General features: G+C 72.8%; 50 protein-coding genes and 1 pseudogene (1 of these 51 only partly in view). 23 read left to right on the top strand and 28 right to left on the bottom strand.

The window, feature by feature from the left end; all coding sequences use genetic code 11:
• The 3 genes from IF20_RS08625 to IF20_RS08635 all read right to left on the bottom strand — a co-directional run.
• Positions 1 to 26, bottom strand: the beginning of a protein-coding gene (locus IF20_RS08625) for a hypothetical protein (RefSeq protein WP_052864389.1). The gene continues 493 nt to the left of window position 1, outside the view; the window shows 26 of its 519 coding nt (coding positions 1–26); its start codon is at positions 24 to 26; its stop codon lies off the left edge, out of view.
• Positions 26 to 469: a phage tail protein gene (locus tag IF20_RS08630; RefSeq protein WP_052864390.1), complete on the bottom strand. Its 444-nt coding sequence runs from the start codon at positions 467 to 469 to the stop codon at positions 26 to 28. Before IF20_RS08630 ends, IF20_RS08625 begins: the two co-directional genes overlap by 1 nt.
• A gap of 104 nt (positions 470 to 573) precedes the next feature.
• Positions 574 to 2160 carry a phage tail sheath family protein gene (locus IF20_RS08635; protein WP_052864391.1) on the bottom strand — a complete coding sequence of 529 codons (1587 nt, stop codon included), beginning with the start codon at positions 2158 to 2160 and terminating at the stop codon, positions 574 to 576.
• A 275-nt stretch (positions 2161 to 2435) separates the two neighbouring features.
• Between IF20_RS08635 and IF20_RS08640 the strand changes: the two genes are divergently transcribed.
• Together IF20_RS08640 and IF20_RS08645 are read left to right on the top strand one after the other, a co-directional pair.
• Positions 2436 to 3851 carry an RICIN domain-containing protein gene (locus IF20_RS08640; RefSeq protein ID WP_052864392.1) on the top strand — a complete coding sequence of 472 codons (1416 nt, stop codon included), beginning with the start codon at positions 2436 to 2438 and terminating at the stop codon, positions 3849 to 3851.
• A 119-nt stretch (positions 3852 to 3970) separates the two neighbouring features.
• A pseudogene (locus IF20_RS08645) lies at positions 3971 to 4213 on the top strand (MerR family transcriptional regulator); the annotation flags it as partial.
• A gap of 59 nt (positions 4214 to 4272) precedes the next feature.
• Here IF20_RS08645 and IF20_RS08650 read toward each other — a convergent pair.
• From IF20_RS08650 to IF20_RS08670, 5 genes are all read right to left on the bottom strand, one after another.
• Positions 4273 to 6633 carry a glycoside hydrolase family 3 N-terminal domain-containing protein gene (locus tag IF20_RS08650; protein WP_110943969.1) on the bottom strand — a complete coding sequence of 787 codons (2361 nt, stop codon included), beginning with the start codon at positions 6631 to 6633 and terminating at the stop codon, positions 4273 to 4275.
• 118 nt (positions 6634 to 6751) lie between these two features.
• A complete protein-coding gene (locus tag IF20_RS08655) occupies positions 6752 to 7174 on the bottom strand; it encodes an acyl-CoA thioesterase (RefSeq protein WP_052864393.1) in 423 nt (140 codons plus the stop codon).
• Between the two features lie 65 nt (positions 7175 to 7239).
• A complete protein-coding gene (locus tag IF20_RS08660; RefSeq protein WP_234426576.1) occupies positions 7240 to 8886 on the bottom strand; it encodes an MDR family MFS transporter in 1647 nt (548 codons plus the stop codon).
• Entirely contained in the window at positions 8883 to 10130 is a 1248-nt protein-coding gene (locus tag IF20_RS08665; RefSeq protein WP_052864394.1) for a glycosyltransferase, read from the bottom strand. Before IF20_RS08665 ends, IF20_RS08660 begins: the two co-directional genes overlap by 4 nt.
• A gap of 57 nt (positions 10131 to 10187) precedes the next feature.
• Positions 10188 to 11501 carry a UDP-glucose dehydrogenase family protein gene (locus IF20_RS08670; protein WP_052864395.1) on the bottom strand — a complete coding sequence of 438 codons (1314 nt, stop codon included), beginning with the start codon at positions 11499 to 11501 and terminating at the stop codon, positions 10188 to 10190.
• A 156-nt stretch (positions 11502 to 11657) separates the two neighbouring features.
• On the opposite strand from IF20_RS08670, the gene IF20_RS08675 reads away from it, so the two are divergent.
• The 3 genes from IF20_RS08675 to IF20_RS08685 all read left to right on the top strand — a co-directional run bounded on the left by IF20_RS08675 (position 11658) and on the right by IF20_RS08685 (position 14371).
• Positions 11658 to 12308 carry a TetR/AcrR family transcriptional regulator gene (locus IF20_RS08675; protein WP_052864396.1) on the top strand — a complete coding sequence of 217 codons (651 nt, stop codon included), beginning with the start codon at positions 11658 to 11660 and terminating at the stop codon, positions 12306 to 12308.
• A 183-nt stretch (positions 12309 to 12491) separates the two neighbouring features.
• Positions 12492 to 13625 carry an LLM class flavin-dependent oxidoreductase gene (locus IF20_RS08680; RefSeq protein ID WP_052864397.1) on the top strand — a complete coding sequence of 378 codons (1134 nt, stop codon included), beginning with the start codon at positions 12492 to 12494 and terminating at the stop codon, positions 13623 to 13625.
• Positions 13625 to 14371 carry a glucose 1-dehydrogenase gene (locus IF20_RS08685; protein WP_052864398.1) on the top strand — a complete coding sequence of 249 codons (747 nt, stop codon included), beginning with the start codon at positions 13625 to 13627 and terminating at the stop codon, positions 14369 to 14371. The genes IF20_RS08680 and IF20_RS08685 overlap by 1 nt, the downstream gene beginning before the upstream one ends.
• 61 nt (positions 14372 to 14432) lie before the next feature.
• On the opposite strand, the gene IF20_RS08690 is transcribed toward IF20_RS08685, so the two are convergent.
• From IF20_RS08690 to IF20_RS08705, 4 genes are all read right to left on the bottom strand, one after another.
• The gene (locus IF20_RS08690) at positions 14433 to 14771 is read right to left on the bottom strand and encodes an FAD-binding protein (protein ID WP_052864399.1); all 339 of its coding nucleotides are present in this window, start codon (positions 14769 to 14771) and stop codon (positions 14433 to 14435) included.
• A gap of 1 nt (position 14772) precedes the next feature.
• Positions 14773 to 15939: a Rieske 2Fe-2S domain-containing protein gene (locus IF20_RS08695; protein ID WP_052864400.1), complete on the bottom strand. Its 1167-nt coding sequence runs from the start codon at positions 15937 to 15939 to the stop codon at positions 14773 to 14775.
• A 130-nt stretch (positions 15940 to 16069) separates the two neighbouring features.
• Complete coding sequence (locus IF20_RS08700) at positions 16070 to 16984, bottom strand: SDR family oxidoreductase (RefSeq protein ID WP_052864532.1); 915 nt, start codon at positions 16982 to 16984, stop codon at positions 16070 to 16072.
• Positions 16985 to 16998: 14 nt separating this feature from the next.
• Positions 16999 to 17808 (bottom strand): SDR family oxidoreductase, encoded by an 810-nt coding sequence (locus IF20_RS08705; protein ID WP_052864401.1) that lies wholly within the window; start codon positions 17806 to 17808, stop codon positions 16999 to 17001.
• Positions 17809 to 17895: 87 nt separating this feature from the next.
• Here IF20_RS08705 and IF20_RS08710 point away from each other — a divergent pair, with 87 nt between their 5' ends.
• The 5 genes from IF20_RS08710 (at position 17896) to IF20_RS08730 (ending at position 22488) form a co-directional block, all read left to right on the top strand.
• Positions 17896 to 18711 carry an enoyl-CoA hydratase family protein gene (locus tag IF20_RS08710; RefSeq protein ID WP_052864402.1) on the top strand — a complete coding sequence of 272 codons (816 nt, stop codon included), beginning with the start codon at positions 17896 to 17898 and terminating at the stop codon, positions 18709 to 18711.
• Positions 18708 to 19577, top strand: coding sequence for a CoA transferase subunit A (locus tag IF20_RS08715; protein WP_052864403.1), 870 nt, complete (start codon positions 18708 to 18710; stop codon positions 19575 to 19577). Before IF20_RS08710 ends, IF20_RS08715 begins: the two co-directional genes overlap by 4 nt.
• On the top strand, positions 19574 to 20335 hold the full coding sequence (locus IF20_RS08720) for a CoA-transferase subunit beta (RefSeq protein ID WP_052864404.1): 762 nt from the start codon (positions 19574 to 19576) through the stop codon (positions 20333 to 20335). The genes IF20_RS08715 and IF20_RS08720 overlap by 4 nt, the downstream gene beginning before the upstream one ends.
• Positions 20332 to 21408 carry an NAD(P)H-dependent flavin oxidoreductase gene (locus IF20_RS08725; protein ID WP_110943970.1) on the top strand — a complete coding sequence of 359 codons (1077 nt, stop codon included), beginning with the start codon at positions 20332 to 20334 and terminating at the stop codon, positions 21406 to 21408. Before IF20_RS08720 ends, IF20_RS08725 begins: the two co-directional genes overlap by 4 nt.
• A 150-nt stretch (positions 21409 to 21558) precedes the next feature.
• Positions 21559 to 22488, top strand: a complete 930-nt coding sequence (locus IF20_RS08730; RefSeq protein WP_052864405.1) for a tyrosine-protein phosphatase — start codon at positions 21559 to 21561, stop codon at positions 22486 to 22488.
• A 194-nt stretch (positions 22489 to 22682) separates the two neighbouring features.
• On the opposite strand, the gene IF20_RS08735 is transcribed toward IF20_RS08730, so the two are convergent.
• The 4 genes from IF20_RS08735 to IF20_RS08750 are packed head-to-tail and all read right to left on the bottom strand — an operon-like array spanning position 22683 to position 26467.
• The gene (locus IF20_RS08735; protein WP_052864406.1) at positions 22683 to 23840 is read right to left on the bottom strand and encodes an acetyl-CoA C-acetyltransferase; all 1158 of its coding nucleotides are present in this window, start codon (positions 23838 to 23840) and stop codon (positions 22683 to 22685) included.
• 39 nt (positions 23841 to 23879) lie between these two features.
• Positions 23880 to 24494 carry a TetR/AcrR family transcriptional regulator gene (locus IF20_RS08740; protein ID WP_052864407.1) on the bottom strand — a complete coding sequence of 205 codons (615 nt, stop codon included), beginning with the start codon at positions 24492 to 24494 and terminating at the stop codon, positions 23880 to 23882.
• Positions 24495 to 24515: 21 nt separating this feature from the next.
• Positions 24516 to 25301, bottom strand: coding sequence for an SDR family oxidoreductase (locus tag IF20_RS08745; RefSeq protein WP_052864408.1), 786 nt, complete (start codon positions 25299 to 25301; stop codon positions 24516 to 24518).
• The gene (locus tag IF20_RS08750; RefSeq protein ID WP_052864409.1) at positions 25298 to 26467 is read right to left on the bottom strand and encodes an acyl-CoA dehydrogenase family protein; all 1170 of its coding nucleotides are present in this window, start codon (positions 26465 to 26467) and stop codon (positions 25298 to 25300) included. The genes IF20_RS08745 and IF20_RS08750 overlap by 4 nt, the downstream gene beginning before the upstream one ends.
• Before the next feature lie 46 nt (positions 26468 to 26513).
• On the opposite strand from IF20_RS08750, the gene IF20_RS08755 reads away from it, so the two are divergent.
• The 7 genes from IF20_RS08755 (at position 26514) to IF20_RS08785 (ending at position 34190) form a co-directional block, all read left to right on the top strand.
• A complete protein-coding gene (locus IF20_RS08755) occupies positions 26514 to 27365 on the top strand; it encodes an enoyl-CoA hydratase (RefSeq protein WP_052864410.1) in 852 nt (283 codons plus the stop codon).
• A complete protein-coding gene (locus IF20_RS08760; protein ID WP_052864411.1) occupies positions 27365 to 28543 on the top strand; it encodes an acyl-CoA dehydrogenase family protein in 1179 nt (392 codons plus the stop codon). Before IF20_RS08755 ends, IF20_RS08760 begins: the two co-directional genes overlap by 1 nt.
• On the top strand, positions 28543 to 29547 hold the full coding sequence (locus tag IF20_RS08765; protein WP_052864412.1) for an acyl-CoA dehydrogenase family protein: 1005 nt from the start codon (positions 28543 to 28545) through the stop codon (positions 29545 to 29547). The genes IF20_RS08760 and IF20_RS08765 overlap by 1 nt, the downstream gene beginning before the upstream one ends.
• Positions 29544 to 30707, top strand: coding sequence for an acyl-CoA dehydrogenase family protein (locus IF20_RS08770; RefSeq protein WP_324605560.1), 1164 nt, complete (start codon positions 29544 to 29546; stop codon positions 30705 to 30707). Before IF20_RS08765 ends, IF20_RS08770 begins: the two co-directional genes overlap by 4 nt.
• Before the next feature lie 60 nt (positions 30708 to 30767).
• A complete protein-coding gene (locus IF20_RS08775; RefSeq protein WP_052864536.1) occupies positions 30768 to 32429 on the top strand; it encodes a FadD3 family acyl-CoA ligase in 1662 nt (553 codons plus the stop codon).
• A 43-nt stretch (positions 32430 to 32472) separates the two neighbouring features.
• Positions 32473 to 33117 carry a PadR family transcriptional regulator gene (locus IF20_RS08780; protein ID WP_052864413.1) on the top strand — a complete coding sequence of 215 codons (645 nt, stop codon included), beginning with the start codon at positions 32473 to 32475 and terminating at the stop codon, positions 33115 to 33117.
• Positions 33118 to 33245: 128 nt separating this feature from the next.
• Positions 33246 to 34190: an alpha/beta hydrolase gene (locus IF20_RS08785; RefSeq protein ID WP_052864414.1), complete on the top strand. Its 945-nt coding sequence runs from the start codon at positions 33246 to 33248 to the stop codon at positions 34188 to 34190.
• A gap of 70 nt (positions 34191 to 34260) precedes the next feature.
• Here the strand turns inward: IF20_RS08785 and IF20_RS08790 are convergent, their stop codons facing one another.
• Complete coding sequence (locus IF20_RS08790; RefSeq protein WP_234426577.1) at positions 34261 to 35013, bottom strand: TetR/AcrR family transcriptional regulator; 753 nt, start codon at positions 35011 to 35013, stop codon at positions 34261 to 34263.
• A gap of 216 nt (positions 35014 to 35229) precedes the next feature.
• Here IF20_RS08790 and IF20_RS08795 point away from each other — a divergent pair, with 216 nt between their 5' ends.
• Positions 35230 to 36723, top strand: a complete 1494-nt coding sequence (locus tag IF20_RS08795) for an APC family permease (protein WP_052864539.1) — start codon at positions 35230 to 35232, stop codon at positions 36721 to 36723.
• Between the two features lie 68 nt (positions 36724 to 36791).
• Positions 36792 to 38444: an amidohydrolase gene (locus tag IF20_RS08800; RefSeq protein ID WP_052864415.1), complete on the top strand. Its 1653-nt coding sequence runs from the start codon at positions 36792 to 36794 to the stop codon at positions 38442 to 38444.
• A 26-nt stretch (positions 38445 to 38470) separates the two neighbouring features.
• On the opposite strand, the gene IF20_RS08805 is transcribed toward IF20_RS08800, so the two are convergent.
• Positions 38471 to 39541: a glutathione S-transferase family protein gene (locus IF20_RS08805; RefSeq protein WP_052864416.1), complete on the bottom strand. Its 1071-nt coding sequence runs from the start codon at positions 39539 to 39541 to the stop codon at positions 38471 to 38473.
• A 125-nt stretch (positions 39542 to 39666) separates the two neighbouring features.
• Positions 39667 to 40464: a putative protein N(5)-glutamine methyltransferase gene (locus IF20_RS08810; protein ID WP_052864417.1), complete on the bottom strand. Its 798-nt coding sequence runs from the start codon at positions 40462 to 40464 to the stop codon at positions 39667 to 39669.
• A gap of 570 nt (positions 40465 to 41034) precedes the next feature.
• Between IF20_RS08810 and IF20_RS08815 the strand changes: the two genes are divergently transcribed.
• The 3 genes from IF20_RS08815 to IF20_RS08825 all read left to right on the top strand — a co-directional run bounded on the left by IF20_RS08815 (position 41035) and on the right by IF20_RS08825 (position 42186).
• Complete coding sequence (locus IF20_RS08815; protein WP_052864418.1) at positions 41035 to 41454, top strand: CBS domain-containing protein; 420 nt, start codon at positions 41035 to 41037, stop codon at positions 41452 to 41454.
• Positions 41455 to 41668: 214 nt separating this feature from the next.
• Positions 41669 to 41944: a hypothetical protein gene (locus IF20_RS08820; RefSeq protein ID WP_052864419.1), complete on the top strand. Its 276-nt coding sequence runs from the start codon at positions 41669 to 41671 to the stop codon at positions 41942 to 41944.
• 50 nt (positions 41945 to 41994) lie between these two features.
• The gene (locus tag IF20_RS08825; protein WP_052864541.1) at positions 41995 to 42186 is read left to right on the top strand and encodes a hypothetical protein; all 192 of its coding nucleotides are present in this window, start codon (positions 41995 to 41997) and stop codon (positions 42184 to 42186) included.
• Here IF20_RS08825 and IF20_RS08830 read toward each other — a convergent pair.
• Together IF20_RS08830 and IF20_RS08835 are read right to left on the bottom strand one after the other, a co-directional pair.
• Positions 42177 to 42923 carry a FadR/GntR family transcriptional regulator gene (locus IF20_RS08830; RefSeq protein WP_234426578.1) on the bottom strand — a complete coding sequence of 249 codons (747 nt, stop codon included), beginning with the start codon at positions 42921 to 42923 and terminating at the stop codon, positions 42177 to 42179. The genes IF20_RS08825 and IF20_RS08830 overlap by 10 nt on opposite strands.
• A gap of 115 nt (positions 42924 to 43038) precedes the next feature.
• Positions 43039 to 44787 (bottom strand): IlvD/Edd family dehydratase, encoded by a 1749-nt coding sequence (locus IF20_RS08835; RefSeq protein WP_052864420.1) that lies wholly within the window; start codon positions 44785 to 44787, stop codon positions 43039 to 43041.
• A gap of 297 nt (positions 44788 to 45084) precedes the next feature.
• Between IF20_RS08835 and IF20_RS08840 the strand changes: the two genes are divergently transcribed.
• The gene (locus IF20_RS08840; protein ID WP_234426579.1) at positions 45085 to 47460 is read left to right on the top strand and encodes a glycosyltransferase family 4 protein; all 2376 of its coding nucleotides are present in this window, start codon (positions 45085 to 45087) and stop codon (positions 47458 to 47460) included.
• Positions 47461 to 47578: 118 nt separating this feature from the next.
• Here the strand turns inward: IF20_RS08840 and IF20_RS08845 are convergent, their stop codons facing one another.
• From IF20_RS08845 to IF20_RS08875, 7 genes are all read right to left on the bottom strand, one after another.
• On the bottom strand, positions 47579 to 48613 hold the full coding sequence (locus IF20_RS08845) for an SMODS domain-containing nucleotidyltransferase (protein WP_052864422.1): 1035 nt from the start codon (positions 48611 to 48613) through the stop codon (positions 47579 to 47581).
• Between the two features lie 515 nt (positions 48614 to 49128).
• On the bottom strand, positions 49129 to 49644 hold the full coding sequence (locus IF20_RS08850; RefSeq protein WP_052864423.1) for a GNAT family N-acetyltransferase: 516 nt from the start codon (positions 49642 to 49644) through the stop codon (positions 49129 to 49131).
• A gap of 75 nt (positions 49645 to 49719) precedes the next feature.
• Positions 49720 to 50673, bottom strand: a complete 954-nt coding sequence (locus IF20_RS08855) for a class I adenylate-forming enzyme family protein (protein WP_052864424.1) — start codon at positions 50671 to 50673, stop codon at positions 49720 to 49722.
• 34 nt (positions 50674 to 50707) lie between these two features.
• The gene (locus IF20_RS08860) at positions 50708 to 51865 is read right to left on the bottom strand and encodes an acyl-CoA dehydrogenase family protein (RefSeq protein ID WP_052864425.1); all 1158 of its coding nucleotides are present in this window, start codon (positions 51863 to 51865) and stop codon (positions 50708 to 50710) included.
• 439 nt (positions 51866 to 52304) lie between these two features.
• The gene (locus IF20_RS37525) at positions 52305 to 52847 is read right to left on the bottom strand and encodes an SUKH-4 family immunity protein (RefSeq protein WP_110943973.1); all 543 of its coding nucleotides are present in this window, start codon (positions 52845 to 52847) and stop codon (positions 52305 to 52307) included.
• Between the two features lie 156 nt (positions 52848 to 53003).
• Entirely contained in the window at positions 53004 to 53609 is a 606-nt protein-coding gene (locus IF20_RS08870) for a TetR/AcrR family transcriptional regulator (protein ID WP_052864426.1), read from the bottom strand.
• Between the two features lie 132 nt (positions 53610 to 53741).
• Positions 53742 to 53934: NAD-binding protein (locus IF20_RS08875; RefSeq protein ID WP_199896532.1), on the bottom strand; the 193-nt coding region annotated here is incomplete at its 5' end.

Genomic DNA, 53934 nt, shown 5'->3' on the forward strand with positions numbered 1-53934 from the left:
GGCGGCCTGGGAGCGGTACGGCGCATTACTCGATGACCAGTTCTTCGAACGTGATGGTCACGGTCTCGGTGAGGGCCGACGCCTCACCGGCCTTCACCGTGCTGGTGTCGACCTTGCTGCACCAGGCCTGGCGCATGTTGTACCGCTTGACCGGGTTGTTCTGGTAGTCCATCACCATGATGGTGGCGTTCTTGCGGGCCGTGGCCATCTGGCCCGCCACCGACTCGGTGATCCACTGGTTGAACGCCGCGGACTGGGTCATACCGCGCACGACGGTGCAGGTACCGGCCTTCTTGACGCCGGGCAGCTTCTTCGTGACCGGCTTGCCCTGCGCGGAGACCTGCTGGTACTCGATGACGTCCTGCTCGATGGTCAGGCCGCTGACCTCCTGGAGGTACTCGACCATCACACCGTCGATCTGCAGGCCGAAATTGTGTGAAGTGAGCGCGTCACCTGGCTGGAGACTCATGAACTGTCGGGTGTCCTTTGCTGATTACTGACCGACGGGAGGGGCCGCGCGGTGCGCGGCGAGGGGAGGAGGGTGGGGCGGTGCGCGCACCGCCCCACCGCTGACTACTCCTCCAGTTCGCCGCTGCCGCTGGAGAACTGGGCCAGGCGGAAGATCACGAATTCCGCCGGCTTGACGGGCGCGATGCCGATCTCGCAGATGACCCGGCCGAGGTCGACCGACTCCTGCGGGTTGGTCTCGGCGTCACACTTGACGTAGAAGGCCTCCTCCGGCCGGGAGCCGAAGAGGGCACCCTCGCGCCACTCGGTGACGAGGAAGGCGGAGACGTTGCGCCGGATCCGCGCCCACAGCTGCTGGTCGTTCGGCTCGAACACCACCCACTGGGTGCCGATCAGGATCGACTCCTCCAGGTAGTTGAAGTACCGGCGGATGTTCAGGTAGCGCCAGGCCGGGTCGGAGGCGAGGGTGCGGGCGCCCCAGACGCGGATGCCGCGGCCCGGGAAGGCGCGGATGCAGTTGACGCCGATCGGGTTGAGCAGGTCCTGCTCACCGCGGGTGATCTGCATCTCCAGGTCGACGGCGCCGCGGACGATCTCGTTGGCGGGCGCCTTGTGCACGCCGCGCTCGGAGTCGTTGCGGGCCCAGATGCCGGCGATGTGGCCGCTCGGCGGGACGGTCTTCGACTCACCGGTGGCCGGGTCGAAGACCTTGATCCAGGGGTAGTACAGCGCGGCGTACTTGGAGTCGTAGCCGGCGGTCTCCTGGCGCCAGACGCGGATGCCGCGGGCGTTCAGACCGGGCGGCGGGTCGATGACGGCGACGCGGTCGCCCATCAGCTCGCAGTGCGCGATCAGGCCGAGCTGGACGGCCTTGACGGCCTCCAGGTCGATCGCCCCGCGCTGGTAGGCGGCCATCAGGTCGGGCACGGCCACCATGGAGATCTCGTCGACCGCCTCCAGGCCACCGAAGCCGGTGCGGTCGGCGGAGTCGCCGAGGTACTGGGCCGGGCCCGGGTGACCGGTCGGCGCGGCGGCGGAAGCCGGGGCCGCGGCGGGCGCGGGGGCCGGCGCGGGCAGGGCCAAGGTCTGGTTCTCGGGCCGGGCCAGCTGCGCGGCCGGCGCCGCCTCCTGGACGGAGATCAGCTTGGAGCGGTCCTTGACCTGCGTGACGACGTAGTTGCGGCCGCCCTTCTTGGCGGTGACGTCGAAGGTCTCGGCGGCCTTGCCGCCGTCCTTGACGATCAGCCGGAAGCGTTCGGCCGGGCCCTCGCCCTCGGCGTCGGTGACCTCGACGGAGAGGCCTTCGCCGCTGCCGGGCGTGAGCGCGGCGACCTTGAAGGTGCCGAGCTGCTGCGGCTCGCCGGGCGGCAGCGCCGCCGGGGCCGCGGCCTGCTCGACGGCGGGCGCCTGGCCGTTCTCGCCGCCCGGGGTGCCGCCGACGCGCACGACGTAGGCGGCGGAGCCACCGTTGTTGAAGAAGCCGTAGACGGAGTGCGCCAGGTAGTACCCGTCGGTGAACTCACCGAACTCCGCGACGTACTGGGTCCAGTTCGTGACCAGTGTCGGCTTGTTCAGTGGTCCGCTCGGCGCGAGTCCGACGAAGGCGGCGACGGAGGTGCCCACCCCCTCGATCGGGCGCGAGCCGCCGGCCACCTCCTCGACATAGACGCCCGGCGACAGGTACGACGACATGCTCTGCTCTCCTCGGGGTACTGGACACAGGATCCGGAATTCACCCTCCGGGTCGACAGCCGGAGAAGAAACGTCCTCCGGTACCTACTTGAGGGCATCGCGCCTGCCCGAGCGGGCAGCCGCACACATCCCCGCGGTGTGCCGCCGGCCACTTCCGGGCGCCCCGGGGCACCCGGCCGCCGGGCCGACAGGGCAGCCGGTCGCGCGCGAAGGGGCAGCACCCCTGCCCTGTGGCCTCGTGACCTGCGGTCGGGCCCTGCCGTAGCGTCGCGTGCGTGAGCATCTGGACCTCCCTCGAACCCTCGTCCGCCACCGTGGATCCCGGCAGTACCGCGTCCGTACGGCTGAGACTCCGCAACACCGGAGACGTCGTCGACGAGTACCGCTTCGTCCCGGTCGGCGACATCGCGCCGTACACGACGGTGGAGCCCGCATCGGTACGGCTGTACCCGGGGACGACGGGGACGGTGGAGCTGACCTTCGCGCCGCCGCGCACCCCTGACGCCGCGGCCGGCCCGCACCCCTTCGGTGTCCAGGTCGTCCCTACCGAACACCCGGAAGCCACCACCGTCATCGAAGGCAACGTCACCGTCACGCCCTTCACGGAGATACGGGCGGAGCTGGTCCCGCACACCGTCAAGGGCCGGTTCCGCGGCCGCCCGAAGCTGGCCGTGGACAATCTCGGCAACACCAAGCTCACCGCGTCGATCGCCGGCGGTGACCGCAGCGACGAGCTCTCGTACGACCTCCGGCCGGCGAACGTGCAGATCGAGCCCGGTCGCGCCGCCTTCGTGGACGCCGTGCTCAAGCCGCGGCAGATCACCTGGGCGGGAACGAAGCAGCAGCGGCCGTACAGCCTGGCGATCCGGCGCTCGGGCAGCGAGCCGACGGCGGTGGACGGCACGTACGTGCAGCGCAGTGTCTTCCCGTACTGGCTGATGACGCTGCTGGGCCTGCTGCTCGCGCTCACCATCACCGGGCTCATCCTGTGGTTCACCTATCAGGCGCCCGTCAACAGCCTCGCCCAGGAGAAGCCGTCGGACGACGCGGGCGTGGCGCTCCCGAAGGAGCCCCCGGCCCAGCCGACGCAGCAGGCGCCCACGCCGGAGAAGACGCAGGAGCAGCAGACCCAGGCGCCGCAGCAGCCCGCCGACGACAAGCCGGCCGGCGGCGGGGGCGGGGGCGGGGGCGGGGGCGGCGCGCCCGACGACGGCATGCCGGCGAACCGCACGAAGATCCTCATCAAGAACTTCACGAACGGGACCTGCGCCGACCTCCCCACGTTCGAGGCCAAGGACGGGGGCCCGGTCCACCAGTCGAACTGCAACAACAGCCCGGACGACAACCAGCTGTGGACCCTGGACAAGAAGTTCGACCACGGCGGCCCGAACGGCGCGGCGCTCTTCACCATCCGCAACGTCAAGGACAACCTCTGCATGGACCTGCCCGGCAAGGGCGGGGCCCCGGCTGCGACACGCGTGGACGAGTGGCGGTGCGACGGCTCGAAGGACGACAACCAGCTGTGGTGGGTCGAGAAGCGGACGGAGAACCGCTGGTGGATCCACAACTTCGCCAGCGGCAACATGTGCCTGGACTCGCAGGACAGGGACAACGACGACCGCAACCTGAGCGTCTGGCACTGCCAGGCGGAGGACCAGAACAACCACCAGTGGCTCTTCACGCCCCACTAGTCCGCACCGCCCCGGCGCGCGGCTACGCGTGGTGCCGGGTGTAGTGCTCCGCGATCTCATCGCTCGTCGTCAGCCACACTCCGGGGTGGCTGACGACGTGTTCGAGGGCCCGGTCCAGGTTGCAGGTACGGGGGCTGCTGGACGCCGGGCTGCCCACACGGATCATCAAGCAGGTCCTTCCGTGCCTGGACAAGCCGCGGGACATCCACTTCTCCGATGCCACGCCGGAGATGCTCGCCACGCTGGAGCGGGAGAAGGGCCGCATGACCGACCGCATCGGGTGCCTGACCCGCAACCGGGACGCGCTGGCCGAGTACCTCGACGCGGTGCGGAACGGCGCGGGGGCCACCGCACCGCGATGAGGACGTGGAATATGGACGTGGGATGAGGCCGTGGTCCGTGCCGCACGGCCGGACGGTGGTCAGGTGACCGTCAGGGTGACCTTTTCCTTGGCGGCGGAGCTGGTGCCCACGTAGAGGTCGAAGGCGCCCGGCTCCAGGAGGAAGCGGCCTCGGGTGTCGTTGGTCCAGAAGCCCAGGTCCTCGGCGCCGAGGCGGAAGCGCACCGTGGTCTGCTCGCCCGGTTCGAGGGTCACCCGGCGGAAGCCGCGGAGCCGGCGGACCGGCTGGGTGATCGAGGCGGCCTTGTCGTGCACGTAGAGCTGCACGACCTCGTCGCCGGCCCGCTTCCCAATGTTCCGTACGGAGACGGAGACCTCCAGCGTGTCACCCTTGCGCAGCGCTTGCGCGGCGACGCGGGGGCGGCTGAGCCGGGGCGCGCCGAGAGTGAACTCGGTGTAGCTGAGTCCGTGGCCGAAGCCGAACTGCGGTCCTTCGGGCAGGTCCAGGTACTTGGACGTGTACTTGTTGTCCGGGTCGTACGGCCGCCCGGTGGACTCGTGGTTGTAGTGGATCGGGATCTGGCCGACCGTGCGGGGGAAGGAGACCGGGAGCTTCCCGCCGGGGTTCACGGTGCCGAAGAGGACGTCCGCGATGGCGTGCCCGGCCTCGGTACCCGGGTGCCAGGCTTCCAGTACAGCGGGAGCCTTCGCCAGCCAGCCGCCCAGGGTCAGCGGGCGGCCGTTGACGAGGACCACCACGAACGGCTTGCCCGTGGCCGCGACCGCCTCGACCAGCTTCTCCTGCGCGCCCGGCAGCGAGATGTCGCTGCGCGCCGCGGCCTCGCCGCTGATCGACGGGGGCTCGCCGACGACCACCACGGTCACGTCGGCGGCCTTGGCGGCGGCCACCGCAGCGGGGATGCCGGCGGTGTCCTCGCCCGCGGCGTCCACCCCCTTGGCGTACGTGACCTTCGCCTTCGGCGCGGCCTTCTTGACCGCGTCCACCACCTTCACCGCGGGGAACTTCTCCTGAGACGCCGGGATCACCCAGGTACCGAGGAGATCGTCGGAGTCGCCGAACGGGCCGACCACCGCGATGGAGGAGGCCCCTGCGGACAGCGGCAGCACCGACTTCTCGTTCTTGAGCAGCACCATGGAGCGGGCGGCTGCCGCGCGGGCCGCCTTGCGGGCGGCGGCCGACGGCTCGGTGATCTCGTCCTTCTCCTCGACGTAGGGGTGATCGAAGAGACCCAGCTGGAACTTCAGCTGGAGCACCCGGTACACCGCGTCGTCCAGCCGGCTCTGCTCGATCTTCCCGGCGCGCAGCAGCTTCCTGCCGTTCTCGACGAAGTGCGTGCTGGTCATCTCCATGTCGACGCCGGCGTTCAGGGAGAGCCGCGCCGCGTCCGCGCCGTCCTCGGCGAAGCCGTGCGCGATGAGTTCCTGGACGCCGGTGAAGTCGCTGACCACCAGGCCGTCGAAGCCCCACTCGTCCTTGAGGATCTCGGTGAGGGTGTGGGGGTTGCCGTGCGCGGGGACGCCGCTGATCGTGTTGAACGAGGCCATCACGGTCGCCGCGCCGGCGTCCAGCGCGGCCTTGAACGGCGGCAGGTAGAGGTTGCGCAGCCGTGACTCGGAGACGTCCACCGTGTTGTAGTCGCGGCCGCCCTCCGCGCCGCCGTACGCGACGAAGTGCTTGGCGCAGGCGGCCAGCCGGTCCTTGTCCTTGAGGCCCTTGGCGTCCTTGGCGTCCTTGGCACCCTTGGCGTCCTTACCCTGGTAGCCGCGTACCTTGGCGGCGGCGAACGCGGAGGTGAGGTACGGGTCCTCGCCGTTGCCCTCCGCGATGCGGCCCCAGCGCGGCTCGTGGGTGACGTCCATCATGGGCGCGAAGGTCCAGTGCACGCCGCTGGAGCGGGCCTCCTTCGCGGACACCTCGGCGTCGACGGCGGTGACCTCGGGGTCGAAGCTCGCCGCCTGGGCGAGCGGGATCGGGAAGTTGGTCCACATGCCGTGGATCACGTCCAGGCCGAAGACCAGCGGGATGCCGAGCCGGGACTCCTCGACGGCGATCTTCTGCAGGGCGTTGGTGGTCTTCGCGCCGAAGATGCTGAAGACGGAGCCGAGCCTGCCCTTGCGGGCCGCGTCCTCGACCGCCTTGGTCTCCCCGCCGCCGGGGCCGGTGTCCCAGGTCCACGGCAGCTGCTGGAGCTGGCCGAACTTCTCGTCGACCGTCATCCGGCCCAGCAGCTCCCGGATCTTCCGGTCGTACGGCCCGGACGCCCGGGGGCCGTCGGCCGCGGCTCCCTGCGCCGCGTCCGCCGCGGCCGTGCCTCCTGCGGCCGGGGCGGCGGCCTGCGCGCTCCCCGCTCCGAGGAGCCCGCCGGCGACGGCCGTACCACCGGCCGCACTCAGAAGCGTGCGTCGTCGCATCCCCTGCATGAGTTCACCTCTTCGGCAATGGGCAGGCCTCATCGCCGCCCCGAATTCAGAAGGTGAATGGACGTTAAAATCTGGTGACGGGCGGGTCAAGAGGTGTGACGCATGCGGTCGTGGCGTGTCAGAGGTTGAACAGACCCGGTTCCTTGGCCGTCACGCGGAAGAACCGCGCCGGATCGCTCACCAGCCGCCGCTCCGCGAGGTCCAGCAGCCCGCACACGCTGCCCACCTCGGCCGCGACCTCGCCGTCGGCGCGCACCATGCGCTGCTCGATCCGGTAGGTCTTCCCCTCGCCCCACTCGAAGAGGCAGTCCACCGAGATCCGGTCGCCGGCGCGCAACTCGCGCCGGAACCGGACGGTGGTCTCCAGGGTCACCGGGCCGACACCCTGGTCCAGCAGGTCGGACTGGCGGATGCCGGCCGCCTGGAGCAGGGACCAGCGGACGTGGTCGGCGTACTGCACGTACACGCTGGAGTTGAGGTGTCCCTGCGCGTCGGTCTCGTAGCCGCGAACGGTGATCTCCACGGCGAACGGCACTGCCATCGTCTCCCCCTCGACTGTCCCCGACCGGTCCGGCCGGGCCGACAGGCGAGCGTACAGCCCTTTCCCTACTCGTCCGACAACTTCAGGTTCGGTACCCGGAAAGCCGCGATCACGAAGGCCAGCAGGGTCACTGCCGCGCCGGTCAGGAAGACGACGCGCATGGCGGCGACGTAGCCCTCCAGGAAGGGCTGCGCCAGGCGCGGGTCCAGGGTGTGCAGGAAGGCGGAGTCCTCCAGGTTCAGGCCGCCGTGCGGGCGCACCACACCGCTCAGCGCGTGTGCGTTGTCGGGCTCCGCCGCGAGCCGACGCAGCGACGGCCGCTGCAACGCCTCGTCGAGCCGTTCGCCGATGCGCGAGCCCGCCAGGGAGAAGAGGATCGAGAGGAAGGCCGCGGCGCCGACCGTGCCGCCGTTGGAGCGGAAGAAGTTCACCGAGGCGGTGGCCGCGCCCATGTCCGTGCGCTCCACCTCGGACTGGGCCAGCGTCGTCATGGTCTGCATGGCGGCGCCCAGCCCCGCGCCCATGAAGAGCATGCCGATCGCGACGTACCAGAGCGGGCTGTCGGCCCGCAGCGTGGCGTAGACGAGCATGGCGACGGTGAAGCAGCCGACGCCCGTCACCAGGTGCACCTTCAGGCGTCCGGTGCGGGACATCAGCCGGCCGACGGTGAGGGTGACCGCGACGTTGGCGACCGTCGTGGGCAGCATCGCGAGGCCGGCCGCCATCGGGCTCATGCCCTGAGCGAGCTGGAGGTAGAGCGGCAGCGTCGTCATCGCCCCGAACATGCCGATGCCGACGATGAAGTGCAGGAGTGTGCCGAGGCGGAAGCTGCGGACGCGGAAGAGGCGAAGCGGCAGCAGTGCCGCCTCGCCCATGCGCCGTTCGATCAGCACGAAGGCGATGAGGCCTGCCACGCCCGTCGCGTACAGCACGAGCGCGGGCGGCGAGGCCCAGCCCCAGCCGCGGCCCTGTTCGGCGACGACGAGCAGCGGTACGACGCCGAGGGCGAGGGTCAGCGCGCCCCCGTAGTCCAGGCGGTGCCGTACGGGCCGGTGCGGCACCCGGCGCAGTACGCGCATGATGACGGTCAGGGCGACCGCCGCCAGCGGCACGTTGACCAGGAAGATCCAGCGCCAGCCGGTGACGCCGAGCACGCTGCCGGCGCCGGCGAAGACACCGCCGATGACGGGTCCGACGATGCTGGCGCCGGCGAAGACGGCCATGAACCAGCCCTGGTAGCGGCCCCGTTCGCGCGGCGAGGTGATGTCGGCGATCACCGTCATGGCCAGCGACATCAGCCCGCCGCCACCCAGCCCCTGGACCGCGCGGAACGCCGCCAGTTGGTGGATGGACGCCGCGCAGCCGCACAGCAGCGACCCGGCGGCGAAGAGCACGATCGCGACGAGGTAGACCGGCCGGCGGCCGTGGATGTCGGACAGCTTGCCGTACAGCGGGGTCGCGATGGTGCCGGTGACGAGGTACGCGGTGGTCACCCAGGCCTGGGCGGTCAGCCCGTGCAGGTCGTCGGCGATGGTGCGCAGGGCGGAGGAGACCACGGTCTGGTCCAGCGCACCGAGGAACATCCCGAGCATCAGGCCGGACAGGACGGTGACGATCTCGCGGTGCGACAGCCGCGCGGGCGGGCCGGCCTGTTCGGCCGGCCCGTCCGCGGGCCGCGGCTCCTGCTTGCGGAGCGCGTCGGAAGAGGTCACGCGTGGTCTCCGACGAGCCTCTCCAGGTCGGCCACCGCGTGCTCGACCGCCGGCAGGGTCAGCATCCGCAGCCGCGCGCGGCGGGCGGTGGCCGCGGCACCGGCGTCGGCCAGCACCTCCCGGCAGACCGCGGCGATGCCGTCCGGGGTGCGGTCGGTGATCTCCCGGCCGAGCCCCAGCTCCTCGACGCGCCGTGCGTTGGGCTGCTGGTCGCCGAACTGCGGCAGCACCGCCAGCGGCGTGGCGGTACGCATCGCCTCACGGACGCTGTTGAAGCCGCCGTGGGTGAGGAACAGGTCGACGGACTCCAGCAGCAGCGGCTGCGGCAGCCGCTCGGTGAGGTGCACGTGCGGGGGCAGATCGGTGGTGTCCACCGGTACGCCGGCGGTGGCCACGACGACGGTGCACTCGGTCAGCTTCGCCGCCGCCTCGATGATGCTCTGCAGCGTCTTGACCGGGTCCGGGAACTCGAACGGCAGCTCCGGGGGCTGCGCCTCGCCCTGTTCCTTGCGCTGCTGGATCATGGGCAGCGCGGTACCGATGGCGGCCCACACCAGCGGCCGGTCGGTGGGCAGGTCCGCGACCCACTCCGGGAGTACGGAGTCGCGCTCCACCTGCACCGTCTGCCGGTAGGAGTACGAGCCGGGCAAGTGGCGGGCGAAGGAGAAGTCCGCCGGCACGTAGTCGACGCGCCCGTGCGGGACGACCGAGAGCGGGTCCTCCTGCGCGGGCAGACCGAACTCCTCGCGCAGGGCGTTCAGGCCGTCGTGGACCTGCGTCGGGTCCAGAATGTTGCTGGAGCCGGAGGGGGTGGGCAGCTGCGGGATGCCCAGTTCCTCGGCGATGAGGACGGAGCCGAGGTCCATGCCGTCGCGCAGGACGAGGTGGGGGCGGAAGTCGCGCGCCAGGGGAAGGACGATCTCCCGCAGCTTCCTGGCCATCGGGCCCGAGAGGAGCCGGGTCATGAAGCGCATCATGGCGAGCTGCTGCTGCTCGGGGCCGGCGTCCGCGGCCTCGGCTCCGGGCGCGTCCCCGCCCGGGTCGAGCTCCTCGTCCAGGAACATCTGCGGCGTGAAGGACGGCATGCAGGTGACGACGGTGAGGTCGTCATGGGCGAAGAGCGGCGCGACCTCCTCGGTGGTGGCCACCCGTATCTCGTGTCCGGCGGCCGCGAGGGCCCGCAGCAGCGGGAGCTGGGCGCGCCCGTGCGAGGGGCTGCCGATGGTGGTGCACAGGACTCGCATGAAGAGACCTTTCGGGTCGGTCTGTCGTGGGGTGGGGCCGGGTGCGCGGCGGAGGAGTCAGCCCGCCATCGTGTACGGGCTGCCGATGCTCTGCCGGACGAGCCCGGCGCGGTCCAGCCGGTCGTGGTCGAGGAAGTTGCGGAAGTCGTGGACGATCCGGCCGTCCAGGCGGGCGGCCACCGCGTCCCAGTCCAGTTCGAGGAAGTCCGGCCATTCGGTGAGCACGAGGCAGGCGGCGGCGCCGTCGGCCGCGGCCAGCGGGTCGTCGGTGAGGGTGAGCAGGTCGCTGAGGTCGGGCCGGGTCTCGCACAGCGCCGGGTCGTAGGCGTACAGCTCGGCGCCGCGCTCGCGCAGCTGCCGCGCGATGGCCAGCGCCGGCGAGTCGCGCAGGTCGGAGGTGCCGGCCTTGAAGGCCAGGCCGTACAGCGCCAGTCGTACGCCGGCGAGCGAGCCGTCGCCGCCTGCGCTCTGGGCCGCGACGCGCTCCACCAGTCGGCGCTGGTGCTCGACGTTGGTCTCGATGGTGGCGCGCAGCAGCGGGAAGTCGATGCCGGCGGCCTCGCAGACGGAGAGCAGGGCGTGGGTGTCCTTGGGCAGGCAGGAGCCGCCCCAGCCGGGGCCCGGCTGGAGGAAGGCCGCGCCGATCCGCGGGTCGTGGCCGATGCCGGCCGTCACGTCGCCGATGTCGGCGCCGAAGCGCTCGCAGAGCGTCGCCAGGTTGTTGGCGAAGGACAGCTTCATGGCGAGAAAGAAGTTGGCCGCGTACTTGGTGAGTTCGGCGCTGGCGGCGTCGGTGACCACCAGCGGGGCCGCGAGGTCGGCGTACAGCTCCGCCACCCGCCGGGCGGCCTCGGCGTCCACGCTGCCCACCACGATGCGGTCGGGGTGCAGGAAGTCGTGCACGGCGCGGCCCTCGCGGAGGAACTCCGGGTTGCTGACCACGGCCACGTCCGGCCGGGCGAGCAGCGCGGCGACCCGCTCGGAGGTGCCGACCGGCACCGTCGACTTGTTGACGACGACCGCGCCGGGCGGCAGCTCGGTACGGATCTCGCCCGCGACGGCCTCGACGGCGGCCAGGTCGGCGGCGCCGCCCGCGCCCATCGGCGTCGGCAGGCACAGGAACACCACATCGGCGTCGCGCACCGCGGCCGGGGAGTCCCCGACGAACGCGAGACGGTCCGATTTCAGCCCGTCCTGGACGAGTTCCGGCAGACCCGGCTCCAGGATGTCGACCTCCGCCCGCCGGAGCCGTTCGACCTTGCCCGGGTCCGCATCGGCGCACACCACACGGTGCCCGAGCGAGGCCAGACAGGCCCCGGTGGTCAGCCCCACATAGCCCGTCCCGATGACGGCAACACGCCTCTCACTCACTGATAATCACCTTTTCGAATGATCGTCGGCGGCTCGACCCTACGAACGGAGGCCCGCAGCGGTCAACGATTGATGACAACGACCGATGACTTCCGGACACGCGCCGGAACCTGGACCATGTGCTCCTGAACGACGAGCCGAAGAAGGTACGAACACGTGGACGGATCGACAGCGAAGGTGACGGACGAGACCGGCGGGCGGCCCGCGCGGACGCGCAAGCACTGCGCCACCGCCACCCGCGGCGCCCTGATGGAGGCGGCGGCGCTGCGCTTCGGGAGGTACGGCTACGACGGCGCCAGCATCCGGGACATCGCCAAGGACGCCGGGGTGGACGCGGCCCTGGTGTACCGCTATTTCGGCTCCAAGGAAGCCCTGTTCGCCGCGGTGTCCATCGACACCGCGATATTCGACCCGCTGCTGCAGGTGCCGCTCGACGAGGTCGCGGCCTGGGTGAGCGACTTCGTCGCCAACGGGCCGACGGACGAGGAGGTGCCGCACCCGGTGCTGTCCGTGCTGCGTTCCTCCAGCCGCGAGGAGGCGGTGGAGCAGTTCCGCGAGGGCGTGACAGAGGTGTTCTCCCGCAACTTCGCCGAGCGCCTGGAGGGCCCGGACGCCGCGCTCCGCGCCGAACTGCTCGCCGCCTGGCTGCTGGGGACGAGCCTGCTGCGCAAGGCCTTCCGCACCCCGGCGCTGGAGTCCGCATCGGAAGCCGCGCTGCACGGCCACCTCCAGGCCGGCCTCGCCCGGTTGCTCCAACCCGACCAGCGCTCATGCGGGTGCGGACGCGCCTGCCCCTGCGGGCTCTGAGCCCGCCGCTCCTCCCCCACCGCACGGGTCACGGCCGAACCAACGGCCGTGGCCCTTCTGTGTTTTCCGCACCTGTGCGGCGCCCCTCCGCCGCCTTGGGACGCCTTCCCCCACCTCAATAGTTCTGATAGGAGTATTTCTAATCGAAACAGTGCGGAGACACTCGATGAGGAGGAGCCCGTCGTGAAGTTCTCGATGATCTTCGAGGCCCAGATGGCCGACCCGTCCCCCGAGCACGAGCGCCAGGTGATCCAGGACTGCGTCGAACAGGCCGTGTACGCCGAGGAGATGGGCTTTGACCGGATCTGGGCGGTCGAGCACCACTCGCTGACGCAGTACGCCCACATGAGCGCGTCCGAAGTCTTCCTGTCCTGGGTGGCGGCGAAGACCTCCCGCATCCGCATCGGCCACGGCGTGGTCACCATGCCGTTCGGCTACCAGCACCCGATACGGGTGGCCGAACGCGCCGCCATGCTCGACATCCTCTCCGGCGGCCGCGTCGACATCGGCTCCGGGCGCGGCGCCACCAAGCAGGAGATGTCCATGTACGGCGTGCGGCCGGAGGACACCTATCCGCAGATGGAGGAGGCGCTGCGGATCGTGAGCAACGCCTGGCGCGAGGAGACCTTCGAGTGGCACGGGTCGATCGACATCGGCCCCGGCGCCGTGCTGCCCCGCCCCGTACAGGCCCCGCACCCACCGCTGTTCATGGCCTGCAGCAAGCACGACACGCTCAAGCTCGCCGCCGAACTGGGCATCGGCGCGCTCGTGCTGGGCTTCGCCGGTGCCGACGACATCCGGGAGATGCGCAAGGTCTACGACGAGGCCATCGCCGTACGGGGCACCGAGCGCTTCGTCTCCACCGAGGTCAACAACCATTTCTCGGCGCTCTGCCCGACGATCGTCCTGGACGACGCCGAGGCGGCCTACCGCATCGGCACCCGCGGACAGCGGTTCTTCGCCGAATCCATCGCCCACTGGTACGGCAACGGCCCCGAGCCCACCGTGGTGTACGAGGAGGACGAGGACCACGCCGCGGCGATGGCGCGCCGCCGGGACGAGCTGGTCGCCAAGCTGCACGAGGCCGATATCCCGGCCCGCCCCGCCGACACCGGCACCTACAACGCCGAGCACGCCTACGGCACCGCCGGGACGGCGATCGATTACGTGGACCAGCTGCGCAGGATCGGCGTCGACGAGGTGATGTGCCTGATCCAGATGGGTACCGTGCCGCAGGACGTGTGCATGGAGACCATCCGGCAGTGGGGCGAGACGGTCATCCCGCACTTCCGCGCCCTCGAAGCGGCGGCGGGCTGATGACCGCACGGCTGGCGGGCCGGACCGTCGTCGTCACGGGGGCGGGCCGCGGGCAGGGCGCGGCCGAGGCCCGGCTGTTCGCGGAGCACGGTGCGCGCGTCGTTCTGACGGACGTACGGCAGGAGGCGGGCCGGGAGACCGCCGCGCACCTCGGGGACCAGGGGCTGTTCGTCCCGCACGACGTGACCGAGGCGGCCGGCTGGCAGCGGGTCGTCAGCGCGGCGCTGGACGCCTTCGGACGGATCGACGCGCTGGTGAACAACGCGGCGCTGTGGCGCACCGCGACCGTCGAGGAGGAGACCGAGGCGAACCTCCAACGGCTCCTCCAGGTCAACCTGGTCGGCCCGTTCCTCGGCATCCAGGCGGTGGTGCCGGCGATGCGCGCGACCGGCGACGGCGGCTCGATCGTCAACATCTCCTCCACCGCGGGCCTGGTCGGCATCCAGGGCCACGCCTCCTACGGGGCGACCAAGTTCGGGCTGCGCGGGCTCAGCAAGTCCGCCGCGCTCGACCTGGCCCGGTACCGCATCCGCGTCAACTCGGTGCACCCCGGCATTGTGGACACCCCGATGGTCGCCGGTGCGCTCGGCACGGACGCCGGCGAGCGGGCGTGGCCGAACGTGCCGCTGCGCCGCATGGGCCACCCGGAAGAGGTCGCGGAGCTGGTGCTGTACCTGGTGTCGGACGCCTCGGCGTACGTGACCGGCGCCGAGTTCCCCGTCGACGGCGGGCTCACCGCCCAGTAGGTGCGACGCGGGGAGGCCCGCCGGCTGCGACCGGCGGGCCTCCCCGCGTGGTGTACGGGGTTCAGCGCAGGCCCAACGCCCCCGCGATGTCGTTGACCGCGATCCAGCTGAACGTCATCGCCGGTCCGATGGTCGCGCCCGGCCCCGGATAGGTCTCCCCCATCACCGCTGCGGAAGCGTTGCCGGTGGCGTACAGGCCCTCGATGACCGAGCCGTCCGCGCGCAGCACGCGGGCCGCCGCGTCGGTGACCGGGCCGCCCTTGGTGCCGATGTCACCGGGGTGCACGGGGACCGCGTGGAACGGAGCCGCTTCGGCGGTCCACTGCACGGACGTGTGCGCCGGGCTGAACTTCTCGCACCGGACCTGGTTGCCGCAGGCCGCGCACTCCACCGGCCGCACGTCAGGCCCCGCTCGCCGTCCGCGTCTCCGCGGCGTCGGGCACAGCTGCGGCGCGGCGCGCGAGGTTCTCGTCGACCTCGGCGCGCCAGGCCTTGTTGGCGCGCTCGGTGTCGACCTCGAACTCGAAGCGCCGAACCATCTCGTCCTTGACGTCCCCCGCGTCCACGTAGAACTGCTCGTACCAGCGGCGCAGCTGGTAGACGGGGCCGTCCTCCTCGGTCAGCAGCGGGTTGTCGATGCGGGTCTTGTGCCGCCAGATCTCGACGTCCTGCTCGAAGCCGGCCGCCAGTCCCTCGGCGGTGACCCGGGCGGCCTCGGCCGCCTCCGCGTCCGTCATGCCGGGCAGCTTCTTCACGATCGCGCCGTACTGGAGCAGGAAGCTGTCCGCGTCGATCGGGTAGTGGCAGTTGATCAGCACCATCTCCGTCTCGACGCCCTCGGCCACCGGCGTCCAGAGGTGGTCGATCATGTAGGAGGGGCCGTAGTAGGAGGCGTCGGAGCGCAGCGGGGCGCTGAGGGTGCCGAGGTCGACGTCCTCGCGCGGGGCGCTCTCCATGTACTGGGTGGCGACGTGCCCCTCGAAGACGTTCTTGAAGTACGTCGGGAAGGAGTAGTGCACGTAGTAGAAGTGCGCCATGTCCACGATGTTGTCCACGATCTCGCGGCAGTGGGCGCCCGCCACCCGCAGTATGTGCCAGGTCCAGTCGCTCCACTCGTCGCTGAAGGCGCCGTTGATGCGCGGGATGGTGACGTCGGGCGGCGGCGGGTTGCCCTCGGGGTCGTACCAGACGAACAGTTGGCGGTTCTCCTCCAGGGTGCGCCAGGCACGGGTACGAGCGCGCGGCGGCACCCGGCGGGCGTACGGCACGCCCGCGCACCGGCCGTTGCCGGACCAGCGCCAGTCGTGGAAGGGGCAGGCCACGGCGTCGCCCTTGACCGTGCCGTGCGCGAGATTGCCGCCCATGTGGGGGCAGTAGGCGTTGAGCACGTGCAGTGCGCCGTCGTGCTCCCCCTGGAAGACCACCAGCTTGCTGCCGAACGCCTCGATCTCGTGCGGCCGGCCGCCCTTGAACGTGTCGGCGAGGCCGAGGCAGTGCCAGCCGCGGGCGAAGCGGGCGGGCGGCCGGCCCGCTTCGATGACGCGGACCTCGTCGTGGGGAGCAGTCATGGTCTCTCGTCCTCCTGCGCGGCGACGGGCTGTCCGGGGAGGCTAGAGCGGCCCGGGACCGACGCGGGAGCCACATTTCCCGGTGAGCGGGAAAGGGGGCCGGGCGCGTGTAGTGCCACGCTCCCCCGCCTCACCGCGCCCCGTACACCGGTTGGGGCGGCTCGGCGGCCGCTAGCAGCTTCCGTGCGGCCTCGCCTGCCTCCGCCGGGGTCCAGCGGGCGCCCTTGTCGGCGGTGGGGCCGGGGCGCCAGCCCTCCATGACGGTGATCCGGCCGCCCTCCGCCTCGAAGACCCGGCCGCTCACCCCGTCGGAGGCGGTGGAGGCCAGCCAGACGACGAGTGGGGAGACGTTCTCCGGGGCCATCGCGTCGAAGGCGTCCCCGCCCGGCGCGGCCATGGTCTCGGCGAAGGTCCGCTCGGTCATGCGGGTGCGGGCGGCCGGCGCGATCGCGTTGACCTGGACGCCGTACCGGGCGAGCTCGGCGGCGGCGACGAGCGTGAGACCCACGATGCCGGCCTTGGCGGCGGAGTAGTTGCCCTGGCCGACGCTGCCGAGCAGTCCCGCGCCCGAGCTGGTGTTGATCACTCGGGCCTCGGGCGTGTGGCCGGCCTTGGCCTCCGCGCGCCAGTGCGCCGCCGCGTGCTTCAGCAGCAGGAAGTGACCCTTGAGATGGACGCGCAGTACGTCGTCCCAGTCGTCCTCGTCGAGGTTGACGAGCATCCGGTCGCGGAGGAAGCCCGCGTTGTTGACCAGCGCGTCCAGCCGGCCGTACGTGCCGAGCGCGGTGCTGATCAGCGAGGCCGCACCGGCCGCCGTGGCGATGTCGCCGCCGTGCGCGACGGCCTCGCCGCCGGCGGCCCGGATCTCGTCGACGACCTGCTGGGCGGGCCCGGCGGCGGCCGCGCCGCTGCCGTCCAGGCCGACGCCGAGGTCGTTGACGACCACCTTGGCGCCCTCGGCGGCGAGGGCGAGGGCATGCGCGCGGCCCAGTCCGCGGCCGGCTCCGGTGACGACGGCGACGCGTTCACTGCACAGTCCGGTCAGTCCGGTCAGTCCGGTCATGGCGTGTGATTCCCTTCCGTGTGGCTGACGGTGTGGTTGACGGTGGCGGCGGCGAGGAACGCCGGGCGTTCGCCGCCGCCGTGGACGTGCAGGCTCGCGCCGCTGACGTACGCGGCCCGGGCGGAGGCGAGGAAGGCGCAGGCGTCGCCGACTTCGTCGGGTTCGGCGAGTCTGCCGAGCGGTACGGTGCGGCCGACGGCGGCGAGCCCGGCTTCGTCCCCGTAATGCAGGTGGGACAGTTCGGTGCGGACCATGCCGAGGGTCACGGTGTTGACGCGTACCTTCGGGGCCCATTCCACGGCCATCGAGCGGGCCAGGTTGTCCAGGCCCGCCTTGGCGGCTCCGTAGGCCGCCGTGCCCGGTGAGGGACGGGTGCCGCTGACGCTGCCGATCATGATGATCGAGCCGCCCGTGGGCCCCTCGCGCAGCAGGTCGTAGGCGGCGAGCGAGGCGTTCAGCGGGGCGAGCAGGTTGAGTTCGACGACCCGCGCCGCGTGTCGGCTGCCGGCGTCGGCGAGCATGCGGTACGGAGTGCCGCCCGCGTTGTTGACCAGCGTGTCCAGCCGCCCGTACTCGTTCCGTACCGCCTCGAAGAACGCGCCGACCGCGTCCGGGTCCCGGAGATCCACGGTGTGGAAACGGGCGGTGCGTCCCGCCGCTCCGACGGGTCGGTCGGGGGGCCGTCGCGCGCAGGTCACCACCTCGGCCCCGGCTTCGAGCAGGGCGCGCACGATGCCCGCGCCGACGCCCCGCGTGCCGCCCGTGACGACGGCGACGTATCCCGACAGATCGATGATCGCTGGCATTGAGCACCTCCCGCGGCGCGCCGACCGCTGCTACCTTGCCTGCACGCGCCCTAACAAACGTTTGGTGGAAAGGTAGCTGATTCGCTCATGGGTGTCTCCACCTCCTCGCCCGAAGAGGGCATCGCGGTCGTCACCGTCGACTTCCCACCGGTGAACGCCCTTCCCGTACACGGCTGGTACGACCTGGCCGCCGCCGTCCGCGCGGCGGGCGCGGACCCGAAGGTGCGCTGCGTCGTCCTCGCCGCCGCCGGACGCGGCTTCAACGCCGGTGTGGACATCAAGGAGATGCAGCGCACGCCCGGGTACGACGCACTGCTCGGCGCCAACCGCGGCTGCTCCGAGGCGTTCGCCGCGGTGTACGACTGCGAAGTCCCGGTGATCGCCGCCGTACAGGGCTTCTGCCTGGGCGGCGGCATCGGCCTGGTCGGCAACGCCGACGCGATCGTGGCGAGCGACGACGCCACGTTCGGCCTGCCGGAGCTGGACCGGGGCGCGCTCGGCGCCGCCACCCACCTCGCCCGGCTGGTACCGCAACACGTGATGCGGACCCTGTACTACACCTCACGCACCGTCACGGCCGAGGAACTGCACCGGCACGGTTCCGTCTGGCAGGTGGTGCCCCGCGACCGACTGACGGACGCAGCAATGGCGTTGGCGGGCGAGATCGCCGCCAAGGACGGCACCCTGCTCCGCCTCGCCAAGGCCGCCATCAACGGCATCGACCCGGTCGACGTGCGCCGCAGCTACCGCTTCGAGCAGGGCTTCACCTTTGAAGCCAACCTCAGCGGCATCGCCGACCGGGTACGCAACACCTTCGGCACCGGCACCAGCACCAGCACCAGCACCAGCACCAGCACCAGCACCAGCACCGGATCCAACACAACGAGGGGGCAGCGGTCATGAGTGCCGACAAGACGATGACGCCTGACGAGGTGGTCGGCCGCCTCACCAGCGGCATGACGCTCGGCATCGGCGGCTGGGGATCGCGGCGCAAGCCGATGGCGCTGGTGCGCGCACTGCTGCGCTCGGACCTCACCGATCTGACCGTGGTGTCCTACGGCGGGCCGGACGTCGGGCTGCTCGCCGCCGCCGGGAAGATCCGCCGGCTGGTCACCGCCTTCGGCACGCTGGACTCCGTGCCGCTGGAGCCGCACTTCTGCGCGGCCCGGCAGGGTGGCGGCCTCGAACTCACCGAGCTGGACGAGGCGATGGTCATGTGGGGGCTCACCGCCGCCGCGCACCGGCTGCCCTTCATGCCGATCCGCGCCGGGCTCGGCTCGGACGTGCTGACGGTCAACCCGTCGCTGCGCACGATCACCTCGCCGTACGAGGACGGCGAGGAGCTGGTCGCCGTGCCGGCGCTGCGGCTGGACGCCGCGCTGGTGCACATCAACCGGGCCGACGCACGCGGCAACGGCCAGTACCTCGGCCCCGACCCGTACTTCGACGACCTGTTCTGCCAGGCGGCCGACGCCGCGTACGTGTCCTGCGAGCGTCTCGTGGACACCGCGGAGCTGCTGAAGGCCGCCGGTCCGCAGACGCTGCTGGTCAAGCGGGCGTTCGTGACCGGCGTGACCGAGACCCCGAACGGCGCGCACTTCACTTCCTGCGAGCCCGATCACGGGCGGGACGAGGCGTTCCAGCGCGCGTACGTGCGGGCCGCCAAGGACCCGGCGGCCTGGCAGGACTTCGTCGAGCGGTTCCTGTCCGGTGACGAGCACAGCTACCAGGCCGCCGTCGCGGCGTTCCACGAGGAGGCGTCCGGATGAGTGCGGTGAAGGCGACCCGGGCCGAGTACTGCGTGCTGGCCTGCGCCGAGGTCTGGCGCGGCGCGGGCGAGGTGCTCGCCAGCCCGATGGGCACCGTGCCGTCGATCGGTGCGCGGCTGGCGAAGCTCACCTTCTCCCCCGACCTGCTGCTGACGGACGGGGAAGCGCTGCTGATGGCGGACGTACCGGCGGTCGGGGCGCGGTCGGAGGCCACCGAGGGCTGGCTGCCGTACCGGCAGCATCTGGCGCTGGTGGCCACGGGGCGGCGGCACGTGATGATGGGCGCGAGCCAGCTGGACCGGTACGGCAACCAGAACATCAGCTGCATCGGCGACTGGGCCCGACCGAAGCGGCAGCTGCTGGGCGTGCGCGGCGCGCCGGTCAACACCCTCAACAACCCGACGAGTTACTGGGTGCCGCGGCACTCGCGCCGGGTGTTCGTGGCGCGGGTCGACATGGTGAGCGGCGTCGGGTACGACCGGGCCGCCGCGGCCGGGCCGGCCGCCACCCGGTACCACCGCATCCCGGAGGTCGTCACCGACCTGGGCGTCTTCGACTTCGAGACCCAGGACCACACCCTGCGGCTGCGCTCCTTGCACCCGGGCGTCACGGTCGAGCAGGTCCGCGAGGCCACCGGTTTCCCGCTCGCCCTGACCGACCCGGTGCCGTACACCCGCGAGCCCACGCCCGAGGAGCTGCGGCTGATCCGGACCGTCATCGACCCCGGCGGGCTGCGGGACCGGGAGGTCACGGCGTGAGCGACGCACCGGCCGACGTCACCCTGGCAACACCCCTCACCCGGCTGGTCGGCGTGCGGCACCCCCTCGTCCAGACCGGCATGGGCTGGGTGGCGGGCCCCCGGCTCGTCTCGGCCGCCGCGAACGCGGGCGCACTGGGCATCCTGGCCTCGGCGACCATGACCGTGGAGCAGTTGCGGGCCGCCGTCCGGGAGGTCGCCGCGCGCACGGACGCACCGTTCGGGGTGAACCTGCGCGCGGACGCGGGCGATGCGGCCGACCGCGTCCGCGTCATCGTCGAGGAGGGCGTACGGGTCGCCTCCTTCGCGCTCGCGCCCTCCCGGGAACTGATCGCCCGGCTCAAGGACGCCGGGGTGGTCGTCGTCCCGTCCGTCGGCGCCCGGCGGCACGCGGAGAAGGTCGCCGCCTGGGGCGCCGACGCCGTGATCGTGCAGGGCGGCGAGGGCGGCGGCCACACCGGGGAGGTCGCCACCGGCGTGCTGCTGCCGCAGGTCGTGGACGCGGTGGACATCCCGGTGGTGGCGGCCGGCGGGTTCCGCGACGGCCGCGGGCTGGTGGCGGCGCTGGCGTACGGCGCCGCCGGCATCGCCATGGGCACCCGCTTCCTCCTCACCTCCGACAGCACCGTCCCCGACGCCGTCAAGGCCCGCTACCTCGCCGCGACCGTCAAGGACACCACCGTCACCACCGCCGTCGACGGCCTCCCCCACCGGATGCTGCGCAGCGAACTGGTCGACGCGCTGGAGCGCTCGGGGCGGGCGGCGGCACTGCTGCGCGCGGTGCGGCACGCCGCCGCCTTCCAGCGTGAAACCGGCATGAGCTGGCGCCGGATGGTCCGCGACGGCCTGGCCATGAAGCACGGCAAGGACCTGACGTGGAGCCAGTTCCTGCTGGCGGCCAACACCCCGATGCTGCTCAAGGGCTCGATGGTGGACGGCCGTACGGACCTGGGCGTGATGGCCGCCGGGCAGGTCGCGGGCCTCATCGACGACCTGCCGTCCTGCGCCGAGCTGGTGGCCCGCGTCATGGCGGAGGCCCACGCCACCCTCCACGCCCTGCCGGCAGCGGACTGAACCGCGCCCGCACCGTGCCCACCACGGACCGGCTCCGGCCCACCACGGACCGGCTCCGGCCCGCCACGGTCCGGAGCGGGCCCGCGCTCCACCCGAGGAACTTTCCGGCACACCGCACCCCGGACACCCCTCTCCCCTCTTGGAGTGACCATGCGCGCCACTCGTCTCCGCCGTACGGCGGCAGTGCTGCTCACCGCCGCCCTCGGCGCCCTCCCCGCCTGCTCGGCGGCCCCGGCCCCCGACCGGCCCGCCGCCCCACCGACCACGTCCTCCGGCCCGGCCGCCGGCACCGTGCACCGCGTAGCGCTGCGGGGCGCGGTCAACGTGCGCGACCTCGGCGGCTACCGCACCCGCGACGGCCAACACGTCCGATACGGCCGGGTCTTCCGGGCCGACGGGCTCGGGAAGCTGACCCCGGCGGACGGCGCGAAACTGACCGGGCTGGGCCTACGCACCGTCGTGGACCTGCGCGTCCCCGCGGAGATCGCGCGGGACGGCGCCGACCGGCTGCCCCGCGGGCCGGAACCGGTCTCCCGGCCCGTGCCGGACCACCGGCTGAACGACACGACGAACGAGGCGCTGGGCAGCAAGGACCCCGACACGCAGCGCAAGCTCCTCGGCGGCGGCCGGGCGGAGCGGCTGATGCGCGCCACGTACCGGTCCTTCGTCACCGACGCGCAGAGCCGCCGCCAGTTCGCCGCGACCCTGCGCGACCTCGCGGACGGCAGGGGCGCCCCGCTGCTCTTCCACTGCACCGCGGGCAAGGACCGCACCGGCTGGCTGAGCTACGTACTGCTCCGCGCCGTCGGCGTACCGGAGGCCACCGCGATCCGCGATTATCTGCTCTCCAACGACCTGCGCGCGGCTGCCGACCGCAGGACCCGCGCGGGGCTGAAGGAGAGCGGGCAGATGCGGGACCCGGACCTGCTCACCCCGCTCCTGGCCGTCCGCGAGGACTACCTGCAGGCCGCCGTCGACCAGGCCCGGCAGGACTACGGCGGCCTCGACGGCTACCTCACCGAGGGGCTGGGCCTGGACTCCAGGACCCTGGCGCGGCTCCGCTCCCGCCTGGTGCACTGAGCCGCGGGCCGAAGGCTCAGCTCCTGCCCGCGCTCGCCGCGACCGCCATCCCGCTCGCGGCGCACTGCGAGGCCGCGAGCGGGTGGTTGTCCTGCCGTCCGACAGTCCGCCGGCAGGGCTCGCCCGGATCACGCTGGCGGGCCTCGCCCGCCGGGAGGGCCCGGAGCGGACTGAGGCCTTACGGACCGGCGGGGTCACAGCCGTTCGATGACCGTCACGTTGGCCTGGCCGCCGCCCTCGCACATCGTTTGGAGGCCGTACCGGCCGCCGGTGCGCTCCAGCTCGTGGAGGAGAGTGGTCATGAGCTTGGTGCCGGTGGCGCCCAGGGGGTGGCCGAGGGCGATGGCGCCGCCGTTGACGTTGACCTTCTCGGGGTCGGCGCCGGTCTCCTTCAGCCAGGCCAGCACGACCGGCGCGAACGCCTCGTTGATCTCGACCAGGTCGATGTCGTCCATGGTCAGGCCGGTTTTCTTCAGCGCGTGCGCGGTGGCCGGGATGGGCGCCGAGAGCATCCGGATGGGGTCCTCGCCGCGTACGGAGAGGTGGTGGACGCGGGCCCGCGGGGTCAGGCCGTGTTCGCGTACGGCCCGTTCGGAGGCGAGCAGCATCGCGGCCGCGCCGTCGGAGACCTGCGAGGAGACCGCCGCGGTGAGCCGCCCGCCCTCGACCACCGGCTTCAGCCCGGCCATCTTCTCCAGGGAGGTGTCCCGGCGCGGGCCCTCGTCGGTCGTGACGTCCCCGTACGGGACGAGTTCACGGTCGAAGCGGCCTTCGTCGATGGCGTGCAGGGCCCGCCGGTGGGAGCGGAGCGCGAACTCCTCCATCGCCTCCCGCGTGATGCCCCACTTCTCGGCGATCAGCTCGGCGCCGTGGAACTGGTTGACCGGCGCGTCGCCGTAGCGGGCCCGCCAGCCCTCGCTGCCCGCGTACGGCCCCTCGGTCAGCCCGAGCGGTTCGGCGGCCTGCCGGCTGGCGAAGGCGATCGGGATCATCGACATGTTCTGGGTGCCGCCCGCGACGACCAGGTCCTGCGTGCCGGAGAGCACGCCCTGCGCGGCGAAATGGATGGCCTGTTGGGAGGAGCCGCACTGCCGGTCGACGGTGACGCCGGGTACCTCTTCGGGGAGCCCGGCGGCCAGCCAGCACGTTCGGGCGATGTCACCGGCCTGCGGCCCGACGGTGTCGAGGCAGCCGAAGACGACGTCCTCGACGGCGGCCGGGTCGATGCCGGTGCGCCGCACGAGGGCCTTGAGCACGTGGGCCCCGAGGTCGGCCGGGTGGACGGCGGCGAGCCCGCCCTTCCGGCGTCCGACGGGCGTGCGGATCGCGTCGATGATGTAGGCCTCGGCCATGGCTGCTGCTCCTCGGTCGGTTCACAGTGGCGCGTGGGGTTACGTGCGTACGGCGACGCCGTCCAGGACCATGGACAGGTACTGGCGGGCGATCTCCTCCGGGCTGTGCTGTCCGCCCGGTCGGTACCAGCTCACCGCGACCCAGACGGTGTCGCGGATGAAACGGTAGGTCAGCCGGATGTCGAGGTCGGCGCGGAAGACTCCGGCGGCCACCCCGCGCTCCAGCGTGCCCAGCCACGCCTTCTCGAACTTCACCTGTGAGTCGGCGAGGTAGGCGAAGCGCGGCTGCGCGGCCAGGGCCCGGGCCTCCTTCTGGTAGATGGCGACCGCTGCGCGGTGCCGGTCGATCTCCCGGAAGGACTCGGTGACGAGGGCCTCGATGGTTTCCCGGGGGCCGAGGCCGGCGTCCAGCACGGTGTCGTAGCCGGCCCACAGCTCGTCCAGGAAGGTGGCCAGGATCTCGTCCAGCATCGATTCCTTGGAATCGAAGTGGTAGTAGAGGCTGCCGGCCAGCATGCCGGCCGCGTCCGCGATCTTGCGTACGGTGGTGGCGTTGTAGCCCTGCTCGGCGAACACCTCGGCAGCGGTGTCCAGCAGCTCGCGGCGGCGCTCGGGTGACGGGCTCACGTTCGACTTCTTCTTGGCGGTTGGCACCGCACCATTGTCGCCCGCCCCTCACGCGCGCTGACTGCTGACCGGCACGACCTCGCCGGTCATGTAGGACGAGTAGTCGCTGGCCAGGAAGACGATGACGTTGGCGACCTCCCAGGGCTCCGCGTACCGCCCGAACGCCTCCCGCTCGGTCAGCTCCGCCAGCAGCTCCGGGGTGGTGACCTTCGCCAGGTGCGGGTGCATGGCCAGGCTCGGGGACACGGCGTTGACCCGGACACCGTACTCGGCCGCCTCCACCGCGGCGCAACGGGTCAGGGCCATCACACCGGCCTTGGCGGCGGCGTAGTGGGCCTGGCCGCGCTGGGCGCGCCAGCCGACGACCGAGGCGTTGTTCACGACGACACCGCCGTGTCCGGCTTCCTTCATGCGGCGCAGGGCGGCGCGGGTGCAGCGGAAGGTGCCGTTGAGCGTGACGTCCAGGACCCGGTCCCACTGCGCGTCGGTCATGTCGACGAGGTCGGCGGTGCCGCCGAGCCCGGCGTTGTTGACGACGATGTCGAGGCGGCCGTGGCGTTCCGCGGCGAGGTCGAAGAGGGCTGCGACCCGGTCCTCGTCGGTGACGTCGCAGGGCAGTGCGGCGACCCGGTCGGCGCCGAACTCCGCCGCAAGGGCGGCCTCGGACTCCTTGAGCCGGCGGGCGTGCGCGTCGGAGAGGACGACCCGGGCGCCCTCCTCCAGGAGGCGGCGGGCCGTGGCGCCGCCGATGCCCGCGCCCGCCGCGGCGGTGACGACGGCGGCCCGGCCGGCGAGCAGCGCGTGCCCGGGGACGTACGGGGGCGGCGGGGTCACGAGCGTGCCTCCTTCGGCAGGCCGAGGACGCGCTCGGCGATGACGTTGCGCTGGATCTCGTTGGACCCGGCGTAGATCGTGTCGGCGCGGGAGAAGAGGAACAGCCGCTGCCAGTCGGTGAGGTCGTACGGTTCCCCGGCGGCCAGCATGCCGTCGGCGCCGCAGACGGCCATGGCGAGTTCGCCGAGCTCGCGGTGCCAGGTGGCCCAGAAGATCTTGCCGATGGAGGCCTCCGGACCCGGCGCCCCTGCCGCGACCCCGTCGAGCATCCGCAGGGCGTTGCAGCGGATCGTCTCCAGGCCGGTCCAGGCACGGGCGATCCGGTCGCGGATCAGCGGGTCGGCGGCGGCGCCGTTGGCCTTGGCCAGTTCGGTGACGGCGGTCAGTTCGCGGCGGAAGCCGACCTGCTGGCCGAGGGTGGAGACGCCCCGCTCGAAGCCGAGGGTGGCCATGGCGACGCGCCAGCCGTCCCCGGGTGCGCCGACGATGTGAGCCGCGTCCGTGCGCGCCTCGTCGAAGAACACCTCGTTGAACTCGGAGGTGCCGGTGAGCTGGGTGATGGGTCGGATCTCCACGCCCGGCTGGTCGAGCGGGACCAGCAGGTACGACAGTCCGTGGTGGCGGGTCGAGCCGGGTTCGGTGCGGGCGACGACGAAGCACCAGTCGGACTCGTGCGCGAGCGAGGTCCAGGTCTTCTGCCCGGTGATCACCCAGTCCCCGCCGTCGTCCCGCACGGCCTTGGTGCGGACGCCCGCCAGGTCCGAGCCGGCGTCGGGTTCGCTGTAGCCCTGGCACCACAGTTCCTCGACGGCGACGATCCTCGGGAGGAAGCGGTCCCGCTGCGCCGGCGTGCCGAAGGCGATGAGGGTGGGGCCGAGCAGCTGCTCGCCGATGTGGTTGACGCGCGCGGGCGCGTCGGCGAGGGCGTATTCCTCGTGGAAGGCGATCTGCTGGGCGAGGGACGCGCCGCGCCCTCCGTACTCCTCCGGCCAGCCGACGCAGGTCCAGCCCTCGGCCGCCATCCGCCGTTCCCAGGCGAGGCGTTCGGCGAAGGCCTCGTGTTCCCTCCCCGGGCCGCCGCGGCCGCGCAGGTCCGCGAACTCGCCGCTGAGCCGGGCCCGTAGCCAGGAGCGGACCTCCTTGCGGAACTCCTCGACGCTGCTCATGCCGCTACGTTAACCTACCAAACACTTGTTAGGGAAGGAGTGGCGGATGCCCGCTGAGCCCGACGACGCGCCCGTGCGCTACGCACGGCAGGGACCGGTCGCGACGGTCACCATGAACCGGCCCGATTACCGCAACGCACAGAATTCCGCGATGACTTACGCGCTGGACCGCGCCTTCTACCGCGCGGCCGACGACGACGAGGTGAAGGCCGTCGTCCTCGCGGGCGCCGGCGAGCACTTCTCCGCAGGGCACGACATCGGCACCCCCGAGCGCGACGCGCACCTGCCATTCGACCGCAAGGCCGGCCTGTGGTGGGACCACAGCGACAAGGCGGGCACGGAGAGCCGCTTCGCGCGCGAGTCCGAGGTGTACCTCGGGATGTGCCGCCGCTGGCGCGAACTGCCCAAGCCGGTCATCGCGAGCGTGCAGGGCGCCTGCGTGGCGGGCGGGTTGATGCTCGCCTGGGTCTGCGACCTGATCGTGGCCTCCGAGGACGCCTTCTTCGCCGATCCCGTGGTCCGTATGGGCATACCGGGCGTGGAGTACTTCGCCCACCCCTGGGTGATGCCGCCCCGCATCGCCAAGGAGTTCCTCTACACCGGAGACCGGATGAGCGCCCGGCGGGCGTACGAGATCGGCATGGTCAACCGGGTCGTGCCACGCGAGGAACTCGCTGACCGGACAACGGAGTTGGCCCAACGAGTCGCCGAGATGCCGCGCATGGGGCTCGCCCTCACCAAGCGTGCGGTCAACCAGGCCGAGGACCTCCAGGGCCTGCACACCGGCCTCGACTCCGTCTTCGGCCTGCACCACCTCGCGCACGCGCACAACGCCGAGACCGCACGGGACTCCCTCGGCGGCATGGACATCCGGGGCATGAAGGAGGCGTCCTCCTGATGAACCTGGACCTCTCCCCCGCGGACGAGGAGTTCCGGGCCGAGGCCCGCGCCTGGCTCGCCGCGCACGTGCCCCGCGTTCCGCTGCCCTCCCTGGAGACGGCGGAGGGCTTCGCGGCCCACCGGGAATGGGAGCGCGTACTCGCCGACGCCCGCTGGTCGGTGGTCTCCTGGCCCGAGGAGTACGGCGGCCGGGGCGAGTCCCTGCTGCGCTGGCTGCTCTTCGAGGAGGAGTACTACGCCGCCGGGGCGCCCGGCCGGGTCACCCAGAACGGCATCAACCTGCTGGCCCCGACGCTCTTCGAACACGGCACCCCGGAACAGCTGGCCCGCGTCCTGCCCGCCATGGCGAGCGGCGCGACCATCTGGGCCCAGGCGTGGTCCGAGCCGGAGGCCGGGTCGGACCTGGCCTCCCTGCGCTCCACGGCGGTACGCACCGACGGGGGATGGCTGCTCAGCGGGCAGAAGACCTGGTCCTCCCGGGCCGCCTTCGCCGACCGGGCCTTCGGCCTCTTCCGCAGCGATCCCGCCGGCGCCGCCGAGGGCAAGCCGCACCGGGGACTGACGTATGTGATGTTCCCGCTGGACGCGCCCGGGGTGACCGTGCGCCCCATCGGCCGGCTCGACGGCAAGCCCGCCTTCGCCGAACTCTTCCTGGACGAGGTGTTCGTCCCGGACGCCGACGTCATCGGGGAGCCCGGGCAGGGCTGGCGGGTGGCGATGAGCACGGCGGGCAACGAGCGCGGGCTGACGCTGCGCAGCCCGGGACGCTTCCTCGCCGCGGCCGACCGGCTGGTGGCGCTGTGGCGCGAGCGGGCCGACCCCACCGACACCGCGCTCCGCGACCGGGTGGCCGACGCGGTGATCGGCGCCCGCGCGTACCAGCTCTTCACGTACCGAAACGCGTCCCGCATCGCGGAGGGCGGGGAGCTGGGGGCCGAGTCCAGCCTGAACAAGGTCTTCTGGTCCGAGTACGACATCGCGCTGCACGAGACGGCGCTCGACCTGCTGGGGCCGGAAGGCGAGCTGGCGGACACGGCCGGGGACGCGCCCGCGCACGGCGGCTGGGCCGAGGGCTACACCTTCGCCCTCGCCGGACCGGTCTACGCGGGCACCAACGAGATCCAGCGCGACATCATCGCCGAGCGGCTGCTCGGTCTGCCGAAAGGACGCCGGTGATGCGGTTCCTGCTCGATGCCGAACAACGGGAGTTCGCCCGCTCCCTGGACGCGCTGCTCGCGGCGGCCGGCACGCCCGCTGTGGTCCGGGCCTGGTCGGCCGGGGACACCGGGCCCGGCCGCGCGCTGTGGTCCCGGCTCGCCGACGCCGGTGTCTTCGCCCTGGCCGTGCCGGAGAAGTACGAAGGCGTGGGCCCGCTGCCGGTCGAACTGGCCGTTGCATTCCGCGAGTTGGGGCGGCATGCGGTGCCGGGGCCGGTCGTGGAGACGGTCGCGGCGGCGGCCTTCCTGGACCGGCTGGGGGACGACGCGGCCGCGGCCGCGCTGCTGCCCGGCATCGCCACCGGCCGGACCGTCGCCTCGTTCTGCCTGCTCTCCCCCGCCCCCGGCATCGAAGGAAGCCCGTACGCACTGGACGCCGACGCCGCCGACCTGGTCCTCGCCGTGCGGGACGACTGCGTACGGCAGACCGCCTCGGCCGGGCCCGTGCAGCCGTCCGCCGACCCGGCACGGAGGCTGGCCAGGCCGGTCGGCGGAGACGTGCTGGCGCGGGGCCCTGAGGTGCGGGCCGCCGCCGCGTACGCCGCCGACGTCGCTGCGCTGGCCACCGCGGCGCAGGCGCTGGGCCTGGCCCGCACGCTGCTGGCGCGCACGGTCGAGTACGTCCGGCAGCGGACTCAGTTCGGGGTGCCCGTCGGGTCGTTCCAGGCGGTGAAGCACCGGCTGGCGGACACCCTCATCGGCGTGGAGTTCGCCGAGCCGCTGCTGTACGCGGCGGCACTGGGGCTGGCGGCCGACGATCCCGCCGAGGTGCCGGCGGCGAAGGCCGCGGCAGGCGAGGCGGCGTACGCGGCGGCCCGCACCGCACTCCAGCTGCACGGCGCCCTCGGCTACACCGACGAGCTGGACCTGTCCCTCTGGATCCGCAAGGCACGCGCGTTGCGGTCGGCCTGGGGCACGCCGGCCGCCTGCCGCGCCCGCGTGCTGGAAGGGGCCGGCGCATGAGCGAACTGTCGCTGACGGAGGAGCAGGAGGAACTGCGGGCCGCGGTACGGGCGTTGCTCACGCACCACGAGGGCGCTGCGGCCTGGCGGCCGCTGACGGAGCAGATCGGTGTCGCGGGGCTCGCCGTCCCCGAGGAGTACGGCGGCGCGGGGTACGGCGCATGCGAAGTGCACGTGGTGATGGCGGAGTTGGGGCGGGCGCTGAGTCCCGTGCCGCTCCTCGGGTCCGCTGTGCTGACGGTGGAGGCGCTGCTGGCCTCCGGCGACCGGTCGGCCTGCAAGGAACTGCTGCCGGGGCTGGCCGAGGGGCGGACCGTCGGGGCGCTGGCCTGGGCCGAGCGGGGCGCGTGGGACCCGGCGGCGGTCAGCGCGGAGGCAGTGCCGGGCTCCGGCGGAACGTGGCAGCTCACCGGCGTCAAAGAGTACGTGCTGGACGGGGCGGCGGCCGATGTGCTGCTGGTGGCGGCCCGTACCGTTGCCGGGGTGTCGCTGTTCCAGGTGGCGGTGGACGACGCGGGCGTGCGGCGCGTGCCCTCCGTGACGATGGATCAGACACGGCCGCTCGCAACGGTGGTGTGCGACGGGGCACAGGGGCGGCTGATCGGCGCCGAGGGCGACGGCGAGCGGGTCCTGTCGCACGTGCGGGACGTGGCCTGTACGGCGCTGGCCGCCGAGCAGGTGGGCGCGGCCGAACGCTGTCTGGAGCTGACCGTCGCGCACGCCAGGGACCGCGTGCAGTTCGGCCGCCCCATCGGTTCGTTCCAGGCGGTCAAGCACCGGCTGGCCGACGCGTACGTCCTGGTGGAGTCGGCCCGGTCGGCCGCGCTGGGCGCGGCGTGCGCGGCGGCGGCCGATACGGAGGGGCTGTCCTGGGCGGCGGCCGTCGCCAAGGCGGTCTGCTCCGAGGCGTTCTCGGCGGTGGCGGGCGAGATGATCCAGCTGCACGGCGGCATCGGCATCACCTGGGAGCACACGGCACACCGCTACTTCAAGCGCGCGCACGGCAGCGCGCAGCTCTTCGGCCCGCCGGAGCAGCACCGGGCCCGCCTGGCCGCCGAACTGGGGCTGGGAAGCGGCCGGCCGGCTTCTTCCACCGGATCGGCCGGCTTCTCCCACTGGGCGGGACTCGGCGGTGGCCGGCGCCGGCGGGGCGGTGTGTGATGGCCCGCACGACGGCGGCGGACGCCGCGGTAAGCGGCGGCGGAACGGGAGGGCGTGAGCGTGGTCGAGGTCGAGACGGACAACCCCCGAGGGCAGCGGCCGGACCCGAGGCCGGCCGGCACTGTCGCGCGGCTGGTGGACTGTGCGGCGGACGCGTTCGGCGCGGCCGAGGCGCTGGCCGACGGCGAGGTGCGGTGGAGCTTCACGCGGCTGCGGGACGAGGTGCACGCGGCTGCGCGGGCCGCGGTCGCCCACGGTGTGCTGCCCGGCGAGCGGGTGGCCGTCTGGGCGCCGAACAGCCGGCAGTGGATCGTGGCGGCGCTCGGTGCGGTCGCGGCCGGGGCCGTGCTGGTGCCGGTGAACACCCGTTACAAGGCGGCCGAGGCCGCCGACATCATCCGGCGCAGCGGTGCCCGGCTGCTCTTCACCGAGCGGGGCTTCCTCGGTACGGACTACGTGGCGATGCTGCACGGCTCCGGTGCGGACCTCCGCGGGCTGCGGCACACCGTCGTGCTGCGCGAGGGGGCCGGGGCCACCGCTCCGGCCTACGGGGCGGTGGCCTGGGACGCCTACCTCGCGGCGGGCGCCGCCGTACCGGACGCCGAACGGGCGGCGCGCGCCGCCGCCGTACGCCCGGAGGACCTCTCCGACATCCTCTACACCTCCGGCACGACGGGCCGGCCCAAGGGCGTGATGACCACGCACGGGCAGACCCTCGGGGTCTACGAGAGCTGGTCCCGCACCGTGACCCTGCGCCCCGGCGACCGCTATCTGCTGGTCAACCCCTTCTTCCACACCATGGGGTACAAGGCGGGCGTCCTCGCCTGCCTGTTGCGGGGCGTGACGATGCTGCCCGAGCCGGTCTTCGACACCGGGCGCGTCCTGGACCGGATGGCGGCGGAGCGGGTGAGCGTGCTGCTCGGCCCGCCGACCGTCTTCCACGGCCTCGTACGGCACCCGGAGCGCGGCCGGTACGACCTGTCGGCGCTCCGCCTCGCCGGTACCGGCGCGGCCATGATCCCCACCACGCTGATCGAGGAGATCCGCCGCGAGTTGGGGGCGACGGACGTGTTCACCGCGTACGGACTCAGCGAGTCGACCGGGGTGGTGTCGATCTGCCCCTTGGACGCCGACGCCGCGACGGTCGCGCGGACCGTGGGCGTCGCGCTGCCCGGCACCGAGCTGCGGATCGTCGGTCCCGACGGGCGTGTCCTGCCGGCCGGCGAGCCCGGCGAGGTGGTCACCCGCGGCTTCCATGTCATGGCCGGCTACCTCGACGCCCCCGAGGCCACCGCCCGTGCCGTCGACGCCGACGGCTGGCTGCACACCGGCGACGTCGGCGTGCTGGACGCACGCGGCTACCTGACCCTCACCGACCGGCTGAAGGACATGTACGTCGTCGGGGGCTTCAACGTCTACCCGGCGGAGGTGGAACAGGCCCTCGGCGCTCATCCGGGGATCGCCGAGGTGGCCGTCGTCGGGGCGCCGGACGAGCGGCTGGGCGAGGTCGGCGTCGCCTTCGTCGTCCCCGATCCCGCACTGCCGCCGCCCACCCCGGAGGCGCTCACGGCCTGGGCCCGCGAGCGGCTGGCCAACTTCAAGGTGCCGCGCCGCTTCCACCTCGTACCCGGGCTGCCGCGCAACGCGAGCGGCAAGGTCCTGAAGACCGAACTGCGCCGGGCGGCCCGGGACGGGCCGCGGGACGAGCCCGGTTCCGGCTGACGCACCGCCGCTCACCTGCGGCATCGGTCCTATACTCGCGCCCGTGACCGAGTCCACCACACCCTTCGACCCCGCCGGACTGCCGCCCACCAGCTGGGCGGTGCTGGGGCTGCTCTCCTTCGGGGAAGAGCTGTCCGGCTACGACCTGAAGAAGTGGGCCGACGCGAGCCTGCACTTCTTCTACTGGAGCCCGTCGGCCAGCCAGGTCTACGGCGAGCTCAAGCGCCTGGAGAAGCACGGTTACGTCACGTCGCGGACGGTCTCCCAGGACGACGGCGTGCGTGGCAAGCGCATGTACAGCATCACCCCGAGCGGCAAGGAGGCCGCCGCCCGGTGGGTGAGCGAGGCTCCGGTGGAGCCGCCCGTCCTCAAGCACGGCGTGATGCTGCGGCTGTGGCTCGGCCACATGACGGAGCCCGAGCAGCTGCGGGACATCCTCGAACAGCACCGTGCGTACGCCGAGAAGATGACGCACCGGGCCCGCGCCACGGCCGAGGGCTCGGCCAAGGAGCCGTCCTGGGCGTACACCGAGCTGGTCCTGCGGTGGTCGGAGAAGTACTACGAAGCGGAGCGGGAGTTCGCCGAGTCGGCGCTGCGCGACCTCGACGAGGTGGCGGCGACGGTACGCGCGGCCGAGGAGCCCGCTTCCGCGTCCGGGCCGCGCAGGCGCGGGAAGAAAGCCGACTGACGCCTGCCGAAGGGGCGCTGGCCACGGTACGGCGCGGCTCGCTCCGGAAGCATTGACATTTCGATCAGGCGTACTTCTCATCGAAACACTGCTTCCGGCTCGACCGCGACGACGAGGTGAGGGCGCACGTGCCGTTGGATCCCGTGGCCAAGGCAATCATCGACCTGTCCGAGGCCCACTTCCCGCGCCTGGGCACCGAGGTGTTCGACGCGACGGAAGCACGCCGCATCCTCGCGGCCCAGCCGGCCCGTTCGGCACCGCCCACCCCGGTCGCTCGCGTCGAGGACCGGCGGCTGCCCGGCCCGGCCGGCGCCCCCGAGGTCCCGGTGCGGCTGTACCGGCCGCGGACGTCGGGCGGCGCGCCCCTGCCGGTGGTGGTGTTCTGCCACGGCGGCGGCTTCGTGATCTGCGACCTGGACTCGCACGACGGGATGTGCCGGGAGATGGCCAACGCGACGGGTGCTCTCGTCGTCTCCGTGGACTACCGGCGGGCGCCGGAGCACCGGTTCCCCGCGGCGGCCGAGGACGCCTACGCGGTGCTGTGCTGGACCGCCGCGCACGCCGCCGGCCTGGGCGGCGATCCCGCGCGCCTGGCCGTGGCCGGCGACAGCGCGGGCGGCAACCTCGCCGCGGTGCTCCCGCTGATGGCCCGGGACCGCGGCGGCCCGATGCCCGTCTTCCAACTGCTGATCTACCCGATGCTCGACCCCGCCCGGAACACCCCGTCCTACCGGGACAACGCGCGCGGCTACTTCGTCACCGCCGATCACCTGCGCTGGTACTGGGAGCAGTACCTGGGCGACCGGTCCGGCGCCCACCCCTACGCCTCGCCGCTCGCCGCGCCCGACCTCTCCGGCCTGCCGCCGGCCCACGTGCTCACCGCCGAGTACGACCCGCTGCGCGACGAGGGCGAGACCTACGCGCTACGCCTGCGGGAGTCCGGCGTCCCGGTGGACGTCCGGCGCTACGACGGGGTCTTCCACGGGTTCTTCGGCATGGCGGGCCAACTCCGCGCCGCGGCCGAGGCGAACGACGCGGCGTACTCGGCGCTGCGTGCAGCACTGCACCGCTGACCGCACCGCACCACTGACCGCGCTGCATCCCTGACCGCACCGCACCGCTGACCGCCCGGCCGCCGGAGCGTCAGCCCGGTACCTGCGCCCGCAGTGCGGCCAGGAGCAGGTCCATGACGTGCTCGACGGCGGGGCCGGCCATCGTGGGGAGGTGGGCGCGTACCGCGTGCAGGTGCGGGAAGTCCTCGGCGGGCAGTTCGGCGTACGCCTCGCTCCAGGCCTGCGCGTCGCCGGCCCGTTGGCCGGCCGGGAGGCGCAGCACCGCCGCGTCCAGCGCCGCGTGGCCCAGGACGGTGTCGATGAAGGCGTGGTAGTGGCGTACGGCGGTGGCGTCGTCGAAGCCGGCCCGGCGCAGCAGGCCGATGCCCGTCTCCACCGCGCGCTGTTCGTGGGGGCGGCGGGTGACGCGGTGGGTGCTGAGGACGGCGACGCGCGGGTGGCGCAGCGCCGCGCGGTAGGCGCAGCGGCCGAACTCCCGTAGCGCCTCGGCCCAGTCCTCGTGGTCGTCGGGCCGGAAGGCGTCGAGGGCCTCACCGATGAGCCGGTCCCCCAGGGCCAGCAGCAGGTCGTCGGCGCCGCGGTAGTAGCGGTAGACGGCGCTGGGGTCGGCGCCGAGTGCGGCGCCGAGGCGGCGGATGGTGAGGGCTTCCGCGCCGTGCTCGTCGAGGAGTTCGAGCGCCTTGTCGAGGATCATCTCCGCCGACAGGACCACGCCGCTCTTGGTGGGGCGCCGGCGGCGGCGTTCGGCGGTGACGCGGTCGGGTGGTGCCACGGTCGGCCCTTCGTCGTCGGAGCCGGGCGCCTGCCCGGGGGTCGGGCCCACAGTCAATCACCTCCCCGCGGTCCTTCCGCGGCCTCCTTCGGACCGCGCACGGGCGACTTACGTCAACGCCATTGACATACTGTTGGCGCCAACTGTTTCATCGGCGCACGCGGTGCTCCGCCGCGCCGGGTCCCGGTCACCGGACGCCCCTCCCTCCCGCCCAAGGAGCGTGTCCCCGTGCCCCCAGCAGTGCCGCCCGCTCCGCCGGGCACCCGCATGCGCCGCTCGCTCGGCGTCAAGGACGGCGTGGCCATCGCCGCCTCCAGCACCGCCGCGACCACCAGCATCGGCATCGGAATGGGCACCCTCGCCGGGTACGCGGGCCGGCAGACGCCCGCCCTGCTGATCCTGGCGTTCCTGCCGATCCTCGGCATCGCCCTCTCCTACGCCCGCCTCAACCGCTCCGAGCCCAACTGCGGCAACGGCTACACCTGGGTCGGCCGCTCCATCGGCCCCTGGCCGGGCTTCCTCACCGGCTGGGTCGTCACGGTCGGCAACGTCATCTTCATGGCGTACACCGGAGCCATCACCGGCTCGGTGCTCCTGCAGTTCCTCAACAAGCTGGGCGCGCATACGGTGTTCGGGGTCGCACTGGACCCGAATTCCACGGCCACCAGCACCGTCATCGGCCTCGTCGCACTCGTCGTCGTGACGCTCACGGCGGTCACCGGCGTCCGCTCCGCCACCCGCCTGCAACTCTGGCTGCTGGTCTTCGAGTACGCCGTGCTGCTCGTCTTCTGCGCCTGGGGGCTGGCCGCCGGCGACCAGCCCTTCTCCTTCTCCTGGCTGAACCCGTTCGAGATCGGCTCGGCGACGTCGCTCGCCCAGGGCATGGTCCTCGCCGTCTTCCTCTACTGGGGCTGGGACGCGGCGTTCACCGTCAACGAGGAGACGAAGGCCGCGGGGGACGCGGCGCGCGGCGGGCTCCTCGCCCTCGCCGTCATGCTGGCGCTGTTCGTCTTCGCCGCCGTCTCCTTCCAGCGCGTGCTGGGCAACGGCGAACTGGTGCGCAACGGCCCGCAGGCGCTCACCTTCCTCGGCACGCACCTCGCCCCCGAGCCCTGGGCGTCCCTGCCACTGGCCGCCCTGATGTGCTCCGCCTTCGCGTCCCTGCAGTCCAGCGTCATCCCCACCGCGCGCGGCCTGCTCGCCATGGGCCGCGACCGCACCCTCGGCCCCGTCTGGACGAAGGTCAGCCCCCGCTTCGGCACGCCCGCCGTGGGTACGGTCCTCATCATGGCCATCGCCGCGGCCGTCGCCGTACTGGCCCTCGGCATCCCCCAGCTGAACGAAATGATCCTCGCCGCGGTCAACTCGATCGGGCTGGTCGTCTCCCTCTACTACGGCCTGACCGCACTGGCCTGCGCGCTGCGCTTCCGCGCCGACCTGCGGGCCGGGCCGCGCGCCGCGCTGACCGGCGTGGTGATCCCCGCCACCAGCGGACTGCTCCTCTTCGGGCTGGGCGGCTACCTCGCCCACCACTACGCGACCATGAGCGACCGCTTCGAAGCCCGGCCGGACAACGGCTGGTTCATGCTCCTCGTGCCCGGCCTGATCATCGCCTCCGGGCTGGCGGTCGCGGCGCGGGCCAAGTGGGGGCGGCGCTCGCCGTACTTCGTCACCGGCCGCGGCACGGACGCGGAGGCGATCGACCTGCCGGGGGACCACGGCGCCGGCCCCGTCGCGGCACCGACCGAACCCGCCCGCTGACCCCGCCCACCGACCCAGCCGCCCTCACCTTCGCACGTCTCATGCGCCCCCGAACCAGGAGTCCGGTCATGCCCCCTTCGCACCCCGCCGACCTCGTGTTCACCGGCGGCCCCGTGCACACCGTCGACCCGGCGCGCAGCCGCGCCACCACCGTCGCCGTGCGCGGCGACCGCATCGTCGCCGTCGGCCACGACGAGGTGCGCGCCCTCATCGGCCCGCGCACCGAGGTCGTGGACCTGCACGGCCGGCTGCTCGTACCCGGCTTCCAGGACGCGCACGTCCACCCGGTGGGCGGCGGCGTCGAGCTCGGGCAGTGCGACCTGAGCGGCGCGGTCACCGCGGAGGACTACCGGCGCCGCATCCGCGCGTACGCCGACGCGCACCCGGACGCCGAGTGGATCACCGGCGGCGGCTGGTCCATGGAGGCCTTCCCCGGCGGCACGCCCACCCGGCAGTTCCTCGACGCGCTGGTGCCCGACCGCCCGGTGTACCTGGTCAACCGCGACCACCACGGCGGCTGGGCCAACACCCGGGCGCTGGCGCGCGCCGGGCTCGACGCGCGGACGCCCGACCCGGCGGACGGGCGCCTGGAACGGGAGGGCGACGGGCACCCCACCGGGATGCTCCAGGAGGGCGCCATGACCCTGGTCGCCGCCGTCGTGCCGGAGCCGACCCCGGAGACGCTCACCGAAGGGCTGCTGCGGGCGCAGGCCCTGCTCCACTCGTACGGGGTCACGGCCTGGCAGGACGCCCTGCTCGGCAACCACGCCGGGATGGCCGACCCGGCCCCCGCCTACGCGGCCGCCGTCCGCGCGGGCCGGCTGACCGCCCGGGTCATCGGCTCCCTGTGGTGGGACCGGGCCCGCGGCACCGAGCAGATACCCGAACTCCTCGCCCGGCGCCAGGAGTTGACCGGAGGCCGGCTGCGCGCCACGACCGTGAAGATCATGCAGGACGGCATCGCCGAGAACCACACGGCGGCCCTCCTGCACCCCTACCTCACGGCCTGCGGCTGCGCCTCCGACAACAGCGGCATCTCCTTCATCGAGCCCGAAACGCTGCGCCGCTACGTCACCGACCTGGACGCGCACGGCTTCCAGGTCCACTTCCACGCCCTCGGCGACCGCGCCGTCCGCGAGTCCCTCGACGCCGTCGCGGCGGCACGCGCGGCCAACGGCTGGACGGACAACCGCCCGCACCTCGCGCACCTGCAGATCGTCCATCCCGACGACGTGCCCCGCTTCCGCCGGCTCGGCGCCACCGCCAACGTCCAGGCGCTGTGGGCAGCGCACGAGCCGCAGATGGACGACCTGACCATCCCGTTCCTGGGTACCGAGCGGGCCGCCCTGCAGTACCCCTTCGGCGACCTGCTGCGCGCCGGCGCGACGCTCGCCGCCGGCAGCGACTGGCCGGTCAGCAGCCCCGACCCGATGGCCGCGCTGCACACCGCCGTCCACCGCCGCCAGCCGGGGGCGGCCCCCGACGCCCCGGCGTTCCTCCCCGAGCAGCGCCTCGACCTCGGCGCCGCGCTCGCGGCCTACACCGCCGGCAGCGCCTACGTGAACCACCTCGACGACACCGGCACGATCCGCGCCGGCAACCTCGCCGACCTCGCCGTCCTCGACCGCGACCCCTTCGAGGACCCGGCGGACATCGCGGCGACCCGGGTCCTGCAGACGTACGTCGGCGGCGTCCGCGTGCACGCCGCCGAGGACGCCTGAGGACCACTTCTCCGAAGGGGTGTGCTTCAGGGCCGTCCGGCGGGCGGCACCTCCTCGCCGGGCGGCACGGGGCCCGGCGGGGTGCCGTCGCCGAACGGCCGGCCGCCCAGCTGCTCGCGGTGGTGCGGGGTGAGCCAGCCGGCGAGGTCGGGTCCGCGGGGCACCACCTGGGTCGGGTTGATCCCCGTGTGCACCTGGTAGTAGTGCCGCTTGATGTGGTCGAAGTCGACGGTGTCGCCGAAGCCCGGCGTCTGGTACAGGTCGCGCATGTAGGCCCAGAGCACCGGGTCCTCGGCCAGCTTGTAGCGGTTGCACTTGAAGTGGCCGTGGTAGACGGCGTCGAACCGCACCAGCGTGGTGAACAGCCGGATGTCCGCCTCGGTGATCGTGTCGCCGACCAGGTACCGGCGGTCGGAGAGCCGCCCCGAGAGCACCTCCAGCCGCCGGAAGACGTCCTCGTACGCCTCCTCGTACTCCTTCTGCCCGGTCGCGAACCCGGCCCGGTACACGCCGTTGTTGACGTCCCGGTAGACGCCGTCCATGACCTCGTCGATCTCGCCGCGCAGCGGCTCCGGGTAGAGGTCGGGCGCGCCGGGCCGGTGCAGCGCCGTCCACTCGGTCGCGAGGTCCAGGGTGATCTGCTGGAAGTCGTTGGTGACGAGCTTGCCGCTCGGTACGTCCACGACGGCGGGCACGCTGACGCCGCCGGGGTAGCCGGTCTCGCGCGCGTCGTACGCCTCGCTGAGGTAGCGGATGCCCAGTACGGGGTCGCGGCCGTCCGGGTCCAGGGTGAAGCGCCAGCTGCGGTCGTCCTGGATCGGGTCGGTGACGGCCAGCGACAGCGCGTCCTCCAGGCCGAGCAGCCGCCGGGAGACCAGGGCACGGCTGGCCCAGGGACAGGCGCGGCTGACGACCAGGCGGTAGCGGCCGGCCTCGACGGGCCAGCCGTCCCGGCCGTCGGCGGTGATGCGGTCGGCGAAGTGGCTCCGCGACCGCTTGAAGGACTTCCTGCCGTACTCGGTGTTGCCGTCGGATGCGCTCCCTGGTGCTGCGTCGTCCTGGTGTGTGCTGGCGTCGGCGGAACGGTGCGCGGTCATCGCGGTCCGTCTCCTTCCCGTGCAGGTGGCCGGTTCTCTGCGGGAAGGGTTCCCGCCATGATCCGATTCTCACCGCACGTCAGCCTGGCGGGGCAGGACCGGGCCGCGCCCCGGGGCGTCGGCACTCAGGCGGCGGGGGTGCCGATGACAACGGTCGCGTACTGCTCCTCCGACGTGACCACCCGCGGGACGAGGCCGCTGCGGTGGAACACCTCGGCCGCCGCAGCCGCCTGGCGGGCGCTCGTCTCGACGAGGAGATGGCCGCCCGGCGCCAGCCAGCGCGGCGCCCCGGCCGTCACCCTGCGCAGGATGTCCAGCCCGTCGGCGCCGCCGTCCAGGGCCACCAGCGGCTCGTGCTCCCGGGCCTCGGGCGGCAGCAGCCCGACCTCGTCGGTGGGCACGTAGGGCACGTTCGCCACGAGGACGTCGATCCGGCCGCGCACGGTGTCCGGCAGCGCCTCGTACAGGTCACCCTGGTGCACGTGGCCCACGGTGGCGGGGATGTTGCGGCGGGCGCAGCGGACCGCGGCCGGGTCGATGTCCGCCGCGTGCAGCTCCGCGCCGGGGGCCGGGACGGCGGCGGCCAGCGCGGCGCCCACCGCGCCGGAGCCGCAGCACAGGTCGACCACGACCGCGCGGGCGCCGGGCGGGACGGCGGTGGCGAGCGCGACGGCACGCGCGGCGAGGAACTCGGTACGGCGGCGGGGCACGAAGACGCCCGGCGCGACGGCCACTCTCAGGCCGCAGAACTCCGCCCAGCCCAGTACCTGTTCGAGGGGGAGGCCGGCGGCGCGCCGTTCCACCATGGCATCGAGGGCGGCGGGGGTGGCGGCGGTGGCGAGCAGCAGGTCCGCCTCGTCCTCGGCGAAGACCGAACCGGTCTCACGGAGGCGGCCGACGGCGGCGGAGCGGAGGGAGTGCATACGGGGAGAAGCGAGGAGCGACACGGGAAGCCTTTCGGGTGCCTGGCGGACGCCGGGCGGGCTCCCTCCTCCGGTCGCTACGGCAGTGGTGCCGCGGGAACCGTGCGGACGCGAGCAGGGAGGACCCGTCCTGTTGCAGCGGTAATGGGTCTCACCTCCTCGGTCGGACCGGCATGATCACCGGCGTCGGTCAGATTACCCGATGCCGAGCCGACCGCACGTCGAATTCCGATCGGATTCCGGCCCAATGCCGGTCGAATGCCGGTCGATACGGAAGAACCTGACGGGCCGGCGGGCGAGGGCGGCCGGCAGGCCGCGCGATCACCTGACCACGGGGTCTTGGTGGCGCGATGGTGCGACGGCCCGCCGGCCCGGTCTCCGGTGTCGCGACACTGTGAGACGCAGAGTCACCACTGCCCACGTATCTCCGTCGGCATACCAAGGGACACGGGGGGGGGCCGGCGCCCCGCGCGCGAACATGCGGGGCCGCTGACCGGCGACGACAATGGGAGGGCCGGGACCTGCGGCGCGTCGGGCGTCGCGCCGGCCGTCCGGCATGGGAGGTACCTCATGACCACTGCCGGAGAGATCATGCACCCCGGCGCCCAGTGGATACCCGAGGACGCCACCTTGGACCGCGCGGCACAGCTGATGCGGGAGCTCGATGTGGGCGCCCTGCCGATCAGCGACGCGGACGAGCGGCTGTGCGGCATCCTCACCGACCGCGACATCGTGGTCGGCTGTGTGGCCATGGGCCACGATCCGACCCACATCACCGCGGGTGAGATGGCCAAGGGCACGCCCCGCTGGATCGACGTGGACGCCGATGTCGCCGAGGTGCTGGAGGAGATGCGGGGACACCAGGTCCGCCGGCTCCCGGTGATCCAGAACAAGCGGCTGGTCGGCATGATCAGCGAGGCCGATCTGGCCGGTCACCTCACCGACGACCAGCTGGCCGACTGGACGCAGAGCATCACGGCACAGCGCTGACCCGCTCCCCTGCCCGTACCGTCTCCCGCTCGCCGTGGGCCCGTACCCCGGGCCCACGGCCCTTCCGCGCCGCTTTCCTCGTCACTTCCCTCGTCGCTTTCCTCGTCACACCGTTCTCCGGGGCTCGCGGTCCTGCCGGTACTCGGGACACGACCGGGTCCGATGGGCGTACGGTGGTCACCGGCGCGAAGAAGGTCGCGCGAGGAGGTCGGCCGTGGAAGCGATGTTGAAGACGGTGATCGGCGGCGAGCTCGTGGAGCTGCCCGGCACCATTGCCGGTATCCGGGCCGTCCTCGACGAGGACCAGGCCCGCGTGTTCGACCAGGAGATCCCGCACGTCCCGGCCGCCGAGCTGCCCGCCCGGCTGGCCCGCTGGGCCCTGGGCGGCACCGGCGCCGACCTGGAGGACCAGGAGCTCTTCGAGCGGCTGGAGCGGGGCGAGGACATCGGTGCCGTGCCGGCCGACGACAGCCGGCCGGAGGTGGCGTGAGCCGCCGTCGCCTGCAGTACGCGCCGCCGGCCGACCAGGCCCGCGACGCCATGGACACCTCCTTACGCACCCGCTTCGACGCGGGGATGCGCCGGCTCGCCGACGACCCGTACGGGCACGGTTCCGCGGCGATCGACAAGGAGCGGGAGCGGCGGGAGGCGACCGTCGCCGGTGTGGTGATCCGCTATTACGTGAGCGAGAGCGTGCTGACGGTCACGGTCGTGCGCATCGTCTACTTCTGAGCCCCACCCGACGCCGGGTACGCGCACGACCCCGCGCCGCCGTCCTCCAGCAGTCGCTCCACTTCGTCGCGGGCCGCGTCGAGGATGCGGACGACGGCCTCCGCGGCGTCGGCGGACCGGCCTTCGGCGACCGCGTCGGCGACCTCCCGGTGGCGGTGCACGGCGGCCGGGTCGAGGGCGGCCGGCATGAGCGACAACTCTCGCCGGGACACCAGCAACTCCTCTGTCACCTCGGCCAGTTGGGCGAACATGCGGTTACCGGACGCGGTGAGCAGCGCGCGGTGGAAGGCCGCGTCGGCCGCGACGAAAGCAGCACGGTCACCGGCCCGGGCCGCATCCGCCATGGCGCGCGCGTGCCCGGTCAGCGCGTCGCGGACGGCGGGGGCCGCGCCGGAGGCGGCGAGGGCCGCGGCGGACGGTTCGACGGCGGCCCGCAGTTCGGCCAGTTCGCGCAGTTGGGTCCCGCGCCGGGGCGAGGCCAGCCGCCAGCGGATGATCTGCGGATCGTAGAGGTTCCAGTCGGCGAGCGGGCGTACGGTGATGCCGACGCGGGGGCGGCTGGTGACCACCCGCTTGGACTCCAGGACGCGGACCGCCTCGCGCGCGACCGTGCGCGAGACGCCGTACCGCTCCTGCACGTCCTCCAGGCGCAGCACCTCGCCCGCGCGGATCTCGTCCGCGGCGAGCGACCGGCCGATGCGGTCGACCACCTGCCCGTGCAGGCCTTGAAGTTCCACGCCGTTCCCCAGTCTCTCCGAGTGCGCCGGTGCCTCGTGTGCGCCGGTACGGGGCGGCCCGCCGGTGGCCGCCCCGCCCGATTCTCACACCTCCGGCGTCCCCGGCGAACCGGGGTCAGAAGGCCTGGCGGGGCGGCGTCGAATCGCTGGCGCCGCGCAGGAAGTCCAGGTCGACGCCGGTGTCGGCCTGGGTGACGTGCCGGTCGTAGAGATAGCGCCAGCCGCGTTCCGCATGTGCGCGCGGCGGCTGCCAGGCGGCGCGGCGGCGCGCCAGCTCCGCGTCCTCGACCAGGACGTCGAGCCGCCGTGCGGGCACGTCCAGGCGCACCCGGTCGCCGGTGCGGACGAGGGCGAGCGGGCCGCCGACGGCCGCCTCGGGCGCGACGTGCAGGACGCAGGTGCCGTACGCGGTGCCGGACATGCGGGCGTCGGAGATCCGCACCATGTCGCGCACGCCCTCGTCGAGCAGCTTCTTCGGCAGCTGGACATTGCCGACCTCGGGCATGCCGGGGTAGCCCTTCGGCCCGGTGTTGCGGACGACGAGGACGGTGTCGGCGGTGACGTCGAGCGCGGGATCCTCGGCGACGGCGAGGTAGTCCTCCAGCGAGTCGAAGACCAGCGCGGGTCCGGTGTGGGTGAGCAGTTCGGGGTCGGCGGCGGACTGCTTGATGACGGCGCCGCCGGGCGCGAGGTTGCCGCGCAGGACGGCCGTACCGTTGCCGGCGGGCTGTACGGGCCGGTCGAGCGGGCGGATGACCTCGCGGTCGTACACCTCGGCCCCCTCGCAGTTGTCGAGCAGGCTGCGCCCGGTGACGGTGACGGTGTCGCGGTGTAGATGGTCACGGAGGTCATTGATGAGGGCCGGGAGGCCGCCCGCGTACGCGAACTCCTCCATCAGGAAGCGCCCTGACGGCATCAGGTCGACGAGCAGCGGGAGTTCGGCGCCGAGCCGGTCGAAGTCGTCCAGTGCGAGGGGTACGTCGATGCGGCCGGCGAGGGCGAGGAGGTGGAGGACGGCGTTGGTGGAGCCGCCGATGGCGGCGTTGACACGGATGGCGTTCTCGAAGGCGGCGCGGGTCATGATGCGCTGCGGGGTGAGGTCGCTGCCGGCCAGCGCGACGGCGCGGCTGCCGGTCTCCTCGGCGAGGGTGGAGCGGCGGGAGTCGACGGCGGGCAGTCCGGAGCCGCCGGGGACCATCATGCCGAGCGCTTCGGTGAGGCAGGCCATGGTGGAGGCCGTGCCCATGGTCATGCAGTGGCCCGCGCTGCGGTTCAGCGAGCTCTCGAACTCGGTGAACTCCTCCTGTGTGATGGTGCCCGCGCGCAGCTCCTCGGTCATCCGCCACACGTCCGTACCGGAGCCGACGTGGCGGCCCCGGAAGCGGCCGTTGAGCATGGGGCCGCCGGTGAAGACGATCGCGGGGACGCCCGCGCTCGCGGCGCCCATGAGGGCTGCCGGGGTGGTCTTGTCGCAGCCGGTGAGCAGGACGACGGCGTCCATGGGGTTGGCGCGGATCTGCTCCTCGATCTCCATGGCGGCGAGGTTGCGGTAGAGCATGGTGGTCGGTCGCATGATCGGCTCGCCCAGCGACATGGCGGGGAACTCCAGCGGGAAGCCGCCGGCCTGCAGCACGCCGCGTTTCACGGCGGCCGAGAGGATCTGCAAGTGGCCGTTGCAGGGGTTCAGTTCGGAGTAGGTGTTGCAGATGCCGATGACCGGCCGGCCGTCGAAGTTGTGCCCGCCGCGGCCCATGCCGCGCAGGGCGTGCCGGGTGATGAAGCCGTTCTTGCCGCCGTCCCCGAACCAGGCGCGGGAGCGGAGCGGGGCGGTGCCGGCGGGCTGCTGCCGGTCGTGCACGGTCATGTGACGTCCTTCCGACGCGGTCCGGGGTGGCCGCGAGCCGAGCCGCGCCCTCGCCACCCGTCCAATGGTGCTATCAAAGCACGATAGAACCGGCCCCCGTCCAGACCCGTGCACACCTCGGCACGAGCGCGCGCACCGTGCGCACCGCGGCCGCCACGCTCCCCCGGCAACTCCTCCGAGCGCCCGCGCACCCCCCGCCACCAGGCCCGATGCATATCGGCCGTTTGGGGGTCGGCTTCGCGACACGCGACCGCGATTACTCATAGAGTCACAATTAGCGTCATATTCTCCAGTTCTGTGCAGAAGCGTGACGACGTGGTCGTGTCAGGCATGGTTCCGGAAGCGGCGGCGTGCTCAGCGCCCCCCGTACGGGCAGCACACCGGCTGAAGGTGTGCTTCCTCCTCTTCAACCTCTACGGCATCGGCGGCACCATCCGCTCCACCGTCAACCTCTCCGGCGCGCTGGCGGAGGCCGGGCACGACGTCGAGATCGTCTCGATGATCCGGACCCGGTCGGCACCCGCCCTGCCGGTGCACCCGCGGGTGCGCGTCGTCCCCCTGGTCGAGGCCCGCCGGGACCAGCCCGGCTTCGACCCGGCGCACGACCCGAAGGGCAACCCCTCGCGCGTCTATCCCGCCTGCGACGGCCCGTACCGGCTGTGCAGCGCGCTGGTGGACGAGCGGATCGAGCGTCACCTCAGCGGCACCGACGCGGACGTGATCATCGGGACCCGGCCCGGTATCAACGTCTACCTGGCGCGTTTCGGCCCGGCCCGGGCCCTGCTCGTCGGCCAGGAACACCTCACCCACGACATGCACCGGCCGGACATCCGCACGGCGCAGAACGCGGCGGTGGCGCACCTGGACGCGTTCGTCACGGTCTCCCGGCAGGACGCCCGGATCTACCGCGAGGCGCTGCCCGACGTCGCCACGGAGATCCGCTGCATCCCCAACGCGGTGCCGCAGCCTGACGTGTCGCCCTCCACCGGGCGGAACAAGCTCGTGGTAGCGGCCGGCCGGCTCATCCGGATCAAGAACTACCGGCTGCTGATCGACGCCTTCGCGCGCGTCGTGGAGCAGCGGCCGGACTGGAAACTGCGGCTGTACGGGCGCGGTCCCGAGGCCCGGGCGCTGCGGGCCCGCATCCACGAGCTGGGCCTGTGCGAGCAGGTGATCATGATGGGCGCGCATGCGCCGATCGAGCCGGAGTGGGCGAAGGGATCGATCGCGGCCGTCTCCTCGGACGGCGAGTCCTTCGGCATGACGATCGTGGAGGCGATGCACGCGGGGCTGCCGGTGGTCGCCACGGACTGCCCCTTCGGGCCCGGCGAGATCATCTCCAACGGGGTGGACGGACTGCTCGTCCAGCCGGGCAACGCCGACGAGTTCGCTGCCGCGCTGCTGGACCTGATCGCGGACGACGAGCGGCGGAGCGCGCTGGCCGCGGCCGCCCGCGCCAAGGCGCTGAACTACGCGCCCTCGGCGATCGCGCACGCCTACGTCAAGCTCTTCGAGGACCTCGCCGCGCGCACCGGCAAGGGCTGCGGCTCACCGGGTACGCGGGAGAAACCCCACGGGGCGCACGCGCTGAGCGGAGGCGCCGGAGCAGCAAGCGGCAGTCGGCTGCTGCGCGCCGGCAGGGAGCTCGCAGGACGCGCGGTACGTCCCCTCCTCCAGCGGCCCGCGACGGCCGGCCCGCTGCTCGGCCTGGTGCGGCGGATCTCCCCCGCCGCTGCCGCGCGGGCCGACGGCACGGCGCGCAAGCTGCGCCCCGTGGCGCGCTGTGCGGCGGCCGAGGACGGCGCCCTGGAACTGACCTTCCCGGCCAAGGGGCTGGCCGGCCCCGCCGACCTCGTACTGCGGCGCCGCAACTCCGCCGAGGAGATCCGGGTCCCGCTGCCGCCACCCGCCCGGGAGGGCCGGGGCGGTCCGTACCGGACCCGGCTGCGGCTGCCCCGTATGCCGCTCGCCGAGGGGCACTGGGAGGTATGGGTGCGGCGGCGCGCCGACGGGGCGCAGCGGCACGTGCGCACCCCGATGGTCGAGCGGGCCGCGCTGGTCGGCCGGGCTCCCGAGGTGACCGCCGACGCCGTGCGGTCCTGGATTCCGTACGCCACCGACAGCGGCCGGTTGGTGCTGCGCGTGTGGCGGCGCGGCGCGCACGCGGAGGTGGTGTGGGTCGCGGTCGGGCCCTCGGTCACGTACGTCGAGGCGGAGCTGCTGGGCGCCGTGCTGACGCCGGATGCCGTGGTGACGGCGACGCGCCGCGGCGACCGGCCCACGGTGCTGCGGCTGCCCGCGACGGAGCTGGGCGCCGGCCGGTTCTGCTGCCTGCTGCCGCACGAGGACTTCACCGGGCGGGTGGCCGGCACGACGCCGCGGGACCGGGAGTTCTGGGACCTGCGGCTGGCGCTGCCGGACGGCATGGCCGTACGGATCGGGCGGATCGGCGGGGACATCGTGGCCCGCAAGGACATCGACAGCCACCCGTCGGCGTACCGCGGCGAGGGCGCGGCGCGCGCCCGGGTCCGCCCGTACTTCACCGACTCCAACGACCTGGCCCTGGTCACCGCGCCGGCCCCGGCCCCGGACGTGGCACCCGCCCAGCCGGCGGTGCCCAAGTCCGCGCCCCTGCAGGGGGCCGGCGACCTGCCGGCCGGGGGCGGCGCCTGACGGCCCGTAGGGCCCGTGGGGTCCGCCGCGCAGGCCCCGTAGGTCCGGCCCGCCCTCGTACGAAGCGACCGCGCGTACCGTCGCGGGGCCGGCCGGCGGGGTGGCCCGCCGGCGGGGCTCACCGTACGGGCGACCGGGTCGCGCCGGCGAAGACGGACCAGGTCACCGGGCGGGCGGTGAACGGGCCGAAGGTGCGGACGCGTGGGCTCGGCGCGCTGCGGCGGCGGGCGGCGCGGTGTCCGGTGCCGCCGGCCTGCTCGACGCCGCGGGCGTCGGCCGTGGCCGGGAAAGGCGACCGGAACACGCCGTGCCAGACACGGATCGCGCCATCGTGGTCACCGGCCCGTTCCCGGCGTTGGGCCTCGGCGGCCTGCGCGGCGAGCGCGGCCAGCACCTCGGCGCGGGAGCGGCGCTGTTCCTGCGACCAGCCCTCGGTCAGGTCCACCGAGCCGGTGGGGTCCAGGACGGGGCCGGAGACGGCCTGCGCGGCGTGCGTGAGCGCCGTGGCGACCGCGTCGGTGTGCTGCCGCGGCCCGGAGACCGCTTCGTACGCGAGCGCCTCCCACAGCAGGCCGCGCGTCTCGCGCAGCGCCGGGTGGCCGTTCCTTAACGCCTTGAGCATCCGGACCTGGTGGACGAAGCGGCCGTCGGTGGCGTGGTCGTGCCGGCCTATGACGCGGTTGAGCGTGCGGACGGTCGAGCGCTCCCAGCTGCCCCGCTCCCAGTTCGCGGTGAGCAGGTCGGTGCAGCGCGGGTCGGCGAGCGCGGGGGTCAGGCCGAAGGTGACGTCCAGGTCGGCGAAGGTGACCTGAAGGGCGCGGGAGGTGCGGTCCTCGTCGCCGAACCGGGAGCCGGGGAACGCCTCGGTGACCGCGTCGCAGAGCATCGCCATGGCGTCGGCGGCGCCGCCGGGGCGCTTGACGAGGCGGGCGAAGCGCCGGTGGAAGACCATGACCATGCCGACGTCGTCCAGCGGGGCGATGCGGGTCTTGCGGGCGAAGCTGCCCTGCAGGCAGCTGCTCTCGATCAGGCCCGCGTTCTTCAGCGCCGCGGTGATCTGGCGGTGCCGTCGCCGGGCCCTCTCGTAGCGGCCGGGTTCCAGGGCGAGGGCCTGGTCGAAGTAGCCGAAGGCGGTCCTGGCGGTGTACATCATCGCGCGGGGCTCGTTTCTCTCGACATCAACGGGACGAGGGGGCATTCCGGTTGGCCGCCGACGGCCGGGCCGACGGCGTCCGGGGAGGAGCGAGCGTAGCGGGGAATCGTTTCAGCGGAAGGGGTCGAACGTGTCACATCATGCATGGGAAAAATCGTTCCTCTCCGCGCCCGGTCGACGACCGGGCAGACTGCCGCAGTTGTCTCGCGCCACTCCACGTCACTTTCGCCCGACTGGGTTCCGGTTTCCCGCGCGCACACCGGTCCTGACGGACGGCCACGCGCCCCTGCGAGCGGTGCCGCTCCATTCAACTACGCATATATCTGCCTCGGAGCACCGCGAAACAGCTCGTCCTGATCGATGATGAACCTAATTTCTCCTCTTTCGACCGAAGTCGGCAGCACACGTTTCACGCCCTGTCGCCGCGTCGACCGCATGGGACCACGCCGTCATGCCGTTGGCATATGACACAGACCTGCGACGACTCGCCACCGAGCGCCGGCCGGCAGCCGGCTTCAGCCCGTCAGATCCTCGGCCAGCAGGTCCATCAGGAGCCCGTCGTGCCAGGTCCCGTCGGCTCCGCGCTCGTACCGGCGCATGACGCCGACCGCCCGGAAGCCCACCTTCCGGTAACTCCGTATCGCCGCCTCGTTGTCCGCCGCCGGGTCGATCGTGATCCGGTGATGACCACGCTCCGTCAACAGGTGGCGGGCCAGCGTGCGCACGGCGTCCGTCCCCAGCCCCCGGCCGTGCAGCGCGGACGTCAGATAGATGTCGATATTCGCATGCCGATAGTCCGGATCCGACTCCTGCGACCACTGGATCGCGCCAATGTTCCGGTTCCGGTACTCGATCACGTACGAGAACTTGTCCGGCGAGGCGAGGTCGGCGGCGATCTCGGCCGCCAGATCCACACCGCCGCGCCACCTCGCGTACACCTCCGGCTCGGCCCGGATCTCGGCCAGGGCGGGGATGTCGTCCGCCGTTGCGGGACGCAGCACCACGTCGGCGCCGTACAGAGTCGTCTGCATACGCCATGACGCTAGTGGCCGGGCCCGGCAGCCGCACCGGCGCGGACCGGCCTCAGCGATCTTCACGACGCGGGTCTACCCGGCGCTCCGGGCGGCGCGCCGCTCCCGTAGCGCGGTCTTGAGCACCTTGCCCGCGGCCGACACCGGCAGTGCATCCGTGAAGTGCACCTCGCGCACCCGCTGGTACGGCGCGACACGGTCGGCGACGTACGCCATCAGCTCCTCCGCCGTGGCCGCCGCACCGTCCCGCAGCACCACGTAGGCGGCCGGGATCTCCCCCGCCTCCGCGGCGGGCGCGCCGATCACCGCGACCGCCGCCACCGCGAGGTGCCCGGCCAGGATGTCCTCCAGGTGCAGCGGATAGACGTTGTAGCCCTTGTAAAGGAGCATGTCCTTGGCGCGCCCCGACAGGAAGAGGCGGCCGCGCTCGTCCAGCCGGCCGATGTCGCCGGTACGCAGCCAGCCGTCGCTGTACTGCTCGGCGGTGAGTTCGGGATGCCCCTCGTACCCGTCGGTGATCTGCGGACCGCGCGCCCACAGCTCGCCGGTCTCCCCCACGGGCAGTTCGCGCGCCGGGTCGAGCAGGTCACGGATGGACAGCCGGGTGTCCGGGAGCGCGACGCCGACCGTGCCGTGCGGTGTCCCGGCCGCGGCGTCCAGCGGCCACATGGCCAGCGCCATGGTCGCCTCGGTGAGCCCGTACCCCTCGGTGAACAGCGCCTCCGGGAAGAGACCGGCGAGCCGCCGCCGGGTCGCCGGGTCCATCGGCGCGGCCCCGGAGTTGAGGTGGCGTACGGACTCCAGGCGCCGCCCGGCACTCGCCGGGGAGGCCAGCAGCGCCCGGTACATCGTGGGTGAGCCGCCCACCGAACCCACCTGGTGCGCATCGATGTCGTCCAGGTACCGGACGGGGTCGAAGCGGTCGAGCAGGACGACCTCCGCGCCGCCGGCCCGCAGCCGTCGGGCGGTGGCCAGGCCCAGGCCCGAGGCGCCGCCGATGACGACGGCGGAGATTCCGGTGGTCTGCATGCGGGTGCCTTCCGGTAGGGGCGTGGGCAGGGGTTCAGAGGCCGAGCGACTTGGCGATGATCGTCTTCATGACCTCGTTGGTACCGCCGTAGATGCGCGAGACCCGGGTGTCCGCGTACAGCCGGGCGATCGGGTACTCGGTCATATAGCCGTAGCCGCCGTGGAGTTGCAGACACTTGTCGATGACCCGGCCCGCGACCTCGGTGCAGAACAGCTTGGCCTTGGCGGCGTCGGCGACGCTCAGCTCGCCCGCATCGTTCAGCTCCAGCGCCCGGTCGGCGAAGGTCTGCGCGGCCTCGGTCTCGGCGGCGCACTCCGCGAGCACGAACTTGGTGTTCTGGAAGGCGGCGACGGGTTTCCCGAAGACGGTGCGCTCCTTGACGTACGCGGTCGCGAAGCGCACCGCCGCCGTCGCCGCGGCAGTGCTGCCGAGGGCGATGGTCAGGCGTTCCTGGGGGAGGTTGTGGGTGAGGTGGGCGAAGCCCTGCCCCTCCTCGCCGAGGAGGTTCGCCGCCGGGACCCGTACGTCGGTGAAGGAGAGTTCGGCGGTGTCGGAGGACTTCAGGCCGATCTTGTCCAGCTTGCGCCCGACGACGAAGCCCTCGCTCGCGGACTCCACGCACAGGATGGACAGGCCGGCCCTGCGGTCGTCCGGGTCCGGCGGCGAGGTGCGGCAGACGACCAGCACCAGGTCGGCGAGGGCGCCGCCGGTGATGAAGGTCTTGGCGCCGTTGAGCACGTAGTGGCCGCCGTCGGCGGAGAGCCGGGCGGTGGTCCGCATGCCCGCCAGGTCGGAGCCGGTACCGGGCTCGGTCATGGCGATGGCGGTCATCAGGTCGCCGGCGGCGAAGCCGGGCAGCCAGCGGCGCTTCTGCTCCTCGGTCGCGTACGCGAGCAGGTACGGGAGGATGAGGTTGGAGTGTACGGAGTGGCCGCCGAACGAGACCCCGGCGCGGGCTGCCTCCTCCATCACGACCGCGTTGAACTTGAAGCTCGGCTCGCCTCCGCCGCCGTACTCCTCGGGCACCTGGATGCCGAGGACGCCCAGCTCACCGAGGCGGCGGTAGAAGTCCCGGTCGGGGTGGCCCTGTTGCTCCCACGAAGGGAAGACGGGGACGACTTCCTTGGCGATGAAGTCCCGCAGGGTCTCCCGGAACGCCTCGTGATCCTCGTTGAACACCGTCCGCCGCACCCCGGGCCCCTTCCGTCGCACCTCTGCGGTGCGCCCGTGCCCCGCACGCACCCCGCTGACGAACGATCGTTAAGTTACGGCTGCACGGAAGTCCTGTCCAGGGCATGGGCGGAAGGCCCTTCCGCTACCACGTCCCCGGTGGCCACGGCCGCGACGGCCCACTCGCACCACGCGTCGCACGGATCTTCTGTGCGCCGCTCGCGCACCCGGCGCCGCTGCCGTACCCACGACGCGCATCCCGGCCGCGATCCGGTACGCCGCCCGGCTGCGGGACAACGCCACTGGTCGGCGCGGGTGAGCGGCTGGCCGACCGGCCGGGGCGGCGCGACCGGCCCGGCTGTCGACCAGCACGGCCCAGCCAGAAAACCGACCGGGAAGTCGACGCAAAGAGACCGCTAAAGGTCCGAGACCGATCGGCCGGCCCGGCCCGCCGCCGGCTTCACCAGAGCCATCTCTCCAGGAACTCGACCCAGATGTAGCCGACGAATCCGTCGAAGGCCGGCGGGTCGATGGCCTTCAGCTGCACGGCGAGCCGGCCCAGCTCGGCCACCGCGGCGCCCTCGTCGGCGTGCGGGTCGTTGAGGATCGCCGACCCGCTGACGTGCAGCCCGTAGTGGTGCAGCGTACGCAGCCACAGCTCTATCGAGGAGTTGGCGAACCACGCCTCGCCGTCGGGCAGTACGTAGTACACCGCCCCGGAATCGGGATCGACGCCGAACGCCCAGGTCAGCGCGGGTGAACGGCTGCCGTGCGAATTCTGCGTCAGACGGTACAGCAGCCGGCCGTCGCTGGTGCGCAGCTGCGGCTCGGGCTCGTGCTGGAAGGACGCCGTACCGATGAGGTTGTCCACCACCGGTATGCCGGTGGTCACCAGTAACTCCTTCTGCCGCTCCGGTATCCGCCACCCCGCCACGGCGTCCCGCTCGGCCCGGACGACATGGCCGGCACCGGCCCACGCCACCAGCTCTTCATATTTCGGCACAGGAGCCCCTCCCCCACGGCTGATCGCACGCGGCGGGACTCTACCGGGAACAACCGTCCGGCGAGTCGGACATCTGACCACGCGGCACGGCGCGAAGGAGCAGACCGGGGCGGAAAAGCGAGTGGAACGGTCGTTAAGTGGGGGCGTCGCGAGGGGTCAGCGGGACCGGCGCGGGAGGCTGCCCGCCGGCCGGTACTCGACCAGGACGAGCGCCAACTCCACGTATCGCTCGGCGAGTTCGTCCACCCCGACATCACCGCCCGCGCGATACCACTGTGCTACCGCGTTGCACATGGCGATCACCCCGCGCCGGGCGTCCTCCGGATGCGGCGTACGGAAAACTCCCTGCGACACGCCGGCGTCGACCACTTCGTGAAAAAGCCGCGAGCCGTCGTACTGGCGCTGCCGCGCCTCTTTCAGCCGGTCCTCGGAGAGGTGGCGCCACTCGGTGAGGAGCAGGCTGCTCTCCAGCCGGCGTTCGGCGCGGTAGCGGACAGTGGCCCGGACCAGCGCGGCCAGCCGCTCCCCCGCGTCCTCGCCGACCCGTGCCAGCTCCTGGTCGCAGGAGGTGAAGTACTGCGTGCTGCTCTCGTGCAGCAGGGCGTGCAGCAGCTCCTGCTTGCCGGAGTAGTAGTGGTACATCGCGGAGAGGCTGACGCCGGCCCGCCGGGCTATGTCGCGGATGGACGCCGCGCCGTATCCGCGGCCGGCGAACTCGTGCCGGGCGGCGTCGAGAATGGCCCTCTGGCCGGCAGGCTGCACCGCCGCCCCCTCCTGACGGAACTTAACGAACGTTGGCTCAGTGTACGGGGGCGGAGGGCGCACCGGCCCGTACACAGCAGAACGCCGCCCGGCGGCGCGACCGGGCGGCGTTCCGTCAGATGTCCCCGCGGATCAGGCCTGGGTGGGGAGGCCGGAGAGGCGCTCGACGCCGCGCAGGAGGGCGGAGTGGTCCAGGCCGCCGTCGCCCTGGGCGCGCAGGGCGGCGACGAGGTTGGCGACGACGGCGCCGACGGGGAGGGCCGCGCCGACGTTGCGGGCGGCGTCGGTGACGATGCCCATGTCCTTGTGGTGCAGGTCGATGCGG

This window comes from Streptomyces niger (genome assembly GCF_000718305.1).
Taxonomy (GTDB): Bacteria; Actinomycetota; Actinomycetes; order Streptomycetales; family Streptomycetaceae; genus Streptomyces; species Streptomyces niger.

Bases quoted from the DNA above. Each gene is read 5' to 3' on its own strand.
- IF20_RS08630 (WP_052864390.1), bottom strand. From the start codon at position 469: ATGAGTCTCCAGCCAGGTGACGCGCTCACTTCACACAATTTCGGCCTG.
- IF20_RS08635 (WP_052864391.1), bottom strand. From the start codon at position 2,160: ATGTCGTCGTACCTGTCGCCGGGCGTCTATGTCGAGGAGGTGGCCGGC.
- IF20_RS08650 (WP_110943969.1), bottom strand. From the start codon at position 6,633: ATGCAGGGGATGCGACGACGCACGCTTCTGAGTGCGGCCGGTGGTACG.
- IF20_RS08655 (WP_052864393.1), bottom strand. From the start codon at position 7,174: ATGGCAGTGCCGTTCGCCGTGGAGATCACCGTTCGCGGCTACGAGACC.
- IF20_RS08665 (WP_052864394.1), bottom strand. From the start codon at position 10,130: ATGCGAGTCCTGTGCACCACCATCGGCAGCCCCTCGCACGGGCGCGCC.
- IF20_RS08685 (WP_052864398.1), top strand. From the start codon at position 13,625: ATGACCGCACGGCTGGCGGGCCGGACCGTCGTCGTCACGGGGGCGGGC.
- IF20_RS08695 (WP_052864400.1), bottom strand. From the start codon at position 15,939: ATGACTGCTCCCCACGACGAGGTCCGCGTCATCGAAGCGGGCCGGCCG.
- IF20_RS08705 (WP_052864401.1), bottom strand. From the start codon at position 17,808: ATGCCAGCGATCATCGATCTGTCGGGATACGTCGCCGTCGTCACGGGC.
- IF20_RS08710 (WP_052864402.1), top strand. From the start codon at position 17,896: ATGGGTGTCTCCACCTCCTCGCCCGAAGAGGGCATCGCGGTCGTCACC.
- IF20_RS08715 (WP_052864403.1), top strand. From the start codon at position 18,708: ATGAGTGCCGACAAGACGATGACGCCTGACGAGGTGGTCGGCCGCCTC.
- IF20_RS08720 (WP_052864404.1), top strand. From the start codon at position 19,574: ATGAGTGCGGTGAAGGCGACCCGGGCCGAGTACTGCGTGCTGGCCTGC.
- IF20_RS08730 (WP_052864405.1), top strand. From the start codon at position 21,559: ATGCGCGCCACTCGTCTCCGCCGTACGGCGGCAGTGCTGCTCACCGCC.
- IF20_RS08735 (WP_052864406.1), bottom strand. From the start codon at position 23,840: ATGGCCGAGGCCTACATCATCGACGCGATCCGCACGCCCGTCGGACGC.
- IF20_RS08750 (WP_052864409.1), bottom strand. From the start codon at position 26,467: ATGAGCAGCGTCGAGGAGTTCCGCAAGGAGGTCCGCTCCTGGCTACGG.
- IF20_RS08755 (WP_052864410.1), top strand. From the start codon at position 26,514: ATGCCCGCTGAGCCCGACGACGCGCCCGTGCGCTACGCACGGCAGGGA.
- IF20_RS08760 (WP_052864411.1), top strand. From the start codon at position 27,365: ATGAACCTGGACCTCTCCCCCGCGGACGAGGAGTTCCGGGCCGAGGCC.
- IF20_RS08765 (WP_052864412.1), top strand. From the start codon at position 28,543: ATGCGGTTCCTGCTCGATGCCGAACAACGGGAGTTCGCCCGCTCCCTG.
- IF20_RS08770 (WP_324605560.1), top strand. From the start codon at position 29,544: ATGAGCGAACTGTCGCTGACGGAGGAGCAGGAGGAACTGCGGGCCGCG.
- IF20_RS08795 (WP_052864539.1), top strand. From the start codon at position 35,230: ATGCGCCGCTCGCTCGGCGTCAAGGACGGCGTGGCCATCGCCGCCTCC.
- IF20_RS08800 (WP_052864415.1), top strand. From the start codon at position 36,792: ATGCCCCCTTCGCACCCCGCCGACCTCGTGTTCACCGGCGGCCCCGTG.
- IF20_RS08805 (WP_052864416.1), bottom strand. From the start codon at position 39,541: ATGACCGCGCACCGTTCCGCCGACGCCAGCACACACCAGGACGACGCA.
- IF20_RS08810 (WP_052864417.1), bottom strand. From the start codon at position 40,464: ATGCACTCCCTCCGCTCCGCCGCCGTCGGCCGCCTCCGTGAGACCGGT.
- IF20_RS08815 (WP_052864418.1), top strand. From the start codon at position 41,035: ATGACCACTGCCGGAGAGATCATGCACCCCGGCGCCCAGTGGATACCC.
- IF20_RS08825 (WP_052864541.1), top strand. From the start codon at position 41,995: ATGGACACCTCCTTACGCACCCGCTTCGACGCGGGGATGCGCCGGCTC.
- IF20_RS08835 (WP_052864420.1), bottom strand. From the start codon at position 44,787: ATGACCGTGCACGACCGGCAGCAGCCCGCCGGCACCGCCCCGCTCCGC.
- IF20_RS08845 (WP_052864422.1), bottom strand. From the start codon at position 48,613: ATGATGTACACCGCCAGGACCGCCTTCGGCTACTTCGACCAGGCCCTC.
- IF20_RS08850 (WP_052864423.1), bottom strand. From the start codon at position 49,644: ATGCAGACGACTCTGTACGGCGCCGACGTGGTGCTGCGTCCCGCAACG.
- IF20_RS08855 (WP_052864424.1), bottom strand. From the start codon at position 50,673: ATGCAGACCACCGGAATCTCCGCCGTCGTCATCGGCGGCGCCTCGGGC.